Origin of the sequence: Arthrobacter oryzae (assembly GCF_030718995.1) — a bacterium.
Lineage (GTDB): Bacteria > Actinomycetota > Actinomycetes > Actinomycetales > Micrococcaceae > Arthrobacter > Arthrobacter oryzae_C.
The window spans coordinates 2,266,652-2,323,384 of record NZ_CP132204.1; the positions used below are offsets into that span (position 1 = coordinate 2,266,652).

52 protein-coding genes and 1 pseudogene (2 of these 53 only partly in view) are annotated in these 56,733 nt (G+C 66.3%); 32 read left to right on the forward strand and 21 right to left on the reverse strand.

What is annotated here, in order from left to right; translation table 11 throughout:
* From Q8Z05_RS10480 to Q8Z05_RS10520, 9 genes are all read left to right on the forward strand, one after another.
* Positions 1-606: the 3' portion of a Gfo/Idh/MocA family protein gene (locus Q8Z05_RS10480; protein WP_305943387.1), read on the forward strand. Its footprint begins 561 nt before the window's first position; only the last 606 of its 1,167 coding nucleotides appear in the window; the start codon falls outside the window, past its left edge; its stop codon occupies positions 604-606.
* Between the two features lie 105 nt (positions 607-711).
* On the forward strand, positions 712-1,773 hold the full coding sequence (locus tag Q8Z05_RS10485; RefSeq protein WP_305943388.1) for a LacI family DNA-binding transcriptional regulator: 1,062 nt from the start codon (positions 712-714) through the stop codon (positions 1,771-1,773).
* An 86-nt stretch (positions 1,774-1,859) separates the two neighbouring features.
* The gene (gene uxaC / locus Q8Z05_RS10490; RefSeq protein ID WP_305943389.1) at positions 1,860-3,266 is read left to right on the forward strand and encodes a glucuronate isomerase; all 1,407 of its coding nucleotides are present in this window, start codon (positions 1,860-1,862) and stop codon (positions 3,264-3,266) included.
* Positions 3,263-4,705: a mannitol dehydrogenase family protein gene (locus Q8Z05_RS10495; RefSeq protein WP_305943390.1), complete on the forward strand. Its 1,443-nt coding sequence runs from the start codon at positions 3,263-3,265 to the stop codon at positions 4,703-4,705. Before uxaC ends, Q8Z05_RS10495 begins: the two co-directional genes overlap by 4 nt.
* A 209-nt stretch (positions 4,706-4,914) precedes the next feature.
* Positions 4,915-6,729, forward strand: coding sequence for a beta-glucuronidase (gene uidA, locus Q8Z05_RS10500; RefSeq protein ID WP_305943391.1), 1,815 nt, complete (start codon positions 4,915-4,917; stop codon positions 6,727-6,729).
* A gap of 57 nt (positions 6,730-6,786) precedes the next feature.
* Positions 6,787-8,241: a glucuronide transporter gene (gene uidB / locus Q8Z05_RS10505; protein ID WP_305943392.1), complete on the forward strand. Its 1,455-nt coding sequence runs from the start codon at positions 6,787-6,789 to the stop codon at positions 8,239-8,241.
* 46 nt (positions 8,242-8,287) lie between these two features.
* On the forward strand, positions 8,288-9,517 hold the full coding sequence (gene manD / locus Q8Z05_RS10510) for a D-mannonate dehydratase ManD (RefSeq protein ID WP_305943393.1): 1,230 nt from the start codon (positions 8,288-8,290) through the stop codon (positions 9,515-9,517).
* A gap of 37 nt (positions 9,518-9,554) precedes the next feature.
* Complete coding sequence (locus tag Q8Z05_RS10515; protein ID WP_371745975.1) at positions 9,555-11,834, forward strand: gluconokinase, GntK/IdnK-type; 2,280 nt, start codon at positions 9,555-9,557, stop codon at positions 11,832-11,834.
* A gap of 102 nt (positions 11,835-11,936) precedes the next feature.
* Positions 11,937-13,199, forward strand: coding sequence for an FAD-dependent oxidoreductase (locus Q8Z05_RS10520; protein WP_305943395.1), 1,263 nt, complete (start codon positions 11,937-11,939; stop codon positions 13,197-13,199).
* Here Q8Z05_RS10520 and Q8Z05_RS10525 read toward each other — a convergent pair.
* Genes Q8Z05_RS10525 through acsA form a run of 5 tightly spaced genes read right to left on the reverse strand, consistent with a single transcriptional unit; the run spans position 13,178 to position 18,605 of the window.
* Positions 13,178-13,420, reverse strand: coding sequence for an acyl carrier protein (locus Q8Z05_RS10525; protein ID WP_305943396.1), 243 nt, complete (start codon positions 13,418-13,420; stop codon positions 13,178-13,180). The genes Q8Z05_RS10520 and Q8Z05_RS10525 overlap by 22 nt on opposite strands.
* The gene (locus Q8Z05_RS10530) at positions 13,417-14,814 is read right to left on the reverse strand and encodes a dihydrolipoamide acetyltransferase family protein (protein WP_305943397.1); all 1,398 of its coding nucleotides are present in this window, start codon (positions 14,812-14,814) and stop codon (positions 13,417-13,419) included. Before Q8Z05_RS10530 ends, Q8Z05_RS10525 begins: the two co-directional genes overlap by 4 nt.
* Positions 14,807-15,787 (reverse strand): alpha-ketoacid dehydrogenase subunit beta, encoded by a 981-nt coding sequence (locus Q8Z05_RS10535; protein WP_305943398.1) that lies wholly within the window; start codon positions 15,785-15,787, stop codon positions 14,807-14,809. Before Q8Z05_RS10535 ends, Q8Z05_RS10530 begins: the two co-directional genes overlap by 8 nt.
* A complete protein-coding gene (pdhA, locus tag Q8Z05_RS10540) occupies positions 15,784-16,785 on the reverse strand; it encodes a pyruvate dehydrogenase (acetyl-transferring) E1 component subunit alpha (protein ID WP_305943399.1) in 1,002 nt (333 codons plus the stop codon). The genes Q8Z05_RS10535 and pdhA overlap by 4 nt, the downstream gene beginning before the upstream one ends.
* Complete coding sequence (acsA, locus tag Q8Z05_RS10545) at positions 16,782-18,605, reverse strand: acetate--CoA ligase (protein WP_305943400.1); 1,824 nt, start codon at positions 18,603-18,605, stop codon at positions 16,782-16,784. Before acsA ends, pdhA begins: the two co-directional genes overlap by 4 nt.
* A 149-nt stretch (positions 18,606-18,754) precedes the next feature.
* On the opposite strand from acsA, the gene pyrE reads away from it, so the two are divergent.
* From pyrE to Q8Z05_RS10565, 4 genes are all read left to right on the forward strand, one after another.
* Entirely contained in the window at positions 18,755-19,327 is a 573-nt protein-coding gene (gene pyrE / locus Q8Z05_RS10550) for an orotate phosphoribosyltransferase (RefSeq protein ID WP_305943401.1), read from the forward strand.
* A 132-nt stretch (positions 19,328-19,459) separates the two neighbouring features.
* Entirely contained in the window at positions 19,460-20,278 is an 819-nt protein-coding gene (locus Q8Z05_RS10555; protein ID WP_305943402.1) for a GAF and ANTAR domain-containing protein, read from the forward strand.
* 111 nt (positions 20,279-20,389) lie between these two features.
* Positions 20,390-20,983 (forward strand): hypothetical protein, encoded by a 594-nt coding sequence (locus Q8Z05_RS10560; protein ID WP_305943403.1) that lies wholly within the window; start codon positions 20,390-20,392, stop codon positions 20,981-20,983.
* A gap of 50 nt (positions 20,984-21,033) precedes the next feature.
* A complete protein-coding gene (locus Q8Z05_RS10565) occupies positions 21,034-22,077 on the forward strand; it encodes a thioesterase domain-containing protein (RefSeq protein WP_305943404.1) in 1,044 nt (347 codons plus the stop codon).
* A 56-nt stretch (positions 22,078-22,133) separates the two neighbouring features.
* Here the strand turns inward: Q8Z05_RS10565 and Q8Z05_RS10570 are convergent, their stop codons facing one another.
* Positions 22,134-22,964 (reverse strand): HAD-IIA family hydrolase, encoded by an 831-nt coding sequence (locus Q8Z05_RS10570; RefSeq protein ID WP_305943405.1) that lies wholly within the window; start codon positions 22,962-22,964, stop codon positions 22,134-22,136.
* Positions 22,965-23,244: 280 nt separating this feature from the next.
* On the opposite strand from Q8Z05_RS10570, the gene Q8Z05_RS10575 reads away from it, so the two are divergent.
* The 4 genes from Q8Z05_RS10575 to Q8Z05_RS10590 all read left to right on the forward strand — a co-directional run bounded on the left by Q8Z05_RS10575 (position 23,245) and on the right by Q8Z05_RS10590 (position 26,528).
* Positions 23,245-24,192 carry a hypothetical protein gene (locus Q8Z05_RS10575; protein ID WP_305943406.1) on the forward strand — a complete coding sequence of 316 codons (948 nt, stop codon included), beginning with the start codon at positions 23,245-23,247 and terminating at the stop codon, positions 24,190-24,192.
* Positions 24,193-24,212: 20 nt separating this feature from the next.
* Positions 24,213-24,896, forward strand: coding sequence for a TrmH family RNA methyltransferase (locus Q8Z05_RS10580; RefSeq protein WP_371745961.1), 684 nt, complete (start codon positions 24,213-24,215; stop codon positions 24,894-24,896).
* A gap of 178 nt (positions 24,897-25,074) precedes the next feature.
* Positions 25,075-26,094, forward strand: a complete 1,020-nt coding sequence (fbaA, locus tag Q8Z05_RS10585; RefSeq protein WP_305943407.1) for a class II fructose-bisphosphate aldolase — start codon at positions 25,075-25,077, stop codon at positions 26,092-26,094.
* 2 nt (positions 26,095-26,096) lie between these two features.
* Positions 26,097-26,528 carry a DUF3151 domain-containing protein gene (locus tag Q8Z05_RS10590; RefSeq protein ID WP_305943408.1) on the forward strand — a complete coding sequence of 144 codons (432 nt, stop codon included), beginning with the start codon at positions 26,097-26,099 and terminating at the stop codon, positions 26,526-26,528.
* A 63-nt stretch (positions 26,529-26,591) separates the two neighbouring features.
* Here the strand turns inward: Q8Z05_RS10590 and Q8Z05_RS10595 are convergent, their stop codons facing one another.
* Positions 26,592-27,224: a uracil-DNA glycosylase gene (locus Q8Z05_RS10595; protein ID WP_305943409.1), complete on the reverse strand. Its 633-nt coding sequence runs from the start codon at positions 27,222-27,224 to the stop codon at positions 26,592-26,594.
* 324 nt (positions 27,225-27,548) lie between these two features.
* Here Q8Z05_RS10595 and Q8Z05_RS10600 point away from each other — a divergent pair, with 324 nt between their 5' ends.
* Both Q8Z05_RS10600 and Q8Z05_RS10605 read left to right on the forward strand, forming a co-directional pair.
* Positions 27,549-28,613: a M14 family zinc carboxypeptidase gene (locus Q8Z05_RS10600; RefSeq protein ID WP_305943410.1), complete on the forward strand. Its 1,065-nt coding sequence runs from the start codon at positions 27,549-27,551 to the stop codon at positions 28,611-28,613.
* Between the two features lie 249 nt (positions 28,614-28,862).
* Positions 28,863-30,152 (forward strand): adenylosuccinate synthase, encoded by a 1,290-nt coding sequence (locus Q8Z05_RS10605; RefSeq protein WP_305943411.1) that lies wholly within the window; start codon positions 28,863-28,865, stop codon positions 30,150-30,152.
* Between the two features lie 86 nt (positions 30,153-30,238).
* Here the strand turns inward: Q8Z05_RS10605 and Q8Z05_RS10610 are convergent, their stop codons facing one another.
* Positions 30,239-30,430 (reverse strand): hypothetical protein, encoded by a 192-nt coding sequence (locus tag Q8Z05_RS10610; protein WP_305943412.1) that lies wholly within the window; start codon positions 30,428-30,430, stop codon positions 30,239-30,241.
* 265 nt (positions 30,431-30,695) lie between these two features.
* Here Q8Z05_RS10610 and Q8Z05_RS10615 point away from each other — a divergent pair, with 265 nt between their 5' ends.
* Entirely contained in the window at positions 30,696-31,145 is a 450-nt protein-coding gene (locus Q8Z05_RS10615) for an Hpt domain-containing protein (protein WP_305943413.1), read from the forward strand.
* Between the two features lie 29 nt (positions 31,146-31,174).
* On the opposite strand, the gene Q8Z05_RS10620 is transcribed toward Q8Z05_RS10615, so the two are convergent.
* From Q8Z05_RS10620 to Q8Z05_RS10630, 3 genes are read right to left on the reverse strand one after another with little or no spacing between them, the layout of a single operon-like run.
* A complete protein-coding gene (locus Q8Z05_RS10620; RefSeq protein ID WP_305943414.1) occupies positions 31,175-33,406 on the reverse strand; it encodes an FtsX-like permease family protein in 2,232 nt (743 codons plus the stop codon).
* The gene (locus Q8Z05_RS10625; protein ID WP_305943415.1) at positions 33,403-34,119 is read right to left on the reverse strand and encodes an ABC transporter ATP-binding protein; all 717 of its coding nucleotides are present in this window, start codon (positions 34,117-34,119) and stop codon (positions 33,403-33,405) included. Before Q8Z05_RS10625 ends, Q8Z05_RS10620 begins: the two co-directional genes overlap by 4 nt.
* A complete protein-coding gene (locus tag Q8Z05_RS10630; protein WP_305943416.1) occupies positions 34,116-34,643 on the reverse strand; it encodes a PadR family transcriptional regulator in 528 nt (175 codons plus the stop codon). Before Q8Z05_RS10630 ends, Q8Z05_RS10625 begins: the two co-directional genes overlap by 4 nt.
* A 446-nt stretch (positions 34,644-35,089) precedes the next feature.
* Between Q8Z05_RS10630 and Q8Z05_RS10635 the strand changes: the two are divergent.
* Positions 35,090-35,644: pseudogene (locus Q8Z05_RS10635) on the forward strand (RNA polymerase sigma factor).
* Positions 35,641-36,486, forward strand: coding sequence for a hypothetical protein (locus tag Q8Z05_RS10640; protein ID WP_305943417.1), 846 nt, complete (start codon positions 35,641-35,643; stop codon positions 36,484-36,486). The pseudogene Q8Z05_RS10635 and the gene Q8Z05_RS10640 overlap by 4 nt, the downstream one beginning before the upstream one ends.
* Positions 36,487-36,581: 95 nt before the next feature.
* Here the strand turns inward: Q8Z05_RS10640 and Q8Z05_RS10645 are convergent, their stop codons facing one another.
* From Q8Z05_RS10645 to acs, 4 genes are read right to left on the reverse strand one after another with little or no spacing between them, the layout of a single operon-like run.
* Positions 36,582-37,076 (reverse strand): CoA-binding protein, encoded by a 495-nt coding sequence (locus Q8Z05_RS10645; RefSeq protein WP_305943418.1) that lies wholly within the window; start codon positions 37,074-37,076, stop codon positions 36,582-36,584.
* Positions 37,073-38,425: an O-acetylhomoserine aminocarboxypropyltransferase/cysteine synthase family protein gene (locus Q8Z05_RS10650; RefSeq protein ID WP_305943419.1), complete on the reverse strand. Its 1,353-nt coding sequence runs from the start codon at positions 38,423-38,425 to the stop codon at positions 37,073-37,075. The genes Q8Z05_RS10645 and Q8Z05_RS10650 overlap by 4 nt, the downstream gene beginning before the upstream one ends.
* The gene (gene sfnG / locus Q8Z05_RS10655) at positions 38,425-39,630 is read right to left on the reverse strand and encodes a dimethylsulfone monooxygenase SfnG (RefSeq protein ID WP_305943420.1); all 1,206 of its coding nucleotides are present in this window, start codon (positions 39,628-39,630) and stop codon (positions 38,425-38,427) included. Before sfnG ends, Q8Z05_RS10650 begins: the two co-directional genes overlap by 1 nt.
* A 10-nt stretch (positions 39,631-39,640) precedes the next feature.
* Positions 39,641-41,842, reverse strand: coding sequence for an acetate--CoA ligase (gene acs / locus Q8Z05_RS10660; protein ID WP_305943421.1), 2,202 nt, complete (start codon positions 41,840-41,842; stop codon positions 39,641-39,643).
* Between the two features lie 295 nt (positions 41,843-42,137).
* On the opposite strand from acs, the gene Q8Z05_RS10665 reads away from it, so the two are divergent.
* The 7 genes from Q8Z05_RS10665 (at position 42,138) to Q8Z05_RS10695 (ending at position 45,937) form a co-directional block, all read left to right on the forward strand.
* Complete coding sequence (locus Q8Z05_RS10665) at positions 42,138-42,563, forward strand: CoA-binding protein (protein ID WP_305943422.1); 426 nt, start codon at positions 42,138-42,140, stop codon at positions 42,561-42,563.
* 40 nt (positions 42,564-42,603) lie between these two features.
* Positions 42,604-43,014: an MmcQ/YjbR family DNA-binding protein gene (locus tag Q8Z05_RS10670; protein ID WP_305943423.1), complete on the forward strand. Its 411-nt coding sequence runs from the start codon at positions 42,604-42,606 to the stop codon at positions 43,012-43,014.
* Positions 43,011-43,562: a DUF1990 family protein gene (locus Q8Z05_RS10675; RefSeq protein ID WP_305943424.1), complete on the forward strand. Its 552-nt coding sequence runs from the start codon at positions 43,011-43,013 to the stop codon at positions 43,560-43,562. Before Q8Z05_RS10670 ends, Q8Z05_RS10675 begins: the two co-directional genes overlap by 4 nt.
* Positions 43,563-43,576: 14 nt before the next feature.
* A complete protein-coding gene (locus Q8Z05_RS10680; protein WP_305943425.1) occupies positions 43,577-44,227 on the forward strand; it encodes a hypothetical protein in 651 nt (216 codons plus the stop codon).
* 5 nt (positions 44,228-44,232) lie between these two features.
* Positions 44,233-44,550, forward strand: coding sequence for a putative quinol monooxygenase (locus Q8Z05_RS10685; protein ID WP_305943426.1), 318 nt, complete (start codon positions 44,233-44,235; stop codon positions 44,548-44,550).
* Positions 44,551-44,582: 32 nt separating this feature from the next.
* The gene (locus tag Q8Z05_RS10690; protein ID WP_305943427.1) at positions 44,583-44,876 is read left to right on the forward strand and encodes a DUF503 domain-containing protein; all 294 of its coding nucleotides are present in this window, start codon (positions 44,583-44,585) and stop codon (positions 44,874-44,876) included.
* A gap of 119 nt (positions 44,877-44,995) precedes the next feature.
* Positions 44,996-45,937 carry a hypothetical protein gene (locus tag Q8Z05_RS10695; RefSeq protein ID WP_305943428.1) on the forward strand — a complete coding sequence of 314 codons (942 nt, stop codon included), beginning with the start codon at positions 44,996-44,998 and terminating at the stop codon, positions 45,935-45,937.
* Positions 45,938-46,012: 75 nt separating this feature from the next.
* Here the strand turns inward: Q8Z05_RS10695 and purL are convergent, their stop codons facing one another.
* The 3 genes from purL to purS are packed head-to-tail and all read right to left on the reverse strand — an operon-like array spanning position 46,013 to position 49,345.
* Positions 46,013-48,322, reverse strand: coding sequence for a phosphoribosylformylglycinamidine synthase subunit PurL (gene purL / locus Q8Z05_RS10700; RefSeq protein WP_305943429.1), 2,310 nt, complete (start codon positions 48,320-48,322; stop codon positions 46,013-46,015).
* The gene (purQ, locus tag Q8Z05_RS10705; protein ID WP_305943430.1) at positions 48,319-49,092 is read right to left on the reverse strand and encodes a phosphoribosylformylglycinamidine synthase subunit PurQ; all 774 of its coding nucleotides are present in this window, start codon (positions 49,090-49,092) and stop codon (positions 48,319-48,321) included. Before purQ ends, purL begins: the two co-directional genes overlap by 4 nt.
* A gap of 1 nt (position 49,093) precedes the next feature.
* Positions 49,094-49,345 (reverse strand): phosphoribosylformylglycinamidine synthase subunit PurS, encoded by a 252-nt coding sequence (gene purS, locus Q8Z05_RS10710; RefSeq protein ID WP_011690410.1) that lies wholly within the window; start codon positions 49,343-49,345, stop codon positions 49,094-49,096.
* A gap of 276 nt (positions 49,346-49,621) precedes the next feature.
* On the opposite strand from purS, the gene Q8Z05_RS10715 reads away from it, so the two are divergent.
* Both Q8Z05_RS10715 and Q8Z05_RS10720 read left to right on the forward strand, forming a co-directional pair.
* Positions 49,622-49,807, forward strand: a complete 186-nt coding sequence (locus Q8Z05_RS10715; protein ID WP_305943431.1) for a hypothetical protein — start codon at positions 49,622-49,624, stop codon at positions 49,805-49,807.
* Between the two features lie 278 nt (positions 49,808-50,085).
* A complete protein-coding gene (locus tag Q8Z05_RS10720) occupies positions 50,086-53,220 on the forward strand; it encodes a S8 family serine peptidase (protein WP_305943432.1) in 3,135 nt (1,044 codons plus the stop codon).
* Positions 53,221-53,357: 137 nt separating this feature from the next.
* Here the strand turns inward: Q8Z05_RS10720 and Q8Z05_RS10725 are convergent, their stop codons facing one another.
* The 3 genes from Q8Z05_RS10725 to Q8Z05_RS10735 are packed head-to-tail and all read right to left on the reverse strand — an operon-like array spanning position 53,358 to position 55,238.
* Complete coding sequence (locus Q8Z05_RS10725; protein ID WP_305943433.1) at positions 53,358-53,741, reverse strand: serine protease inhibitor; 384 nt, start codon at positions 53,739-53,741, stop codon at positions 53,358-53,360.
* Positions 53,738-54,682, reverse strand: a complete 945-nt coding sequence (locus tag Q8Z05_RS10730; protein WP_305943434.1) for a 3-methyladenine DNA glycosylase — start codon at positions 54,680-54,682, stop codon at positions 53,738-53,740. The genes Q8Z05_RS10725 and Q8Z05_RS10730 overlap by 4 nt, the downstream gene beginning before the upstream one ends.
* Before the next feature lie 4 nt (positions 54,683-54,686).
* On the reverse strand, positions 54,687-55,238 hold the full coding sequence (locus Q8Z05_RS10735) for an SSI family serine proteinase inhibitor (RefSeq protein ID WP_305943435.1): 552 nt from the start codon (positions 55,236-55,238) through the stop codon (positions 54,687-54,689).
* A gap of 283 nt (positions 55,239-55,521) precedes the next feature.
* On the opposite strand from Q8Z05_RS10735, the gene Q8Z05_RS10740 reads away from it, so the two are divergent.
* On the forward strand, positions 55,522-56,733 hold the beginning of the coding sequence (locus Q8Z05_RS10740; RefSeq protein ID WP_305943436.1) for a S8 family peptidase. It continues 1,851 nt past the right edge of the window; only the first 1,212 of its 3,063 coding nucleotides appear in the window; it begins with the start codon at positions 55,522-55,524; its stop codon lies beyond the right edge, outside the window.

Sequence of the window (56,733 nt, forward strand, 5' to 3'; positions counted from 1 at the left end):
GCTCCGCACCAGCTGGACCTGTGGCAGTGGATCTGCGGCGTGCCCAAGTCCGTCTACTCCAAGGTTGCCTACGGGTTCCGCCGCGACATCGCCGTGGAGGATGAAGTCACTGCGGTAGTGGACTACGGCAACGGTGCCACCGGCGTCTTTGTCACCGCCACGCACGACATCGTGGGAACCGACCGCTTCGAGATCCTGGGCGACCAGGGCAAGATCGTCGTCGAAAATTCCAAGACGGCCACCGTGACCCGCCTGAAGAAGCCCGAGCGCGAACTCAGCGACGCCATGGACATGGACGATGTCCGCAAGCTCTTCATGGGCGAGCTGAACCCCGAGCAGTACTACACCACCGAGGTCATCGAGTTCGAGTCCGCGTGGGGTGCGCAGCACTCCGGCGTCCTGGAGAACTTTGCCGCCAACATCCTGGACGGCACCCCGCTGCTGGCCCCGGGATCGGACGGCATCAACGGCGTCCGCTTGGCCAACGCCATCCACCTGTCCAGCTGGACCGGCACCGAAGTGGGCCTGGACTTCGACGAGGACGTGTTCCTGGCCGAGCTGAACAAGCGCATCGCGGACGAGGGCAAGTTCGCCGAGCGCAGCTAGCCCCTTGCCACCAGGCCCAACTGGGTAGCAGCAGGTGTCGTTTTGGGCGCCCAAAACGACACCTGCTGCGACCTAGTTGGGCTGTTTCATCGTTAGGATGGGGCGGTGACTGAACCCAAGACGCCGGACGCCGCCGCACCAGCCAGTCCGGCCAAAAAGCACGCCCGCGACGGAAAATCCAACGCCACGATCTACGACATTGCCAAGGTTGCCGGCGTCAATCCGTCCACGGTTTCCCGGGCGCTCAGCAAGCCGGGCCGGGTCAGCGCCAAGACGCAGAAACTCATCGAGGACGCGGCCGCCGAGCTGAACTACCAGGTCAACCCGTTCGCCCGCGCCCTGCCCACCGGCCGCACCAACACGTTCGGCCTGATTGTCGCGGACATCACCAACCCCACGTTCTTCGACATCATCCGCGGGGCGCAAACCACCGCCACGCTGCGCGACTACACCCTGGTGCTGGCCGAATCCGCCGAGTCCGGGGTTACCGAGCTCACTGCGGCCCGCCGGATGATGGCCACCGTTGACGGCCTCATCCTGGCCAGCCCGCGCATGGATGACGACGACATCCGCGCCCTGGCCCGGGACAAGCCCGTGGTGGTCATCAACCGCGAGGTGGACGGCGTTCCGTGTGTGGTGCCCGACGTCAACAAGGGCATCAGCGAGGCAGTGCGCAGCCTGGCCGCCAACGGCCACCACAAGGTTGCCTTTGTTGCCGGGCCGCCGCAGTCCTGGATGTCCGCCCGGCGCTGGGAAGGCGTGCAGGCCGCCTGTGAATGGTCCCGGCTTGAAGCCGTACGGCTGGAATCGAGCAAACCCACGGTCGACGGCGGCAGGCAGGTGGCGCGCGACGTCCGGGCCACCGGGGCGACGGCAGTGCTGACGTACAACGACCTCCTGGCGATCGGGCTCATGCAGGAACTCCAGGCCGCGGGCCTGGTGGTGCCGGACCAGATCAGCATCGTGGGCTTCGACGACATCTTCGGCGCGGATTTCACGACGCCGCCGCTCACCACCGTGCGGTCGCCCCTGGGGGAGTGCGGCTCGGGCGCCACCACCCTGCTGCTTGACCTGTTGCACGGTACGGGGGAGCCGGCGGGCACCCTGCGGGTCGAAACGGAGCTGGTGCTGCGGGGCTCGAGCGGACGGCTCCTTCCCGCGGGCTGAGTCGCGACCCCCATCCCACCCGCAACTTAATGGCAATTAATGGCAACCGGTTGACAAAGGCCTAAGGCAGGCCGGACCATTGATCTATGTCACAGTCGATTGCCGCCAACCCAGACCGGCTCCTGCCCGCGGATCCCGGAACGCGCAGCATTGCGCGCGACCTCCTGCAGCGCGTCCAGGACCTCCCCATCATTTCCCCGCACGGGCACGTTGACGCCGCAGTCATCGAGCAGAACACGCCCTTTCCGGACCCGGCAGCGCTGCTGGTCAGCCCGGACCATTACGTCACCCGGTTGATCCATGCCAGCGGTGTTCCGCTGGACCAGCTCCGGCCTTCCAGCACCACCCAGCCGGGCTCCCGCGCCGTCTGGCACGAGTTCTGCAAGGCCTGGCCCCTGTTTGAAGGAACCGCTTCCGGCTACTGGCTCCGCACCCAGTTCAGCAGCGTCTTCGGCCTGGCGCAGGAGATCAGCGCCGAGACCGCCGATGCCAGCTACGACGCCATTTCCGCCAAGCTGCTGGAGCCCGGCTTCCGCCCCCGCCAGCTGTTCAAGGACTTCAACATCGAGGTCCTGGCCACCACGGACGATCCCCTGGACAGCCTGGCCAGCCACAAGGCCATCGCCCAGGACCCCACGTTCCACGGACGGGTCCTGCCCACGTTCCGCCCTGACGCCTACCTGAACATCGCGCACCCCGAGTGGTCCGCGAATGTTGACCGGCTCATCGCGGCAGCGGGCGACGGCGCCAGCGGCTATGCCGGCTACATCACTGCGCTGGAGAACCGGCGTCGTTATTTCGTGGAACACGGCGCGGTGTCCGCGGACCACGGGGTCCGCACGCCCGCCACGCTCAAGCTCGACGCCGGCGATGCGGCGAAGCTGTTTGAGCGTGCCCGCTCGGGCCAGGCGACGGCGCAGGACCGCGAGGATTTCGAAGCCCACATGATGTACCAGATGGCGCGGATGTCCGTGGAGGACGGCCTGGTCATGACCATCCACCCGGGCTCCTACCGCAACCACCACGGCCCTACCTTCGAGAACTACGGCGCCGACACCGGCCACGACATCCCGTTCGCCGTCAACTACACCGAGGCGATCCGGCCGCTGCTGCAGGACTTCGGCACCGCCAAGGACTTCCACCTGGTGCTCTTCACCCTGGACGAGACCGTGTTCTCCCGCGAACTGGCACCGCTGGCAGGCTTCTACCCGTCCGTCTACCTGGGCGCCCCGTGGTGGTTCCTGGACGCACCGGACGCCATGCTGCGCTTCCGCTCGGCCGTCACCGAGACCGCCGGCTTCTCCCGCTCGTCCGGGTTCATCGACGACACCCGCGCCTTCTGCTCCATCCCCGCCCGCCACGACGCCTCCCGCCGGATCGAGGCCTCCTTCCTGGCCCGCCTCGTCGCGGAGCACCGTGTCAGCGAAGAGCGCGCCCACGAACTGATCGTGGACATCGTGGACGGCTCTCCCCGGAAGGTCTTCAAACTGTGAGCATCGACCTGCAACCTGAAGATGCCGGAAAAGCAGAGCCCGCTGTGGAACTTCCCCGGCTGAACCGTAGCCTGCGCCCGTCGGCAAAGGCTCCCGTGCGCATCGTGCACCTGGGGCTGGGCGCCTTCCACCGCTCGCACCAGGCCTGGTACACCCACCAGGCGGGCGACGCCGCGGACTGGGGGATCGCCGCCTTCACCGGCCGCCGCCCCGACGCCGCCCTCGCCCTGGCTGAACAGGACGGCCTGTACACCGTGGTGGAACGGGCCGATGCCGGTGACTCGTTCACCGTTGTCAGCAGCATCGTGGAAGCGGTGGACGGTGCCGACGTCCAGCGGCTGGCGGAGCTGCTCGCGGCTCCCGCCACCGCCGTCGTCACCCTGACCATCACCGAAGCCGCTTACCGGCTCGGCGCCGACGGGCAGCTGGACCGAAAGGCGCACGACGTCGTCGCCGACCTTGCGCTGCTGGCCTCCGGAGACGGACAACCGGCGACGCCGCTGGGCCGGCTGGTGCTGGCCCTCGCCGCCCGCCGGGCTGCCGGAGCGGGACCACTCGCCGTGGTCTGCTGCGACAACCTCTCCAACAACGGCACCGTCGCGCACAACGCCGTGACGGGCATGGCCGGGGCCTGGGACGCGGACCTCGCCGACTGGATCGACGCCAACATCAGCTTCGTCAGCACCTCGGTGGACCGCATCACCCCGCGCACCACGGAGGCGGACATCGCCGCCGTGCAGGCCGCGTGCGGCTACCGGGACAATTCCCCCGTGGTGGCCGAACCGTTCTCCAACTGGGTGCTCAGCGGTGAGTTCCCCGCCGGACGCCCGCAGTGGGAAGACGCCGGCGCGGTCTTCGTGGCAGACATCGAGCCGTACGAAAACCGCAAACTGTGGCTCCTGAACGGCGCGCACTCGCTCCTGGCCTACGCGGGCCAGCTCCGCGGCCACGCCACCGTGGCCCAGGCACTGGCGGACCCGCTGTGCCTGCGGGCCGTTGAAAGCTTCTGGGACGAGGCCGAGGCGAACCTTTCCGGCACGGAGGGGACCGCAGACCTGCAGATCCCCGAGTACCGGCGCGCGCTGCTGGCACGCTTCAGCAATGCCCGGATTGCCCACCACCTCGCGCAGATCGCCATGGACGGCAGCACCAAGCTGCGGATGCGCGCCGTTCCGGTGCTGCAGGCCGAACGTGCCGCGGGCAGGTCCGGTGCGGCTGCCGCGCTGATGATTGCCGCCTGGATGGACTACAGCGCTGCCGCGGCGGAGCTCCAGGATCCGCTGGCCAGCCAGGTGGCAGAAGCCAACCACCTCAGCGGTACGGACCGGATCCGTGCCCTGCTGGCGCTGGTGGATCCGAACCTGGCCGGGGACGCCGCCGTCGTGGCCCTGGTCGAAGACCTGTGCGGAACGTTCGGGGAGCGGGCTGTCTCCCCCTAGCGTCCTCCGCACACGCGCTGCCGCCCGGCTCCCGCATCGAGGGGGCCGGGCAGCAGTGTTTTCAATGAACTTTCAACGAATTTATGGCAACCGCTTGCCATTTGATTGCCAAGTGACTAGGATTACAACAAGAGCAAAACCGGCGCCACCCCCGGTCTCCAGATTCCTCCTCCCGGCACAGCCCGCAAAGACGCGATAGGAACCCCCAGATGCTGAAGCCCCAATCCAGCGAAACGCGCGAACTGGTCAACCTTGACGGCCTCTACGCGTTCAAGGTTGACTTCGACCGCGCCGGCCACCGGGAGGAATGGTTCAGGGCACCCCTGGACACCGGACTCGAAATGGGCGTCCCCGCCAGCTACAACGACGTCTTCCCGGACAAGGCCATCCGTGACCACGTGGGCTACGTCTGGTACCAACGCGAAGTCCGCGTCCCGCGCGGCTGGGCGGGGGAGCGCATCCACGTGCGACTCGACTCGGCCACGCACGAAGGCATGGTGTGGGTGGATGAAATCCTCGTGGCGCAGCACACGGGCGGCTACATGCCTTTCAGCGTGGACATCACGGACCACGTCACCCCGGGCAAGGCGTTCCGCCTCACCATCTCGGTCAACAACGAACTCACCCAGGCCACCATCCCGCCCGGCAGCATCACCGTCACCGAAGACGGCCGCCGGCAGCAGTCCTACCTGCACGATTTCTACAACTACGCCGGCCTGCACCGCAGCGTCTGGCTGTACAGCACCCCGGCCGTCACCGTGGACGACATCACCGTGGTCACCGGCTTTGACGGCGCCACCGGCACGGTGGACTACACCGTCGCCACCGCAGGCGGCAGCGGCACCGAAACGGTGACCGTCACGCTCAACGATGCCGACGGCGTCGAAGTGGCCGCCGCGGACGGCGCCACCGGCGCACTGGTGATCAACGACGTCGTACTCTGGCGGCCCGGCGCAGCCTACCTTTACAGCCTCACCGTCCGGGTCCGCGACGGCGGACGCCTGCTGGACAGCTACACACTGCCGGTCGGGGTCCGGACAGTGGAGGTGCGCGGCAAGGAATTCCTCATTAACGGCGAGCCGTTCTACTTCACCGGCTTCGGCATGCACGAGGACCACGTCACGGTCGGCAAGGGCCACAGCAACGCCCAGATGGTCAATGACTTCCAGCTCCTGGACTGGGTGGGCGCCAATTCCTTCCGGACCTCGCACTACCCGTACGCCGAGGAAGTCATGGAGTTCGCCGACCGGCACGGCATTGTGGTCATCGACGAAACGGCAGCGGTGGGCCTCCACCTCGGCTTCGGTGCAGTGTTCGGCGGCATCGCGAAGAAGACCTACGAGGACGGCGGCGTGGACGCCAACACCGCGGCCAACCACCGGCAGGCGATCACCGAGCTCGTGGCCCGGGACAAGAACCACCCCTCGGTGGTCCTCTGGTCCATCGCCAATGAACCCAACGGCTCCGAGGAAGGGGCCCGCGAATACTTCCAGCCGCTGGCGGAACTCACCCGCGAACTGGACCCCACCCGCCCTGTCGGCTACGTCAACGTCATGTTCGACACCCCGGACAAGGAACTCCTCGGAGACCTCTTCGACGTCATCATGCTCAACCGCTACTACGGCTGGTACCTGAACAACGGGGACCTCGAAACAGCGGAGCAGGTCCTGGAAAAGGAACTGCGCGAATGGGAAGCGAAATACGGCAAGCCCATGATCATGACCGAGTACGGGCCGGACACCATGCCCGGCTTCCACTCCATTTACGAGCAGCCCTGGAGCGAGGAATACCAGGCCGCCTTCCTGGCCATGTACCACCGGGTCTTCGACCGCGTGGACGCCATGGCGGGCGAGCAGGTCTGGAACTTCGCCGACTTCCAGACGTCCAACGGCATCATGCGCGTGGACGGCAACAAGAAGGGCGTCTTCACCCGCGACCGCCGGCCCAAACCGGCCGCTTTCGCCCTGCGCCAGCGGTGGACCGCACTGGCCGGCACGAAGAACGGCAGCACTGCCACCCCCTAGCACGTGACCATTTTTCCGCCGGCTCCACGGAGCAGGCACGGGTAAAGGAGCCCAAGCATGAATAAGCCCAGCAAACTCAGCAAGCTAAGCATCATCGGCTACGGCGCCGGGGACGCAGCCAACAACCTCGCCTTCACCACCGCCACCATGTTCCTGCTGGTGTACTACACGGACGTGGCCGGCATTTCCGCCGCCGCGGCGGGCACCCTGCTGCTGGCCGTGAGGATTTTTGACGCCTTCGCCGACGTCTTTGCCGGCCGGGTAGTGGACCGGGCGTTCAGCAAGCGCTTCGGCAAGTTCCGCCCCTTCATCATGTTCGGCTCCATCCCGCTGCTCCTGCTGAGCGTGGCAACGTTCTCCGTCCCGCAGTTGGGCGAATCGGGCACCCTGCTTTACGCCTACGTCACCTACGCGGCCCTCGGGCTGGCGTACAGCCTGGTCAACATTCCGTACGGCTCGCTGGCCGGCGCCATGACGCAGGACCCGGGGGAGCGGGCCAAACTCGGCTCCGCCCGCCTGATCGGCGCACTGCTGGTGGGCTCCGGCCTGGGCATCTTCGTGGCACCGCTGATCAAGCCGGGAGCAGACCTGCAGGGCACCTTCACCACCATCACCCTGGTGTTCGTGGTCATCGGCGCGGCCCTCTATTTCTTCACGGTCCTGACCGCCAAGGAACGGGTCCACCGCGCCGTCCCCAACGTCACACTGAAGCAGAGCGTGGAGACCCTCAAGGGCAACAAACCGCTCCTGATGCTCTGCCTGAGCTCCTTCTTCTTCCTGTCCGGCTACCTCGCACTGACCTCGGTGCAGCTGTACTACCTGCGCGACGTCCTGGGACGGCTGGACCTGTACCCGGTGCTGTCCATCACGCAGCTCGTCCTCACCTTCGTGCTGGCCGGCTTCATGCCCAGGCTGGTCCGGATCATCGGCAAGAAGCGCGTGTACATCTACTCGTCGCTGGTCACGGTGGTGGGCGGAATCATCATCTTCTTCACGCCCGCCAGCCAGGTCTGGATCGGTTTCAGCGGCCTGCTGATCAGCCTCGTCGGCGTCCTCGCCGTCAACATCGTGGTGTGGGCCCTGGAAGCCGACACCGTGGAATACGGCGAATGGAAGACCGGTGTCCGCACCGAGGGCATCACCTACGCGCTGTTCTCCTTCACCCGCAAGACCGGCCAGGCCGTGGGCGGTGCGCTCGCCGCCTACGCCCTGGCCCTGGGCGGCTACAAGTCCGGCGGAGCACAGACTGCCGAGGCCATCTTCGGAATCCAGATCGCCGCGGGGGCCCTCCCGGCCGTGCTGACCATCCTGGCAGTGCTGGTCATGTCCAAGTACAAACTCACCGATGCCATGCACGCCGAGATCCTGACCGAGATCCGGGCCCGCCACGCAGGCGGAGAAGGCGCCGACACTTCAGGTGCCGGCACTGCAGGCGCCACCAGCGACGGCGCCGGCACTGCAGGCGCCACCAGCGACGGCGCCGCCAAACCTCTCTCTTCCACCACCAACTAAGTTCCCCCACTACTCCCCGCCTCAGCCCCGCTTGAAAGGAAAAGCTGTGAAAATCATTGCCGCGGAAGTCTTCGTGACAAGCCCGTCCCGCAACTTCGTAACCCTCCGGATCACCACGGAGGACGGCGTAACCGGCATCGGTGACGCCACCCTGAACGGCCGCGAGCTTGCAGTGGCCGCGTACCTCAAGGAACACGTTGCGCAGCTGCTGATCGGCAAGGACCCGCACCGGATCGAGGACACTTGGCAGTTCCTGTACCGCAGCTCCTACTGGCGCCGCGGTCCGGTGACCATGGCCGCGATTGCCGCCGTGGACATGGCGCTCTGGGACATCAAGGGCAAGATGGCCGGCATGCCGGTCTACCAGCTCCTCGGCGGTGCTTCCCGCAACGGCCTGCGCGCATACGGACACGCCTCCGGTGCGGACATCCCGTCCCTGTTCGACTCTGTCCGCGAGCACCTGGAACTGGGCTACAAGTCCGTCCGCATCCAGACCGCCGTCCCCGGCATCAAGGCCGTCTACGGCGTGGCCGCCCAGGCCCAGGCCTCCGGCGAGCGTTACGACTACGAGCCCGCCGGCCGCGGCGCGTTCCCCGTGGAAGAGGACTGGGACACCCGCGCCTACCTGCGCCACCTGCCCACCGTGTTCGAAGCCGTACGCAACGAATTCGGCCCTGAACTGCCGCTGCTGCATGACGGCCACCACCGCATGACCCCGATCCAAGCCGCCAAGCTGGGCAAGGCCCTGGAGCCTTATGACCTGTTCTGGCTCGAGGACTGCACCCCGGCCGAAAACCAGGAAGCCCTGCGCCTGGTCCGCCAGCACACCACCACGCCGCTGGCCATCGGTGAAATCTTCAACACCGTGTACGACTACCAGACCATCATCAAGGAACAGCTGATCGACTACGTCCGTGCGGCCTCCACCCACTTCGGCGGCATTTCCCCGCTGAAGAAGGTCATGGACTTCGCCGCGCAGTACCAGATCAAGTCCGGCTTCCACGGCCCCACCGACATCTCCCCGGTGGGCTTCGCAGCGCAGCTGCACGTGGGCCTGGCCATCCACAACTACGGCATCCAGGAATACATGCAGCACTCGGACAAGACCAACGAGGTCTTCGAACAGTCCATGACGTTCGTGGACGGCTACCTGCACCCGGGCGACAAGCCGGGCATCGGCGTCGAATTCAACGAGGAAGCCGCAGCCGCGTTCCCGTACCAGCAGGCCTACCTGCCCTACAACCGTCTCGTTGACGGCACCGTCCATGACTGGTGAGGCACCGGCAGTGAACAGCAAACACCGCATCATCGTCATGGGCGTTTCCGGCTGCGGCAAGACCACCATCGGCGACCTCGTGGCCCGCGAACTGGGCGTACCGTTCCTCGACGGCGATTCCCTCCACCCTGTGGAGAACGTCGCCAAAATGGCCGCCGGCACGCCGCTGACGGATGAGGACCGCTGGCCCTGGCTGGCCACGGTCGGCGCCGAGCTCGCAGCCGCCGGAAACGGCGGCCTGGTGCTCGCCTGCTCGGCCCTCCGCCGCAGCTACCGCGACGCCATCCGCGAACAGGCACCGGACACCGTGTTCCTGCACCTGCACGGCAGCAAAGAGGTACTGAGGGCGCGGACTGAAGGGCGTTCGGGCCACTTCATGCCGCCCGCCCTCCTTGATTCGCAGCTCGCAACACTGGAACCGCTCGACGCCGACGAAGCCGGCATCGTGGTGGACATCGCCGCTCCGGTGCAGCAGGTGGTGACCGAAGCGCTCGAGGGCCTTGCCCTCTTGAACGCTGCCGCCGTCGTGAACGCCGCCGGAAACAGCGCCGGTGCCGCGGGCACCCAGCCGCGCCAGTTCGACGTCGACCTTCAGGCCGCGCCGTTCAACCTCGATGACGACGCCGTGGCGTGGGTGGATTCCACCATCGCAGGCATGAGCCTCGAGGAAAAGATCGGACAGCTGTTCATCAACCACAACAACGACTACTCCCCGGAGTACCTCGACGGTGTGCTGGAGAACTACCACGTGGGCGGCATGCGCTACCGGCCCGGCCCTTCCGCCGCCGTGCAGGAACACATCCGTTACGCACAGTCCAGGACCCGCATCCCGCTGCTGGTGGCCTCGAACCCGGAAATGGGGGGAGCCGGAAGCTGCGACGACGGCACGTTTGTGTCCACGCACCTGCAGGCCGGCTCGCATCCGGACAAGTCCATCGCCCGGCAGATGGGGCAGGTTGCCGGCGTGGAAACCGCGGCGCTGGGCTGTAACTGGGCGTTCGCGCCGATCGTGGACATCCACTACAACTGGCGGAACACGGTGATCTCCACCCGGGCCTTCGGCAACACACCGGAGATCGTGGTGGAGCGCGCCAAGGAGTACTTCGACGGCATCAGCGAGTCCCCCACAGCCTGCGCCATGAAGCACTTCCCCGGCGACGGCATGGACGAACGCGACCAGCACGTGGTCACCTCCTACAACACCCTCGGCTACGAGGAGTGGAACCGGAGCTACGGGCACGTGTACCGGGAAATGATCGGCCACGGCGTGCAGTCCATCATGATCGGCCACATCGGGGCGCCGGAACTGTCCCGGCATTTCCGGCCCGGCCTGGCGGACAAGGACATCCTGCCGGCAACGCTGGCGCCGGAACTGCTCCAGGACCTGCTCCGCGGCGAGCTCGGCTTCAACGGGCTGATCCTCACCGACGCCTCGCAGATGATCGGCCTCACCCAGGCTATGAAACGCAAGGACCTGGTGCCGGCCACCATCGCGGCCGGCTGCGACATGTTCCTGTTCTTCCGCAACCCTGCCGAGGACTTCCAGTACATGCTTGACGGCTACAAGTCCGGCGTCATCAGCGAACAGCGGCTGCATGATGCGCTGCGCCGGATCCTGGCCCTCAAAGCGTCGCTGGGCCTGCACCGGAAGCACGTTGGCGAGCTCGTCCCGCCGGCCGAAGCACTCGCCGTGATCGGCAGCGACGCGCACCGCGCCATCGCGGCCGGGATCGCGGACAAGACCGTCACCCTGGTCAAGGACACCGCGCACAACCTGCCCATCACGCCGGAGACGCACAAGCGGATCCGCCTGTACGGCATCTCCGGCGGCGCGGACTTCACCCGGGCTGATCCGCTGGCATACCTGGACACCGTCAAGGCGGAGCTGGAAAACGCCGGCTTCGAAGTGCACCTGTTCAAGACCGCGGACCAGCGCGAGGCGGCAGGGGAGACGGGCGTGAACTTCATGTCCGTCATCTCGGAGGAGGCCACCGGCGACTACGCGGACAAGTACGACGCCGCCTTTGTGTTCGCCAATGTGAAGGGTTTCGCCCAGGAGGCTGCCATCCGGATCAAGTGGTCCACCCCGATGGCCGCGGAGATCCCGTGGTATGTCACCGAGGTGCCCACCGTGTTCGTCTCGCTCAACCAGCCCAACCACCTGATTGACGTGCCGATGGTGAAGACGGCCATCCACGCCCACGCAGGGTCGCCCGAGGCCATTCGGGCGACCATCGAAAAGATCATGGGGAGGTCTGAATTCCAGGGAACGTTTAACGAGAACGTCTTCTGCGATTCCTTCGACACCCGGCTCTAACCGGGCAACAGCGCGAACGGACACTTGCGGCCCTGGAATCCGGGGCTTAAGTGTCTGTTCGCGCTCTGTGCTCCCGCATGCCCGTAGGCGTAGCTTAAAGGCATGGAGCGAACGGGGTGCGCTGTTGTAGGCGGAGGGCCGGCGGGCATGATGCTGGGGCTGCTGCTGGCCCGGGCCGGGGTGGAAGTCACGGTCCTCGAAAAGCACGGCGACTTCCTGCGCGACTTCCGCGGCGACACGGTGCATGCTTCCACCATCCGGCTGATTGATGAACTGGGCCTGGGTGACGGCTTCCGCGATCTTCCGCAGAGCCGGCTGAACAACGTGGCGTTTCCCGTCCCCGGCGTCGGGCTGGTCACCCTGGGTGACTTCGCGTCCTTGAAGCCTCCCTACAACTACATCGCCATGATGCCGCAATGGGATTTCCTGAACTTCCTCGCCACCGAGGCGGCGCGCGAACCCACGTTCACGCTCCTGATGGAGCATGAAGCCACCTCGTTGATGTTCGACGGCGGTCGCGTCACCGGCGTCCGCTACCGGACGCGCGGGGTCGGCGACGGCGCAGGCAGGGAAGGGGCGCTCCACGCTGACCTCGTGGTGGCCACGGACGGGCGGCATTCCGTGCTGCGCCGGGCCGCGGGCCTGCAGTCAAAGGAATATCCCGTGCCCTTTGACACCTGGTGGTTCAAGCTCCCGCGCCATGCTTCGGAAAAAGGCGCCGTGGCGGGCATCGTTCCGGCCTTCCGAGGCCGTGAAGCCATGATCGCGCTGTTCCGGGACGACTACTACCAAATGGGGTACCTCGGCCCCAAGGGCACAGATGCGCGGATCCGTTCCGAGGGAGTGGAACGGTTCAGGGAACGCGTCGCCGCCCTTCGCCCGGACCTGGCGGACCGGGTGGACTCGATCCGATCCGTTGATGATCTTCACTGGCTGGATGTGCGGCTGGACCGGTTGAAGCGCTGGTATGTGGACGGACTGCTGTGCATCGGCGATGCCGCCCATGCCATGTCGCCTGCCGGCGGCGTGGGCATCAACCTGGCCATCCAGGATGCCGTGGCGGCGGCGGCGCGGCTGGCTCCGGCCCTGCTCCGGGGCCAGGTATCCGTGAAGGACCTCGCTGTGGTGCAACGGCGGCGCCAGATGCCCACGGTTGTTATCCAGGCCGTGCAGCGCGTCATGCACCGGGCCGTGTTCGTTCCGTTGTTCGCCGGACGGCGGACAGGGGTTCCGCCCGTACTGCTGTTTTTTGTCCGGCATGCCCCCGTGGTCAGGCGCCTCATGCCGCGGCTCGTTGCCTTCGGACCCCTGCCCGAGCATGCGCCCGGATTTGCCCGCCGCGCTCAGCCGCGGGAGGCGAGGTAGTCGATCAGGCCCTTCACGGTGGCCACGGCGCTGTAGTCGCGTTCAGGGATGTCCACACCGGTGGTTTCGTCGATGGTCTCCACAAGCCTCAGGAAATCCAGCGAATCCAGTTCCAGGTCCTGCCGCAGCCGGGATTCTTCATCGAGGCCGGCAAGGTCCACGTCCGGTGCAACCTGCCCGATGGCCGAGTGCACGGCCCGCCGCGCGTCCTGCTCGTTCATAGCTCCTCCGGTTGTTGCAGCAGTTCGTCGATGCGGGCCAGGAAGCGGGCGCCCCGGAGTCCGTCGCTGACCCGGTGGTCGGCGGACAGGGTGGCAGTAACAGCGGAACGGACACCCAGCAAGCCCTCGTGTGCCCAAGGCTGCTCCATCACCTTCCCCAGCCCCACCATGGCCACCTGCGGCGGATAGATGACGCCGAAAACGGCCTCCACCCCGAGGTCGCCCAGATTCGTGACAGTAATGGTTGGATCCGCCATTTCGGAGCGCTGCAGCCGGCCGGCACGGGCCCGGCTGACAAGATCCCTCAGCTTCTGCATCAGCACGTCAACGGCCAGGGTGTCGGCGTCGTGGATGGCGGGTGCGACGAGGCCGCCGTGCCGCAATGCCACGGCGACGCCGAGGTGCACCGAGCTGCTCGGCCGGAACACTCCGTCGGTGAAGAAGCCGTTGACTTCCGGAACTTCGCGGGCGGCCAGTGCCGTGGCTTTCAACAACAGGGCCGATGCAACCAGCCGCGAGGCCACCGGCCGCTGCTGGTTGGCCAGCAGCATCCAGGCGATGGCGGCGCGCAGGTCCAGCGTGGTGCTGAGGTAGTAGTGCGGGATGGTCTTCTTGGACCGGGTCATCAGTGCCCCGACGGCCCGCCGGAGGCTGGACAGGCGGTCCTCCGCTTCCGACGGCGGAGCCTCCCCGGCGGGCAGCGCTCCCTCCGCGGGCATTGCCTCCCCTGCAGGCAGCGACTCTTCCGTGGGAACGGGCGCGCCGCTCACTGCACGCTGGATGTCACCCTCCGTGACGGCGCCGTCGGGTCCCGTGCCGGGCACGGTGCCGATGTCGATGCCGAGCTGGTCCGCGAGGCGCCGGGCCCGCGGCGAGGACCGGACCCGGCTTGCAGGCGGAGCTGCCTGGGCTGCCTGGGGCACCTTTGTCTCCGTGGCCGGCCCGGGCTTTTCCGCCGCGGCGCGTTCGACGTCGGCGCGGGTGACGGCGCCATGCTTGCCGGTGCCGCGGATCCCCGACGTATCCACCCCGAGCTGGTGGGCGAGGTGCCGGACCGGGGGAGGAACCGGTGCCGCTACCTTGCCTGCTGCCCCGGCCGTTTCCGGAGCCGGTTTCGTCTGCTGCGGCGCCGCCGGGCCCGCGTGACCTGCGTCGTCGGGGGTCTGGGTGATCCGGGCCAGCGGAGTGCCGATCGGAACGGTGGTGCCGACGTCCACCAGGAGCTCAGCCACCACGCCCTCTTCGAAGGTCTCCACGTCCATTACGGTCTTGTCCGTGTCCACCACGGCCACCACGTCGCCCCGGTGCACGAAGTCGCCGGGCTTGACCAGCCACTCCACCATCTTGCCGTGTTCCATGTCCGCGCCCAGGGACGGCATCCTGAATTCACCCACGGGCGCCTACCGCCTCGCGGGCTGCAGCGACGATGCGTTCCGCTGTGGGCAGCGCCGCCAGTTCCAGGTGTTTGGCGTACGGCAGCGGAACTTCGGCGCTGCAGACGCGGCCCACGGGGGCGTCCAGGTCGAAGAAGGCATTTTCGGTGATCCGTGCGCTCAGTTCCGCGGAGATGCTGCCGCTCCGCCAGCCTTCATCCACCACGACGGCACGGTGGGTCTTGGCCACGCTGCCCAGGATGGCGGCGTCGTCGAGCGGGCGCAGCACGCGCAAATCCAGCACCTCGGCGTCGATTCCGTCGCCCGCGAGCCGGGTGGCGGCGTCGAGCACTGCCGGCAGCGTTCCGCCGTAGGTGATGATCGAGATGTCCTTGCCGGGACGGCGGACCGCTGCCGTGCTGATGTCCACGGGGCCGGCGTCGTCCGCGAGTTCCCCGGCCACGTTGTACAGGGTGCCGTGCTCGAAGATGAGTACCGGATCAGGGTCTTCCAGCGCCGTCCACAGCATTCCGCGGGCATCTTCGAGGGTTGCAGGGGTCAGGATCCGCAGGCCGGGGATGTGCGCGTACCACCCCTCGAGGCTGTGCGAGTGCTGGGCGCCGAGCTGACGGCCGGCGCCCGTGGTCATCCGGATGACCAGCGGCACGTTGAACTGGCCGCCGGACATGTGCAGCAGGGTGGCCGCGTTGTTCACCAGCTGGTCCAGCGCCAGCAGGCTGAAATTGACCGTCATGATCTCCACAATGGGCCGCATCCCGCCCAGGGCCGCTCCGATCCCTGCGCCTACGAAGCCGGATTCGGACAGCGGGGTGTCCCTGATCCGTTCCGGACCGAACTCCTCGAACAGGCCAAGGCTCACGGCGAAGCAGCCGCCGTACGCGCCAACATCCTCCCCCATCAGGAACACCCGATCGTCACGCTGCAGGGCATCCCGGATGGCTGCCCGCATGGCCTCCCGGTAGGTGGTCTTCATTGCGGGCCCCGCTCGCTGTAGACGAAGCGCGTCAGGTCTTCCACCGGCTCCAGCGTGCCGGCCTCGGCAAACTCCACGGCCGCCTTCACTTCGGCCTCCACGTCCTGCTGGATGGATTTCCAGTCCTTGTCGGTCAGCTGCCCGGCGGCTTCCAAGGCGTTCCGGAGCTTGTCGATCGGATCGCGCTCCATCCAGCGGGAGACCTCCGCCTTGTCCCGGTACCGTTCTGGATCGAACATGGAGTGGGCCCTGAATCGATAGGTCCGGAGCTCGAGGAAATGCGGCCCGCCCCCTGCCCGGACGGCATCCACCGCGCGCCGGGCAGTTTCTTCGACGGCGAGCACATCCATCCCGTCCGCGGACCACGAGGCGATCTCGTAGCCGGCCGCCTTGAGGGCGATGTCGGTCTGCGATTCGGAGCGGGCCAGCGCGGTGCCCATGGCGTACAGGTTGTTCTCGCAGCAGAACAGGACAGGCAGTTGCCAGAGCGCGGCGAGGTTCAGGCTTTCATGGAATTCGCCCTCGGCCACGGCGCCTTCGCCGAAGAAACAGGCGGTCACCCGGGAACGCCCGGACATCTTGTCCGCCAGGGCCAGGCCCACGGCCAGCGGCAGCCCGCCCGCCACGATCGCGTTGCCGCCGTAGAAGCGGGTGGCGGCGTCGAACAGGTGCATGGAGCCCCCGCGGCCCCGGCAGCAGCCCTCCACGTAACCGTACATTTCGGCCAGGATGGCTCCCGCGGGCACACCGCGCAACAGTGCGTGGCCGTGTTCGCGGTACGTTGCCACCACGGCGTCGTCCGGACCCAGGGTGGCCATGACTCCGGCGGCCACTGCTTCCTCACCGATGTAGACGTGCAGGAATCCGCGGATCTTGGCCGCGCTGTAGAGCTCCACGCACTGCTCCTCGAGCCGCCGTACCCGCAGCATCTGATGGAGCAGGTGCCGCGTATGGTCGGAGTCCCCGCTTGCCGTTCCCCGCGCTGATGTGCCGGTCATGCCGGCGCTCCGGGGTAGCGGCCGGGAGGTGACTCGATGGTTGAGGTGTCGCCCTCGGGCAGGCCGAGTTCGCGGGCTTTCAGGAGCCGCCGGAGGATCTTGCCGCTCCGGGTCTTGGGCAGCGCGTCGGTGAAGTCCAGGAGCCGGGGGGCCACCGCGGCGCCCAGCCGTTTGCGGGCAAAGCCGATGATGTCCAGCTTGAGCGCCTCCGAGGGCTGCCACCCGGTGCGGAGTTCCACGAAGGCTTTGACCACTTCGCCGGCAACGGGATCGGGGACGCCGATCACCCCGGCCTCGGCCACGGCTTCGTGCTCCATCAGCGAGCTCTCCACCTCGAACGGGCCGATCAGGTGCCCGGAGGACTTGATGACGTCGTCGCCCCTGCCGACGAACCAGAAGTACCCGTCGGCGTCCTGCTTGGCCAGGTCTCCGGTGAGGTACCAGCCGCCGGCGAAGCAGCGCCGGTACCGTTCGTCTTCGTGGAGGTAGCCGCGGAACATGGACGGCCAGCCCGGCCGGAGCGCCAGTTCGCCCACTGCATCAGGCTCGGTGAGCAGCACGGCCCCGCCGTCCCGGACCACCGGCTTGCCGTCCTGGTCCCGGGCCACAATCGCGGCCTCGACGCCGGGCAGGGGCCGGCCCATGGAGCCGGGCCGGATCTCCATGGCGGGGTAGTTCGAGATCATGATGCCGCCGGTTTCGGTCTGCCACCAGTTGTCATGGACGGGCTGGCCGAAGGCCTCCTGGCCCCACACCACCACTTCGGGGTTGAGCGGCTCGCCCACGCTGGCCACAAACCGCAGGGCGGACAGGTCGTGGCCTGCGGCATGGCCGGCCCCGGCCTTCATCAGCATGCGCAGGGCGGTGGGGGCTGTATACCAGACGGTGACGCGCTGCTCGGCGAGGATCCGGTACCACCTGTCCGCGTCCATCTCCTCCTCGTCCACAATGGTGGTCACGCCGTGGGTCAGGGGAGCGATCACGCCGTAGGAGGTGCCGGTGACCCAGCCGGGATCGGCCGTGCACCAGTAGACGTCCTCCGGGTGCAGGTCCAGCGCAAAGAAGCCGGTGGCGCGGTGGGCGGTGACGGCGTCGTGAACATGGATGGCCCCTTTAGGCGTGCCGGTGGTGCCGCTGGTGAAGTGCAGCAGGGCCATTTCTTCGGCGCGGGTCGAGGCGGTGTCCCGCGGCCGGGTGTCCCGCATCAGCTCGGCCAGATCCAGCGTTCCAGGGTCCGGTTTGCCTTCGGCATCGATCAGCAGCACGTGCTCCAGCTCCGGCAGCTGGTCCCGCATCGGGGCGACCTTCCGCCGGTACAGTGCCCGGGTGGTGACCAGGGCGCGGCCGGCCCCCAGATGAAGACGCTGCCGGACGGGCTCCGGTCCAAAGGCGGAGAACAGGGGGCAAAACACGCTGGCGTTCTTGAGTGTTCCCAGCACCGCGATGTACAGCTCCGGGCTGCGGCCCATGAGCGAAAAAACCCGTTCCCCGCGGCCGATGCCCAACCCGTGCAGGACGCCGGCAAACCGTCCGGTCTGTTCCGCCAGCTCCGCGTAGGTCAACGAGCGGGCGGTGCCGTCGGCGCGGATGAAACGCAGGGCTTCGTGGCCTGCCCGTTCGCCGGCGGCGTGGCGGTCCACGGCCTCGTAGGCAATGTTGACGCCGCCGCCGGGCATTCCGGACAGTTGGCGCCGCGCCTCTTCCCAGGAAAACGCGGCGCGGCTCGCGTCGTAGTCCACCATGTTCGGACGGACGGCGAGGCCGCGGATGTCCTTGGGGATTGCGGGCCAGCGGGTGGATGGAGCGGTTCCGGCCGTCATGATTCAATCGGACTCCTCGCCGGGGGGCATGCATAGAGTAGAAAGTCCCGTGGCCTTTCCCTGGCCCTTCTCCCACCTGTTTCTCCCGCCCGTTCCCCTGCGGCGGCGGGGACGACGTCACAAACTGCGGAGCCACTAAACTGGACCCCATGACTGCTCTGCTTGACGCTGCTGCCGCCCGTGCCCGCCTGCTTGAACTCATCAAGGAACTCGCCGTGGTGCGCGGCAAGGTGATCCTGTCCAGCGGAGCCGAGGCCGACTACTACATCGACCTCCGCCGCATTACGTTGCACCACGAGGCATCCAAGCTGGTGGGCCAGGTCATGCTCTCGCTGATTGACGACGCCGGCATCGACTTTGAGTGCGCAGGCGGACTCACCATGGGTGCCGACCCCGTGGGCACCGCCGTGATGCACGCCGCCGGGGACGCCGGCCGGACTGTGGACGCCTTCGTTGTCCGCAAGGCGCAGAAGTCCTACGGCATGGGCCGCCAGGTGGAAGGTCCTTCGGTGGAGGGCCGCAAGGTCCTGGTGCTCGAGGACACGTCCACCACCGGCGGTTCCGCACTCACCGCCGTCGAGGGTGTCCGCAAGGCCGGCGGAAACGTGGTGGCCGTCGCCGTCATCGTGGACCGTGACACCGGCGCCAAGGAAAAGATCGAAGCCGAAACCGGCGTTCCGTATTTGTTCGCCTTCGGCAAGGACGAGCTCGGCCTGAGCTAGCGGGCGGGTGCCTGCCGCCGCTGCCGGCGGGCACGATTCAGCCTGAAGCTCATTCCGCTTGGCTGGCTGAGAGGCGTGACCCTACAATTTGTGTAGCTCAAATTCAAGTCACGCTCCTGGAGAGAACGCGCCATGCCTCCGTTGAACCCAGCCCCCACCACCGTCGACCAGATCCAGAACCTCATTCTGGAGAGCGCCGATTTCGAGGACTTCCTCAACGAACTGGCGCGCTTTTCCGCGCACCAGATGGCGGGCGACGGCGACGACGCACTCTGCGGCATCACCCTGCTCCGGGACCGCAAGGCCGCCACCATCGGCTGGAGCAGCGATTCGGCGCGCGAGGTGGACGAGATTCAGTACAGGCTGTCCCAGGGACCCTGCCTGACCGCCGCGCAGGAGGAGCGGGAGGTCCATGTCCCGGACCTTTTCGAAGAGGACCGCTGGGGTCCCGACTACGCCAACGCCGTCGCTTCCCACGGCCTGCGTTCGGTGCTGTCACTTCCCTTCAGCCTGCAGGGGGAAGCCAAGGCAGCGCTGAACCTCTACTCGGATGTCCCGCGCAAGTTTGACGACAAAGCGGCGGCCCGCGCCAGGGAGTACACCCGGGAAATCTCGCAGGCGCTCCGCCTGGCCGTCAGGTTTTCGTTGCACACGGATAGTGCCACCAACCTCCGCGCAACGCTGGAATCCCGGACCACCATCGACATTGCCATCGGCATCGTGATGGCGCAGAACCGCTGCAGCCAGGAGGCGGCAGTGCAGATCCTGACCGACGCGTCCAGCAACAGCAACGTCAAGCTGCGTGACATCGCCAAGTCGCTGGTGGATTCGGTTGGCGGGGCGGGCACCCGGACGCACTTCGAGGAGCCGGGGCAGGGCCAGGACCGCGGCCAGGACCGCGCTGAGGGCCGAAGCCGGAACCGCCGCGAAGGCCGAAGCCAGGCCGGTTAAGGGTATATCGGGCAAACAGTGGGCAAACCGCAGGCTTGTGGTGCCGCCCCGCTGAGGATACGCTGTCCAAGGTTGAGCCGTCGGCCATAGACACCCTTTTTTGGAGTACCTATGGACCGCAAACTGCATGCCCTCGTTAAGCTGGACGTCGCCGCCGATATTGTTCGGATCGACATCCGGGGCAGCCTCAACCAGGATTCCCGACCCGCCCTGGTGCACGTCATCCGCCGTATCCGCCGCATGGGCCTCACTGCCCACATCCGCGTGGATCTCTCCCGCGCCTCGTTCGTGGAGTCGCCCGCCCTGGTGGGACTGCGCAACGACCTCAACGCGATCGACGGCGGCACCTCCGACGGCGGGATTGCGGCTGGATCTGGCGTTTCGCTCGAATTCATGCCGCGGCCGGTCGCCCCGGCCGCTGACGCTGAAGCGGGCTTGAAGACCGTGGAAATCACCGGGGAATTCGCGGCCTCCATCGACCCCTCGGGCTGCGGACCCCTGGCCCAGTACTCCGACGATGAACTCCTCGCGGCCAGCGACTGCGTTTTTGGGCTGCTGGACGATCCTGCCGCGATCGCCGGCTCAGAACTGTTGGGGCAGTACGACGCAATCGGGAGGGAACTCACGCGGCGGGAGAGTGCCAAAGCCACCCGGGCGGATTCCACGGACGCCCTGCCGGTAGTTCCGGCCGAGCCCGTGATCTAGCAGGTTTCACGGGTTTCATATCCGGCTTCGGCTGTGGCTACGGTAGAGGTGTGCCGCATGTCCAGGAGCCACCACAGCCTGAGGGCGGCCCCGGATCAGCCGAGGGCCGCCTCCTCAAGCATGCCGCCGAGCTCAAGAGATTTTCCCGGCGCAATTTCCTGATCGGGGCCGGCGCGGCCTCCCTACTGGCCACCGACATGTTCTTCACCCGGCACGTCCAGCAGGAGCGCCGCACCAACAAGATCCTGACCGTCAGCGACGACTTCGCGGAGAGCTACTACCCGAACGCCAGCTGGATCCTGTTTCCCGGCTACAAGACCAGCTGGGAGGAAGCGCAGTGGATCCTCAACTCCCTGCGCGGTGCCCTGAACCAGCGCGGCCAGCTGGCCGCCGTCGGCTATTCCAACGAGGGGCTGGACATCGACCAGATCGTGATCTCGGTGATTGAACACGTCCGGGCGAAGCAGCTGACCAGCCTCTATTTCTACGGACACAGCTTCGGCGGCATGGTGGCAACCCAGGTGGCCGCCCGCCTGCGCGAACTCCACGGCGTGGAAGTGGAATTCATCCTGCTGGACTCCAGCCCGTACAGCAAGTTCGATGTCCTGGACCAGAGCTGGTTCGAAGGCGTGGTGGTGCTTTACGAGGGAGGGTTCCGGGTGCCCACCGTGCTGCGCGGGGGCTATGAACTCGGCGAACGCATCGCGCACAAGGACGAACGGTCCTGGCGCCAGGTGGTTGACCAGAGCATGGAGCAGTTGTCCCCGATCGCCCCGTCCAGCGTGCTGATCCAGTCCGAGTCCGCCTATATCTATCACTTTGACGCCACCCGGTTCGCCGGCAAACTCGGCGGGACACGGATGGCCTTCATCGGCAACCCCCGCGACGGCACCGTGAATTACCGGACCGCCCGGGAGTCGTGGGCTCGGACGTTTGAAGCCAACATGGTGTCCAACGACCGCCGGACCGACGATGCCCTGCCGGCGCACGCCAGCCCGCAGTGGAACCCGTTCGTCTACCGGCCCATCCTGCAGGACCTGCAGGACGAGATCTTCCCGTTGCCTTCCGGCGGGCCCAGGATGACTGTTTACTGAGGCTGCGGCCTGCGGCCTGCGGTCCGGCCCGCGGCGGCGCCCGGTCCGGCTTGGCGCTAGATCTGGCTCTTGAGGTCAGCCACCGAGTTCAGGATCTGGTTGGGGCGGAAGGGGTAGGCCGCGATGTCGTCCTTGTGCGTGATCCCGCTGAGGACCAGCACCGTGTGCAGTCCCGCTTCCATGCCGGCGATGATGTCAGTGTCCATCCGGTCGCCGATCATTGCGGTGGTCTCGGAGTGGGCATCGATCTGGTTCATGGCCGAGCGGAACATCATGGGGTTCGGCTTGCCCACAATATAGGGCTCCCGGCCGGTGGCCTTGGTAATCAGGGCCGCGATGGCTCCGGTGGCGGGCATGGGGCCGTCCTTGGACGGGCCGGTGGCATCCGGGTTGGTGGCGATGAACCGGGCACCGGCAAGGATCAGCCGGATGGCCATGGTGATGGCCTCAAAGGAGTAGGTGCGCGTTTCGCCGAGCACCACAAAGTCCGGGTTCTGGTCGGTGAGGATGAAGCCTGCCTCATGCAGCGCCGTCGTGAGCCCCGCTTCACCGATGGTGTAGGCCCGGTTGCCGGATTCGGAACCGCGGACCTGGTCTTTCAGGAACTGTGCAGTGGCCAGGGCCGATGTCCAGATGTTCTCCTCCGGGATTTCCAGGCCCGAGCTCTTCAGGCGCGCTGCGAGGTCGCGGGGCGTGAAGATGGAGTTGTTCGTGAGCACCAGGAAGCGCTTGGAGGTATCCACCCAGCGCTGGATCAGTTCTGCTGCGCCGGGGATCGGCTGGTTTTCGTGGACCAGGACGCCGTCCATGTCAGTGAGCCAGCACTCGATCTCCTGGCCGCTTCGGTAAACCGCTGCCGATGAACGTACTTCGTCTGATTTTGCCATGTAATCCTCCAACGCTGATGGGCCGGTTCCGGGTCCCAGTCTGTCATTTATCGGGCGGCGGAACATCCGCGGACCGAAGAATGACGGACTCGGCCGCGGCGTTTCCGGGCTGCCCCCGTCCGTTAGGCTCGTAGCTGGCGCCACGGTGCCAGCGGCCGCGGACCGGGGGATATCTGCGGCTGTTTGTTGTGCCGGCATGGGCCGGCAGGTCCCCGCCGCCGGACATCACCTGGCATCCCGGGAACCACAGGATGCCTGCAAGCACCTGAAAGGGCCCACCATGAGCAACAACCACAGCGCACCGCCGCCGCCCCACTTCCAGCAGCCCTACCCCACACAGGGTTTCCCGCCGCCACCGCCGCAGCCGCCGCGCAACAACAGGAACCTGGTCATTGTGCTGGGTGCCATCGCCGCTGCTGTGGTCATTGCCTTGGTGGCCGTATTCGTCTGGGTCATTCCGGCGTTCAGCAAACCGCAGGCAGGGGAGAACCCCGCACCGGTGGCGCCCTCGGAAGTCGCATCGGAAATGGCGGAGGAGAGCACAGCCCCCGAGGCGTCCGCCACACCGTCGGAGGGTGCAGGCTCGGACGACATGCCGGCCGGGGCGTTCCCGCTTCCGCAGGGATGGGATGAACTGCAGGGACCGGACAACGTCCCGGCCGCCGACGACCCGCTCTTCAAGCGCTTTGTCACCGGGGAATCCTCCTTCACCTACCTGGGGTCGTGGAGCAGCGACGACACCTTCGGGATCACCACGGACCCGGTCACCGGCGCCCCCATGCAACAGGTCGCCAAGGGCACGGAGGAACGAGACGGTGACGGCATCTCCACGGCGTTCGCCTTCTTCGCGGAAGCAGAGGAGGGCAAATACGGCAAGGAGCCCGCAAAGGTCCAGGCAGCCATCAAGGACATCGAGGCAAGGCTCAAGGCCATCCCCGCCGCCGAACTGCCGCAGCACCTTGTGGGCCACAAATGTGCCAGCGATTTTGATCCGTCGACGCCGGAAATCCGGGAGTTCCGCCGCGCGGCCGCCGTGGTGGTCCGTTTCACCTGCACCAACGCCGGGGGCGACGCCATCCGGGCCGTCAACCTGTTTACCGTGACTCCGTGGGGCACGCCGCAGATGATGGGCGTCAGCGGACACGAGGGCTATTGGAGCGCCAACCCGGAGTTGCTGGAGAAAATCGGCAACTCCTACCGCGCCAACCGCTGGAAACTGGACAGCTGAGCCGCGGCTAAAGTTGAAGCGTGACTGACCCCGAGACCCCAGCCCTGCCCGTCCTCCCTCACGGTTCCCCCACGGGGGAAGACGCGGAACCAAAGGCGGAGGTCGGCGTCGGCCCCTGGGAAGGCGAGCTTCCCGAAGGCGGGCACTGGGACCCGGACCTCCTGGCTGACGGTGACCGCCGCAACGTGGTGGACAAGTACCGCTACTGGAAGCATGAAGCCATCGTGGCGGACCTGGATTCCAAGCGTCACGAGTTCCACATCGCGATCGAAAACTGGCAGCACGACCTCAACATCGGCACCGTGGTGCGCACCGCCAACGCGTTCCTCGCCAAGGAAGTCCACATCATCGGTCGACGCCGGTGGAACCGCCGCGGGGCCATGGTCACCGACCGCTACCAGCACGTCCGCCACCACCCCACAGTGGAGGACTTCGTGGCGTGGGCGCAGGGGGAGGGGCTGGCGATCATCGGGATCGATATCTTCCCCGATTCCGTGCCGCTGGAAACCTACGACCTCCCGAAGAACTGCGTCCTGGTGTTCGGCCAGGAAGGTCCGGGCCTGACACCCGAGGTCCACGAGGCGGCCCTGGATACCCTGTCGATCGAACAGTTCGGCTCCACCCGGTCCATCAACGCGGCGTCCGCGGCGGCCATCGCCATGCACGCGTGGATCCGGCGCCACGTGTTCAGCCAGCACGTCTAACTGCCGCCGAGACTGCCGCGAAGTGCCACTTCGGCGCAGCGGGCCCTGTGCAAAGTGTTACCCGGCCAGTGACCCGAAACACTGCCCCCGCGCAGAAATGGCTAGGATGGGTGCTAGCCGACGAGGTTCACTCCAGGGTCAACACAACCCGTAGACGAAATTCACTTTAGGAGTCAGCATGCCCATTGCAACCCCAGAGATCTACTCCGAGATGATCGACCGCGCAAAGGCGGGCGGCTTCGCTTTCCCCGCCGTCAACGTCACGTCCTCGCAAACGCTGAACGCGGCCCTGCGTGGTTTCGCCGAAGCCGAGTCGGACGGAATCGTCCAGGTTTCCACCGGCGGTGCGGCCTACTGGTCCGGCGCCTCCACCAAGGACATGGTTGCCGGTTCCCTGGGCTTCGCGGCGTTTGCCCGTGAAGTGGCCAAGAACTACGGCGTCAACATCGCGCTGCACACCGACCACTGCCCCAAGGACAAGCTGGACGGCTTCGTCCTGCCGCTGCTGGCAGCTTCCGAGGCCGAGGTCAAGGCCGGACGCAACCCGATCTTCAACTCGCACATGTGGGACGGCTCCGCCGAGACCCTGCAGGAAAACCTGCGCATCGCCCGCGAACTGCTGGAGCGCACCGTTGCCGCCAAGATGATCCTCGAGGTCGAAATCGGCACGGTCGGCGGCGAGGAAGACGGCGTCGAGAACGAGATCAACGAGAAGCTCTACACCACCGTCGAAGACGCCCTGGCCACCATCGATGCCCTCGGCTCCGGCGAGAACGGCCGCTACATCACGGCCCTGACCTTCGGCAACGTGCACGGCGTGTACAAGCCCGGCGGCGTGAAGCTGCGCCCGGAGATCCTCAAGGACATCCAGGCCCAGGTCGGTGCGAAGATCGGCAAGGACAGCCCGTTCGACCTCGTGTTCCACGGCGGCTCCGGCTCCTCGGACCAGGAAATCGCAGACGCCGTTTCCTACGGCACCATCAAAATGAACATCGACACGGACACCCAGTACGCCTACACGCGTCCCGTGGCAGACCACATGTTCAAGAACTACGACGGCGTGCTGAAGGTCGACGGCGAGGTCGGCAACAAGAAGACCTACGACCCGCGCGTGTGGGGTGCTTCCGCTGAAGCCGGACTGGCAGCCCGCGTGGTTGAGGCAACCAAGCAGCTCGGCTCGGCCGGAAAGACGTTCTAATCATGTCCGACGAGTTCCGCAGGAACCTGATGGGTCCGGAGCCCACGCTCCTGCCCGCGGAGCCCGAGATCTACCAGCACCTGGCGCTCGGCCAGGAGGCTGTGGATCTCGTGGCGAAGCACCCCACGTCCTCCCTCCTGTGGGCCATCCTGGCCGAGGAAGCATGGAACGAGGGCAGGACCATCGAGTCCTACGCCTACGCCCGTGTGGGCTACCACCGCGGCCTGGATTCGCTGCGGCGCAACGGCTGGCGCGGCGTGGGACCCATCCCGTGGGAACACGAGCCCAACCGCGGCTTCCTCCGCGCCCTGTACGCCCTGGGCCGTGCGTCCTCGGCCATCGGCGAGGCAGAGGAACCGGAGCGCGTTGAGAAGTTCCTCAATGACTCCGATCCCACTGCCAAGGCGGCCATCGAGGGTGAAAACCTCAACTGAGTTAACGACGGCGGCTCCCCACCTGCGAAGGTGGGGAGCCGCCGTCGTATGTTCCGGTGGGTGCTAGTTCGCCTTGGTGAGGCCGGTGCGGGCCATGGCGTCAGCGTAGGCAACGTGCATTTCGTCGAGGTACTGCTGCTGGCGGGCGGGAGTGCCGGCGAACGCACGGCCGCTGAGCGAGCGGACCTTGTAGGTCTTCAGGCCGCGGCGCCACAGCAGCGGCACCTCGGTCTTCAGGAGCAGCTGGGCCAGGCGGTTGGCCTCGGTGCCGTGGGCCACGATCACGGAGGCGCGGGGCACCAGCGCGAGGAACTTCAGCAGCGGCTTGAGGCCTGCCGAGATCTGGTCCGGGGTGAACTTGCCGTTGGGCTCGCCGGGGATGTGCCACGGGTGGACGTTCCAGGGCATCACGAATTCGGGGCGGAGGCCCAGCTTCCACTGCACGCCGAGCATGCGGGTGGCGGCCTCACTGTCGCCGGCGGTGATGAAGCCGGATTCATCGGCGGTGCCGATGTTGGAATACAGGCTGATGATGCGGCACTCGTCGACGTCGTGCATGGGGTCCACGTAGGGGACCACAGTGTCCGGCCTAAGGCTCTGGAAGGTGTCGCACAGCTCGTTGACAGCTGCGACGTTGGGTTCGTAACGGCGGCTCAGAAGCTGCTCGCGGAAAGATTCAGTAGCCAGGGCTGTCATGTATTGCTGTGTCTCCTGCGGGGATCGGTGACGCTGCCACACCGAAAGCAGGCATGCCAATTACCGGGCACGCCAGATACGGAGTGGTTTGAAAATGTGGTGAGAGGACCGATTCCTGATCGATCTTTACCAGTCTATCAAGCTCCGCGAAACGAAACGCCGGGCCGCTGCCGCCGTCGGTGGCGGGGAGTTGACCACCCCAGGGCATTCAGCTTTTGTCGAGTTGATTGACAGTATTCGTTGAGCTTGGTTGGCTGTTGTCACGGACCGCGATGGGGGACATGGCGGCCGGCCGTATCAACGCACTCGAAAGAGGTTTCGCCCGTGAGAAAAAACCTGTCAACTTTCAGGACCCTGGCCGTTACCGGCGCCCTGACTCTGGCCGTCGTGGCGGCGCCTGTTCCGCTGGCCAATGCCGTTGGCGAAGGCCCCAATTACGACGGCAACGGCCAGGTCACCACCTCGAAGCTGGCCACGTACGACGAAATGGTCTCCTTCCTCAAAGACCAGGACGCCCGCCAGCCCGCCATGGAGCTGGAAGTCATTGGCCAGACGGTCAAGGGCCGGGACATCCACCTGGTGAAGTACATTTCGGACCCGGCCAAGCCCACCATCCTTTACCTGACGCAGCAGCACGGCAACGAGCAGCTCACCACCGAAGGTGCCTTGGAATTCGTGCGGCATCTGGGCACGGGTAAATCGGGGGAGATCCTCGACGGCGTGAACATCCTGGTCGTCCCCATGTTGAACGCCGATGGCGCCATGGGAGACGTGAACTTCCCGCTGGACGACTACCAGGCCAAGGGCGACCGCAACCTCACCCGCTACAACGCCGAGGGGGTGGACCTGAACCGCGACCACGTGGCCAAGGTCCAGCCCGAGACCCGGGCGCTTCATGAGAACGTGATGCGCAAGTACGGGATCGACTACATGATCGACCTGCACCACCAGGGGACCCGCAGCGAACGCGACGGGGAGCTGGTGTCCGGCTCCATCCTCTACCCCACCACCCCCAACGCCGATCCGGCCGTCGTGGCGAAGTCCAAGCAGCTGGGGGCCGTGGTGTTCGACAATGTGGACTCCACGGGCTGGGGCCACCTCGGCAAGTACGTCGGCGGCAGCGCGGAGACCATCAGCCGCAACGGCATCGCCGTGGAGTACGGGATAGCCACCCTGCTCTTTGAAATGCGGGGCATGTCGGACCATTTCCTGGACGGCTACGCCCTCGGCCTTCGCAGCAACGGCTATCTGATCCAGCAGACGGTGACCACGCTGACGTCCACTGCGGCTGCCATCGGTGACGGATCAATCGCCGACGCCGACGCCTCCTTCTGGGACACCCTCGACACCCAGACCTCCCGCCCGGGCGAGGAAGCCGACGACGAGTAGGGGCACCTGCGTCAGGCCGCCGCGGTCCTTTACTTCGTGCGAAGGGCCGCGGCGGGCCATCAACTGGGCAAAGTCTGTCATCGGCTAAACTTGGGTGGTAAGAGCCCCGGAACTCTTGCGTCGCTGCGCTGCCCTGCGGACCAGCGAAGGCCGGTACGTTCGGGGCATTCTCATGAACGGCGCTGTCCTCTGGCGGGTCACCTTGGTGAACCGGCTGCGGTCCGGCCCGAACGAATGGGGGAGGATCCCATGCCAGCAATCGTGATCGTCGGAGCCCAGTGGGGCGACGAAGGCAAAGGTAAAGCCACTGACCTGCTTGGCGGCCGCGTGGACTACGTGGTCAAGCCGAACGGCGGCAACAACGCCGGGCACACCGTCGTCGTAGGCGGTGAGAAGTATGAGCTCAAGCTCCTTCCGGCCGGCATCCTGAGCCCGAACGCTGTTCCCATCATCGGCAACGGCTGCGTGGTGAACCTTGAAGCCCTGTTCCAGGAGATCGACGGCCTCGTAGCCCGCGGCGCGGACACCTCCAAGCTCCGTGTCTCCGCCAACGCCCACCTCGTGGCGCCCTACCACCAGGTGCTGGACAAGGTCACCGAGCGGTTCCTGGGCAGCCGCGCCATCGGCACCACGGGCCGCGGCATCGGCCCGGCCTACATGGACAAGGTGGCCCGCCTCGGCATCCGCGTCCAGGACGTCTTTGACGAGTCCATCCTCCGCCAGAAGGTTGAGGGTTCGCTGCGCCAGAAGAACGAACTCCTTGTCAAGGTGTACAACCGCCGCGACATCGAGGTGGAGGAGATCGTCAGCTACTTCCTGTCGTTCGCCGAACGCCTGCGCCCGCTGGTCATCGACAGCACCTTCGTGCTGAACAAGGCGCTGGACGAAGGCAAGGTGGTCCTCATGGAGGGCGGCCAGGCAACGTTCCTCGACGTCGACCACGGCACCTACCCGTTTGTGACGTCCTCGAACCCGACCGCCGGGGGCGCCTCGGTGGGCTCCGGCATCGGCCCCACCCGCATCTCGCGCTCCATCGGCATCATCAAGGCGTACACCACGCGTGTTGGCGCCGGGCCGTTCCCCACGGAACTGTTCGATGAGATGGGCATGTACCTGCAGAAGACCGGCGGCGAGTTCGGCGTCAACACCGGCCGTCCGCGCCGCTGCGGCTGGTACGACGCCGTGCTGGCGCGCCACGCCTCCCGCGTCAACGGTTTCACGGACTACTTCGTCACCAAACTGGACGTGCTCACGGGCATCGAACAGATCCCGGTGTGCGTGGCCTACGACGTGGACGGCGTCCGGCATGACGAAATGCCCATGACCCAGACCGAGTTCCACCACGCCAAGCCCATCTTCGAGTACTTCGAGGGCTGGACCGAGGACATCACCGGCGCGCGCACCCTGGAAGACCTCCCGGAGAACGCACGCAACTACGTGCTGGCCCTGGAGAAGCTGTCCGGCACGCGTTTCTCGGCGATCGGCGTCGGCCCGGACCGCGACCAGACGATCGTGGTCAACGACCTGATCCTGGACTGAAACTGACTGACGCTCACTGACGTCCGACGGCGGCGGGTCACCTGGAAAGGTGGCCCGCCGCCGTCGTCGTTAGGAGATATTGCCGGCTAGCCGGCGGACTGCTTGTTTCGGGTTTGAAGCAGGTGCTGCTGCAGTTTCGCCTCGGCATCCCGCCGCCGGCGGGCCTGCTCGCGCATGGCCCGGGTCGCGGCGGAACCCTGGGGATTGATCAGTCCGGTCACATGTTTGGGGGTCGCTGCCGGACCGGCGGCAGGGACGGCCATCACTTCCTCGCTCATGCCGGTATCCTGACACCCCTTAACGCCGCGCGTAACCCCCGGCACCGGAGCGTTACAGGATCGGGACCTGCAGGGCCACCAGGGAAGTGATACGTAGCGACACTCGTGATGCAGGTGGTAGCGGGTGTTATTCGGGTACCGGCCACTCGTGACCGGCCGCTCCGCGCTCCCTATGTTGGAGTCACCGGCACCTGGCCTGGAGTGGGGCTCCCACAAGGGATTCCTCGAAGCGCTAACGGGAGGGATGGACATCATGGGTCTGAGCGTGAAGTCACAAAAGAACAAGTCCGGCCCCGTGTCAGGGCCGGCGGACCGGACCGAAGCGCCGGATCAGGGACCGCGCCGATACCGTGCGCGGATCAATCGGGAACCGGCCCTTGACCGGATGCGGGTGCAGGAGCTTGCCGGGGGCGTCCACTCCCAGAGCCGGCTCCTTGAATTCCTGGACGTGTTCCTGGTCCTGCTCCCGTCCAGGGTCAAGAACGTGGTTTCCGCCTTGGACAGCGGGGACGTTGAGGCTGCAAGTGCCGCAGCCCAAAGCCTGGCATCGTCGGCTGCAATGGCAGGGGCCTCCCGGCTCGAGCTGGTTGCCTGGCTCGTGGACAACGATCTTCGGATAGACCGGATGGACCGGGCACGCGAGACGGCCCGGCGCCTAGGCCCGGACGCCGACGAGCTGGCATCAGCCCTGTCCCGCCTGCTGACGGGCCGCTGACGGGCTGCTCGGCAGGCGGGGAGTCGATCCTATTCGAGGCGTGTCGCGGCTATTGCGGTGTTCGAACGGATCAGGCTGAAAGTGGCGGTGACCGCTCCGAGGGCCAGAAATGCACTGAGTCCCAAGGCCATGAAATACTCCGGTGCCGGCCAGGTTACACGGTAGGTGTCATCAACGAACGTCACCATCAGCCAGGCCACAAGGAACCCGAGGCCGGCCGCTAGCAGCAGCACGGTCAGGAGCGGGATTGCCGCTTCCCTCGTGATGACCCGGCGCAGGACGTCCACCGGCATCCCCATCAGCCGCATAAGTCCGAGGACTCTCTTCCGGTCCAGGATGGCGGAGGCTGTGGCAACGGCCAGCGACAGGCCGGCGATTGCGATCGCGACGAACATGCCGAGGTAAGCGAGCCCGGCCAGGCCATGGATCAGGCGGGTGCTGGACTGCAACCTGAGGTCCAGCGGAGAGGTGGCCGGGATGGCCGTGACGCCTGATGCGTTCAATGCTGTGCGGGCACGGTCCATGGCCTCGGGGGTCCCGTCGGTGCCGAGCACAATCACAACCGGCACCATTCCGTCGACGTTGGCGGCAGGCGCCGGGGCCAGAGCAAGCGGCTGGGGTGTCCAAGGGTGGAGAAAGGACGAATCAACAGCCACGGTCTCTGTTGCCGGGATGTCCTCGAATCCGAGGCCGGCAGCGTCCTCGGCACGAAGGTAGATTTCGGGGCCGGCATCACTTTCGGAGAGGGGCGCCGGGCCGTAACCGACGGTGGCACTCCGGATGCCGGGCAGTTCCCTGGCCTGGCTGGCGGCCTCCGCGACCCGGGCCGGGGTGTGTCCGGCGCCCACGGTGGCGTGCAGGCTGGTGGGCTGGAGCACTCCGGGCCGGGCCCCTGGCACCTCGGTTGCCTCAATGATGCTGGCTCCTCCGGCGAAGACTGAGACGACGAACACCGCGACTACCAGCCCTGACACGGAACGGAAGGTCGCCACAGGGGTCTTCTGGATACGGCTGGCAGCAATGACCCCGGCTGCGCTCCGGGCCTGGCGCAGCCCCAGCCGGCTCACCAAGAGGGTCAGCCAAGGGCCGATGACCACGATGCCGACGAGGACACCCAGAAATCCGAGGATGAGTAGCGGTGATTCCAGCCACGCCATCCGCACATTCAGGACCCGGACCATCAGTACAGCCGTGATCATAGCCGCAAGACCGGCCAGCACGGGAACGCTCCGCCACATTGTGGGTGCCTTTTCATTCACCCCCCTCGTCATGCCCAGCGGGCCGATACCCGCGCGCGCCGTGCCGTGCGCGGCTGCAAGCGCCGATGCCGCAACCACCAAGGCAACGACGACGGCGGCCGCCGCCCAGCCAGTGGCCAGATCCGCGGCGAACATCCGGGTGCCGTTGACCGGGATCTGCGCCGCAGCCGGCCTCAGCATGACGGCCAGGACGGCGCCCAGCGCTGCACCGGTCAGGCTGGGCACGGCGGTTTCGGCGGCGGCGATCCGGGAGAGAAGCTGTGGCGATGCGCCAAGGAGGCGCAGGGTTGCGAAGCGTTCCCGGCGTTGTGCCGCACCCAGGCCGGTGACGATGCTGATCAGTAGCAGGACGGGGAAGAACACCGCGATGGCCCCGATGGACAGCACTGTGTTGTACGCGGCAGCGCTGCCGCCGTGAGGGTCCGTCGTGAAACCTGACACCAGGGAAGCCCTGCCGGCTTGGCGGAGTTCGGCTTCCGTTGCTCCCGTGACGACGATCAGCGAATCAGGCCCCGGCAAGGCAGAGTCGTCAATCGTGCCGCCGAACGTCCCGAAACGGTCGCCAAGCTCGTCCCGCGGAGTTGACTCGATCAGACGCTGAAGCGCCGCAGATGCATAGTAGCGGCCCGGCACCGGAGGGGCGCCGATCCCGGGGATCTTGACGGTAGTCGACTCAAGGGCCGCTACGTTGCGGCGGTTGATGAGTTGGTCGCGGAAGACTTCCACCGGGTTGGCTTCCATGAGCACCGTGTCTGCGGTCAACGGCACAGGGATCATCCGCGCTGAAGTGGCGGGATCATCTGCCGGAGGCGCGGACACCGATGGGCGTCCGGTTTCGCGCAGCCAGGCACCGCGGTCATCACGTGCGCTCAGGCCGTTGGCACCGCCCCACAGCAACAACAACAGGCATACTCCGACGGCGACCCCTCCCGCGATTCCGGCGTGCCTGCCATAGGCGGACCGGCTCCCTACGACTGCCAGTTTCAGCAGCCCGGCATTCACGCGGACGCCCGGTAGCCGGCACCGACTGCGCCGTCGCGCACCATGACTTCCCGGTCCGCATACGCGGCGGTGCGGGCGTCGTGGGTGATCATCACCACCGTGGTGCCCGCTTCGCGGACAAGCTCGAGCATGAGAGCCAGCACGTTCTCTGATGCGAGGGAATCCAGCGAACCGGTGGGCTCATCGGCGAACAACACGGCCGGCGACGTCACCAGTGCGCGGGCGACGGCGACGCGCTGGGCCTGTCCGCCGGACAATTCACCGGGCAGCCTGGCGCCCAGCCCGTCCAGACCGAGGCGTTCCAGCAACTCCCTTGACCGGCGCCGCGCCTCTGGCCGCCTGGTCCCGGCCAGCAGGAGCGGGATGCTGACGTTGTCCGTCGCCGTGAGCTCGGGCAGCAGCTGGCCGAACTGAAAGACGAAGCCAAAATCGGTCAGCCGCAGCCGGGCCCGTTTCGGTTCCGCGAGGGCGCTGGTCTCCATCGGGGACCGCCCTCCGGCGGGACGGTAGGTGACCGAGCCGCCGTCGGGCACCAGAACACCGGCCAGGCAGTGCAGCAAAGTGGACTTACCGGATCCGGACGGGCCCATAACAGCGAGTACTTCCCCCGCATGGACGTCGAGGTCGATGCCCCGCAATGCCTGGGTCTGCCCAAAGGAGTGCCGCAGGCCGCGCGCGCTGAGGATGGGTGCAGCGGAGTCATGGGTGATCATGCGCTCTGGAGCTCCTTCTTGAGTTGGGTCAGGCGGGCGCTGGTGAGGTCGATCCAGCGCAGGTCGGCTTCGATATGGAACAGGCCGTGGTCGCACATCAGGACTTGGAGCAGGTCCGCGTCCTTCTTCCGCCGGGTCAGTTCCCGCATCCGGGCCATGTGTTCGCCGCGCTGCGCATCGAGCAGCCTGTCGGCGTCGTCGTCGAGCAGCAATGCGATCACGGTCTTGGCAAAGAGGTTGCTTTGCAGTGACTCGGAGGGAATGTCGGGAGTGAAAAGCCACTCACTCACCCTGTCCTGGCCGGCGGAGGTGATCTCGTACTTTTTGCGGTCCGGGCCCCCTCCGGTCTCCCCGCCCAGGGCCAGGATCAGCTCGTCACGGACCATCCGGGCAAGGGTGGAATACACCTGGCCGAACGCTATGGCCTTGCCGGCTCCGAAGTACCGGTCGTACGAGTGCTTGAGGTCGTAACCGTAGCTCGGCTCGCGGCTAAGGAGGCCCAACAGGGTGAGGGAGTTGTTCACAGGTCAATCTATACACTGAGTGAATAGTGATGCTCCGGATGTGCCGGATATGTGCGTGTCGCGGACCGCGAGTTGCTCCTTGGTCCAACCCCGGAACAACCCTGAAAACTTTTTTGAAAGTTTTTTGGGTTCCGCGTAACCCTCAGCGGTGCTGTGGCGATTACCACTATGAAAGCGCCGGGTACGAAGTTGTCCCCCATCAGGTTCGAACCTGGCGCTTGACTGCAAAAAGAGAGCCGGGCTGGAACTGTCCCCCATCATGTTCCAGCCCGGCCCTTTTTTGTCCGAAGCCGGTTCAGCAGACAGCTGGCTCAGGAGTGCGCGGTCTCCGATGACGTCTACCCTATGGTTACCAAGGGTAAAGTTATGGAGCGGGTTCCGCCCAGCCGCCACATGATGGCCATACAATGATGTAGCCATCCCCCTTGAACGAAAGCCACACGTCCGTGACCGAAGCACTGACCGACGATGCATTGCGGGCCCTCAAAGGCCGCGATGGCGAGTTGTTCAATCTGGTCTATCGGAGCTATGCGTCACAGGTGCTGGGATACCTGACCGCCCGTGGTGTCGAGGACCCGGAGGCCACCATGCAGGACGTTTTCCTGGCGGTGCTGCCCCGGATAGACACCATCAGCGGAGGCGCCAGCGGACTGCGTACTTTTCTGTTCTCGGTGGCCCATGCGCGGATGGTGGACGATCACCGAAGGCAAAGCCGGACGCCGCCCAAACAACCTTTCGAACCTGAGTTTGACCGGCGGGAATCCGCCTCGGCGGAAGCCGCGGCCATGTTGTTGGTGGCGCCGGGAGAAGTGCTCGCACTGCTGGACGTCCTGGGTGAGGATCAAAAGTAGGTCCTGACCCTGCGGATCATTGCGGATCTCACCGTGGAGCAGGTGGCCGAAATTATGGGGAAAAGCGCCGGGGCCGTCAAACAGCTTCAGCGACGTGCATTGGACAGACTCCGTGAACATTCGGCCGTAAAGGACTACGTAGCGCCATGACAACCAGGGATCACTGTTCTGGTGGAACCGTTGACCGGCTTCTGATCGACGCCGGCCACACGGACGTGCCCGAGCTCAGGGCCGCGCTCCTGTCCATAGCCTCGCTGGCGCAGAGGCAGGTTCCTGCTCCCGGCCCTGAACTGGCGGCCATGCTGGCCGGGCCGCAGGACGAACTGACCAAGAAGCGTTGGCTGCGCCAGTACCGTCCGGCAATCGTGGGACTGGCCGTCCTTGCCGGCATGGGCCTCGGGGTCAGCGGCGTCGCCGCCACCAGCCAGGTGTCGGATGGCGGCCCGGGGCTCTGGTCCATCCAGGAGCTGACCACGGACTGGACGCCGGGCTGGACGCTTCCCCTTGCGCCCGCAGGTTCGGACCAGGACGGGCGGTTGCCATGGGTTTCACCACTCTTCCTGCAGCTCGACGAGGTTCTTCCTTCAGCCGAGGACCTGGCTGCCGGCCAGGATAACCTCCCGGCCGGTCCGGGTAACGCCAACGGCCAGGCGGCGGCGACGGGACCGGACGGGCAGCTACTTCCGCCGGCCAAGGGACCTGACTGGGCACCCGGGGCCGCATCAGGCAACGGCAAAGCGGGCGGGCCGGATGCTGAAATTTCCGGTGCAGGCAAGGCCGAATCCGCACCCGAGGAGCTATCCGGACCGGACTCCCAGGACCAGCCCGGCGAGCACTCTGACCAGGCCAGCCAGTCCCCGGAGGAAAGCAGCACCGAGGACCGGGGGCAGAAGAACCGGAAGACGGACGAATCCGGCGAAGGCCTGCTCGACTCCGCTCTGGATTCCGTGGTCGAACCCGTCAGCAGCTGGCTACGGAAGTTCCGCCCGTAAACCGGGCCGCCCTCATTCTGCGATTTAGCGCGAACGGACACTTGACACCCCGGCCGGGGCGTCAAGTGTCCGTTCGCGCTAAGATCACGCTTTGATCAGGCCAGGACCTGCCGCTTTGAGGAAATAACCCCCGTATCGAAGCCGGCAAGGTGGAGGCCGCCGTGGAAGCGTGCGTGCTCGATCTTGACGCAGCGGTCCATCACGACGTCGAGCCCGGCGGCTTCGGCCTCTTTGGCCACGTCCTCGTGCCACGAGCCCAGCTGCAGCCAGAGGGTCTTGGCACCGGCCGCGACGGCCTCGTCCAGGACGCCCGGGAGGTCGTCGTGTTTGCGGAACACATCCACGATGTCCGGGCTCTCGGGAAGGTCGGCCAGGGAGGCGTAGGTAGGCTGGCCAAGGATCTCCTTAACAACGGGGTTCACGAAGTACACCTTGTACCGGGTGGAGGACTGCAGGTACGTGGCCACGAAGTAGCTGGCCCGCGAGGGTTTGTCCGAAGCGCCCACAATGGCAATGGACTTCGCCTGCCGGAGCAGGTTCAGCCGTTCCGGAGCAGAGGGGCCTTCCCAGGTGCGGTCTACCGTGCTCATGACAGTGCTCCGATCGTGCAGGTGTCGGCCGTCTCGGTGTTCGAGCCTGTTGAAACCAGCTCAGCCTCCGAAGCCGCCGTCAGGGCCTGGTCCAGGTCCCAGAGGATGTCCTCGATGTCCTCAAGGCCCACGGAGATGCGGACCAGGTCTTCCGGAACTCCGGCGGACTCGAGCTGGGCCGGGCTCAGCTGCTGGTGGGTGGTTGAGCCGGGGTGGATCACGAGGGTCCGCGAATCGCCCACGTTGGCCAGGTGCGAGGCCAGCTGGAGCGACTCGATGAACTTCTGACCGGCGGCGCGGCCGCCCTTCACCCCGAAGGAGAACACAGAACCGGGGCCCAGGGGCAGGTACTTCTGCGCCCGCTCAAAGTGCGGGTGGGACGGCAGCCCGGAGAAGTTCACATACGCCACGCGCTCGTCCGCCTCAAGCCATTCCGCCACGGCCTGGGCGTTCCTGAGGTGCTCGTCCAGGCGCTGGGGCAGGGTTTCCACGCCCTGCAGCAGCTGGAACGCGGACTGCGGAGAGAGGGCCGGGCCGATGTCCCGCAGCTGCTCGCAGCGGAGCTTGGTCAGGAAGCCGTATTCGCCGAAGTTGCCCCACCAGGAGACATTGCCGTAGGAGGCCACGGGCTCGGTCATGGTGGGGAACTTGCCGTTGCCCCAGTTGAAGCGGCCGCTTTCGACAATCACGCCGCCGAGGGTGGTGCCGTGTCCGCCCAGGAACTTGGTGGCGGAGTGGATCACAATGTCCGCCCCGTGTTCGATCGGCCGCACGAGGTAGGGCGTGCTCAGGGTGGCGTCCACGACGAGGGGGATGCCGGCGTCGTGCGCCACCTTTGCCAGGGCCGCAAGGTCCTGGACTTCCGACGACGGGTTGGCCACCACCTCAACGAAGATGGCCTTGGTGTTCTCCCGGACCGCAGCGGCGTAGTCCGCGGGATCGGTGCCGGGCACGAACGTGGTGTCAACCCCGAAGCGGCGCAGGGTGACGTCCAGCTGGGTGACCGTGCCGCCGTACAGCTGGGACGCCGCCACGATGTGGTCCCCGGCCTGGGTCAGCGCAGCGAACGTGATGAACTCCGCCGCCATGCCCGACGACGTCGCTACAGCGCCGATCCCGCCGTCGAGGGAGGCGATGCGCTCCTCGAATGCCGCCACCGTGGGGTTGCCAATGCGCGAGTAGATGTTGCCGTACTTCTGCAGGGCGAAAAGGTTGGCGGCGTCCTGGGTGTCCTTGAAGACGAAGGACGTGGTCTGGTAGATCGGGACGGCCCGGGCGCCGTGCTCGGCGTCGGGCGTTCCGCCGGCGTGGAGGGCGCGGGTGCGGAAACCGAACGTGCGGTCGGCCATCAGGCGTTCACCAGGCCGGCTGCGGATGCCGAGGCGACGGGCGTGCCGGAAAGGTCCAGCTCAGTGCCGTTCCTGCGGGCGAGGTCCGCCTCAAGCTCGCGGACAATCGGCAGGATGTCCTGGCCGAACGCCGCCACTTCCTCCTGGAAGTGCAGGTAGCCGGTGAGGAACAGGTTCACGCCGATCTTCTTGTACTCCACGATCCGTTCCGCGATCTGCTCCGGTGTGCCGATCAGCTGGGTCTTGAAGCCGTCGTTGTACTGGACCAGGTCTTCGAAGGTCGAGTCCGCCCACATGCCCTTGCCGTCCTTCGTGGACGCTCCGGCTTCCTGCACGGCGTCGCGGAACCCCTGGACCGCCGGCTTGTGGGCCTTCTCCACGATTTCGCGGAGGGTGTCGCGGGCTTCCTTTTCGGAATCGCGGGCGATCACGAAGCCGTTCAGGCCGAAGTGCGGCGCCGCGAGGGTGCCGTCCTTTCCGCGGCCGGTGGCCTCAGAAGCTGCCACCACCCCTGCAATGTTTTCCTTGAAGCCCTCAAGGTCCTTGCCGTTGGAGAAGTACCAGTCGGCCACGCGGCCGGCCGTGGCCTGCGCAGCGGTGGAGTTGCCGCCGAAGAAGATTTCAGGGTGCGCGCGGCCCGGAACGTCCACCGGCGCCGGGTTCAGCGTGAAGTCGGTGATGTTGTAGTACTTGCCGGACTGGCTGTATTCCTGCTCGGTCCAGAGGCCGCGGAGCACGTTGATGAATTCCTCCGTGCGGACGTAGCGCTCGTCGTGCTCGAGCCATTCGAGGCCGAAGTTGGTGAACTCGTTCTTGAGCCAGCCGGAGACGATGTTGACGGCGGCGCGGCCGTTGGAGATGTGGTCCGCGGTGATGATGTATTTGGCGAGCACGCCGGGGTGCCACATGCCCGGGTGGACCGCCGAAATGACCTTCAGCCGCTCGGTGGCCGCCAGCAGCGCCAGGCTGAAGGACGTGGCCTCGTGCTGCTTGTCGGCACCGTAGGAGGCGGCGTATCGGGTCTGCGTCAGGGCGTATTCGAAGCCGGAGTTCTCGGCGATCCGTGCAAGCTTCTTGTTGTAGTCGAAGTCCCAGCCGGTGCGCTGCTCGATCGTGGAGACCACCAGGCCGCCGGATACGTTCGGCACCCAGTAGGCGAACTTGAGCGGTTCGGAAAGACGGGCAACGCTGCTGATGTCGTTCATGTTTGTTCCTTTACTTCTGTCCGTTGCGGGAAGTCTGCTTCTGTCCCGTGGGGGAGGCGGCGTAGCCGGCCAGGGCATCCTGGATGCCGGCGATTGCCGGTTCGTTCTGGAGCGACGTGGTGTCGCCGAGGGTGGTCCCCTCGAAAAGCTGGGTGAGCAGCCGGCGCATGATCTTGCCGCTGCGGGTCTTGGGCACATCGGGAACCACGACGACGTCGCGCGGCTTGGCGATCGGTCCGATCTCCTTCGCGACGTGGTTCCGGAGGTCCGCGGCCACTTCCGGGGACGCCCCGCCCTTCAGCACCACAAAGGCGACGACGGCGTGGCCGGTCTTCGCATCCGCCACCGGACAGACGCCGGCTTCCACCACGGCCGGGTGGGAGACGAGGGCCGATTCGATTTCGATGGTGGACAGCAGGTGGCCGGACACGTTGAGGGTGTCGTCCACCCGGCCCAGGATCCAGATGTCGCCGTCGTCGTCGTATTTGGCGCCGTCGCCGGCGAGGAACCAGCCCTGCGCGGCGTATTTGCGCCAATACGAATCGAAGTAGCGCTGCGGATTGCCCCAGACGGTGCGGGCGATGGCGGGGCCGGGCGAGTCCACCACAATGAACCCCTGGACGCCTGGCGGCACCGTGTTGCCGGCGTCGTCCACGATCCGGGTGCTGACGCCCGGCAACGGGCGGGCCGCGCAGCCGGGCTTGAACTCGGTGTCCGTCGGGGCGGGGGAGAGGATGGTGGCGCCGGTCTCGGACTGCCACCAGGTGTCCACGACGGGGGCGGTGCCGGCGCCGACGTTCCGGCGGAGCCAGCGCCAGGCCTCGGGGTTGACGGCTTCGCCCACGGTGCCGAGCATCCGGATCGAGGAGAGATCGTACGTGTCCGGGACGCCGTCCGGGAACCAGCCCATGAGCGAGCGGACCAGGGTGGGCGCCGTGTAGTACTGGGTCACGCCGTAGCGCTCGATGATCTCAAAGTGCCGACCCGGGTGCGGGGTGTTTGGCGTGCCTTCGAAGATCACCTGCGTGACACCGTTGGACAGAGGGCCGTAGATCTCGTACGTGTGGGCCGTGACCCAGGCGAGGTCCGCAGTGCACCAGTGCACGTCCTGGTCCCGGAGTGCCGGGTCCGGGTTGCTGAACAGGTGCTCGAAGCTCCAGGACGCCTGCGTCAGGTACCCGCCGGAGGTGTGCACCAGGCCCTTGGGCTTACCGGTGGTCCCGGAGGTGTACATGATGAAGAGGGGAGTCTCGGCGTCGAACGCTTCCGCTTCGTGGGTGTCAGCGGCATTTCCGACGGCGTCGTGCCACCAGACGTCGCGGCCTGCGGCCATGGGGACCGTTGCCAGCTGGTCCGCGGGGGTGGTGCGGTTGACCACCAGGACGTGCTCGATCGCGTTGTCCCCGGCAACCGCGGCGTCCGCATTGTCCTTGACCGGCACGGCCACACCGCGGCGGAACTGCCCGTCCGTGGTGACCAGGAGCTTGGCCCCGGTGTCTTCCACTCGGAACTTCAGCGCTTCGGCGGAGAATCCACCGAACACGAGGGAATGGATGGCGCCGATGCGGGCCACGGCGAGGGTGACGATGACTGTTTCGGGGATGACCGGAAGGTAGATGACCACGCGGTCGCCCTTGGTGATGCCCAGGGCCAGGAGCGCATTGGCGGTCTTGGATATTTCACGTTGCAGCTCGGCATAGGTGATGGCCCGGCGGTCGCCTGGCTCACCCTCGAAGTGCAGAGCCACCTTGTTGCCGCGGCCGGCGGCAACGTGGCGGTCCACGCAGTTGTAGGCGACGTTGAGCTTGCCTCCCTCGAACCACGTGATGTCCGGTCCGGTGCCCGCTTCCACGTCTGCCGGAACGCGCCGGTGGGCTGTGTGCCAGGGTTTGCCGCTGGTGTTGTTGCCGCTGCGGGCGCCCTCGGCGGGTTCGGCCCAGTCGAGGCGGAGGGCCTGCTGTTCCCAGAAGGCAACCGTGTCCGTGTGGTCGTTGGGGGTGGTACTGCGGTGACGCGCCGGTCCGTCAGTGGGGACGCCGTGCACTGCGTCGTCCGTGGGCTCAGTCAGGGACCATCCCGAAGAGCCGCGAGAGGAGCCGGGCGCGTCACGCAGCCCTGCTTCGTTCGCCGTCGCGTCCGAAGTGGATTGTGGGGTTGCCTCGGACGGAATCCGGGCAAAGGTGGGCAGGGCAGGGGAAATCTCAGGGGTCATTGCAGCACTCCATCGGTCCTGGCAGTAGCACCCTTAGTTCCTTTGGTTTCCTCGAAAAGAGGAGGAACAGTTCCGTGGGAATGGTCGTCTCACGTCACCGCGGGTTGCTGCGGCTTCATCGATCCAGGTCTCTCGGCCGCTCGGGATGGTCACTACCTACTAGAACCGAGATGCACGATTTCACAAAATTCGCGCCTCGGGCGCTGTAATATTCGTTCATTACCGGCACCTCGGCTGCTGGTTCATTCATTTATTCGGGGATAGTGCGGATTGGCCGCAGGAGTAAGGTTGATGCATGGCCCACGTTAACGATCCGGCAGTCATTGAGCGACTCATGCGAACCAAAGGCACTTGGGCGGTGGTGGGCCTGACCACCAACGAATGGCGCTCGGCGTACGACGTTTCCCTGTATATCCGCGACCGGATGGGCATGGAAATCATCCCGGTCAACCTCCCGGGCGATGACGTGCACGGCGAGAAGGGATACCGCTCGTTGGCGGATATTCCCGCGGAAAAGCACCCGATCGACGTCGTGGACTGCTTTGTTAATTCCCGCAAGGTGGGAGCGGTGATCGACCAGGCCATTGCCGTGGGCGCCAAGGCAGTGTGGCTTCAGCTCGGGGTGTTCGACGACGCCGCAGTGGAGCGTGCCAAGGCGGCGGGACTGGACGTGGTGGTTAACGAGTGCCCTGCCCGCGAAGGGTGGCGCGTGGGCGTCTAGCGCCCTGCCGGAAATACCGGGCGCCGGATAGGCTCGCTTCATGGACGCTGACACCCTCCGCGAGATCTGCCTGAGCTTCCCCGGCACCTACGAGGACTTTCCGTTCGGTCCGGAAACCTCCGTCTTCAAGGTGCGCGCGGCCGTGGCGGGCGGTTCGCGGCACGAAGCGAAGATGTTCGCGGCGTCCGCCATGGACCCGGCGGACTGGTCCGTGAGCCTCAAGTGCGAGCCCGCCCTGGCGGAGCAGTTGCGGTCGGTCCACCCTGAAATCTCCGGCGCCTGGCACATGAACAAGACGCACTGGAACGGGGTCCGGCTGGACGGATCGCTACCGGACGACATGATCCGGGACATGGTGGAGGACTCCTACGACCTGGTGGTGGCCACGCTGAGCCGCAAGCAGCGTGAGCAGCTGGGCTGGGCCGGGCTCGCCAGGGGTGATGGAGCATGACGCGTATCCGCCGCCTGGCCCGGGGCCGCCTGGACTACCCGGGCATCGGTTCCACCGAACACGGACGGGCGCCGGATGGCATCCCTTGGGTGGTGACCCAGGCCTATCTCGGCGACGGCCCGGCGCTCTACCGGAGGGTCGCCCACGGAATCCTGGCCTGGCAGTTGCAGAAGCGGTCCGGGCTGCGGGTCCGCACGGACTCCGACGTCGTGGTGCCCGGCGCGCGCGTCGTGAGCGGATTCGGCGTCGGGCCTTTCCGGATCAATGCGCCCTGCGAGGTGGTGTGGGTCCGCCGGCCGGTGCCCGGCGACGGTCCGCAAAGTGCCGGTTTTGGTTACGGAACCCTTCCCGGCCACCCCGTGCGGGGCGAGGAAGCCTTCGAAGTGGAGCTGGACGGCGAGAACCGGGTGTTCCTGAAGATCACGGCGTTCAGCCGGCCGTCCACCTGGTTTTACGCTGCCGGGAGCGCCGTCACGGGCCGTGCGCAGAGACATGTCACGAACCGATACATTGGGAGTGCACACGAACTGGCCGCAGGTGAAAGCTGATCAGGAGCAGGTGAATGCTGGAACAGAAAACCCTTGACCAACTGTGGAACTTCGACGACGCCCCCGGCTCGGAAGCCCGCTTCCGCGCGGCGGCTGCAGACGAAAAGTACGACGCCGACGAACAGGCGGAGCTCGCCACCCAGGTGGGGCGGGCCATCGGGCTGCAGGGCCGCTATGAAGAAGCCGATGCGCTCCTGGACGGGATCGACGCCGACGAGCCCACCGTGGCTGTCCGGGTGCTGCTGGAACGCGGGCGCCTGCTCAATTCCAGCGGTCATGCCGCGATGGCTGTCCCGCTGTTTGAACAGGCCGCCGAACTGGCCGACCACCTCAGCGAGGAGTTCCTTGCTGTCGATGCGCTGCACATGCTGGCGATCGCCGACCCCGCGCATGCCGAGTCCTGGACCCGCAGCGCCCTCGAGTACGCGTCCACGGTGCATGACCCGCGGACCAGGCGCTGGATGGTCTCGCTGCACAACAACCTGGGCTGGACACTGCACCGGGCCGGGCGCTTCACCGAAGCACTGGTGGAGTTCCAGCTGGCCGAGCAGTGGGCGGAACGCGTCGGCACGCCCCAGCAGCAGCAATTGGCCCGTGAGGCGATTGAGGAGTGCGAGCATTCCCTGGCCGCCGGGCTGGCCGCAGAAACACAACGAAAGGCATAACCCCCGTGATCTTCATTGTCGTCAAATTCAAGGTCAAGCCGGACTGGTCGGAAAAGTGGCTGGGCCTGGTGGAGGACTTCACCCAGGCGACGCGGCAGGAGAAAGGCAACCTGTGGTTCGACTGGTCCCGCAGCGTGGACGACCCCAACGAGTTCGTGCTGGTGGAAGCCTTCAAGGACGACGCCGCGGGCGACCACGTCAACAGCGCGCACTTCCAGAAGGCCATGGCGGACATGCCGCAGGCACTCGCTGAGACCCCGCGCATCATCAGCCGCCAGCTCGACGGCGACGGCTGGGACCGGATGGGCGAGCTCACCATCTGAGCCCGGCGGCGGGGTGTCGATACGATTAATCCATGTGGATCGGATGGATCGAATTCGACATTCTCCTCGGCGACGTTCACAGCCTCAAGGAGAAGCGATCCGTGGTGCGGCCGCTGCTGGCCGAGCTGAAGCGGCGCTTCGAGGTATCCGTTGCGGAGGTGGGTGACCACGAACAATACCGGCGGACGCAGCTGGGCGCTGGCCTGGTGGCAGCAGACCGCGCGCACGTCGTGGAGGTGCTCACCGCCGTCGAACGCTTCGTGGCCTTCCGCCCCGAACTGGAACTCCTCAGCGCCCGCCAGCGGGAGTTCCGCAGCGACGACTGACCCACTATCGATTGCTCCGTACGGGCCCTTTTGACACCCCAAAACGGCCGTTACGGAGCAATCGATGGGTCTTGTGGATAACTTCTGCACGTCCATCGCCGCTCTGGTCTGATGAACCAATGAAGACCGCACGCCAGTTGCCGCATGTACTCCAAGCCCGCCCCTTCACCGTTGCCGAGGCGGCGCGGGCCGGAGTATCACCCAAACGGCTGCGGCATGGTTCGCTGACGCGCCTCGGCAAGAGGATCCGGGCGGAAAGTTCGACGGCGGAGCTCCCCTTGAGTATCAGGGTGCGGCCCTTCATTGAGGTCAACGAGCGATGCGCCGCGTCGCACCTCACGGCGGCAGAACTCCTCGTGCTGCCGCGACGTCAGCAGAAGGGATCGCCGGATATGTTTCATGTCATCAGGCCTGAGGGCGCGGCACATCTGAACCGGCCGCACGTCATCGTGCACCGGATGAAGCTGTTTAGCGACGAGGTCACCACAGTCGACGGGATCTCCGTAACCACTCCGGAGCGGACCTGGCTGGACATGGCAGAAATGCTGACGGTGGATGAGCTTGTGGCCATGGGGGACAGCTGTGTTCGGATTCCGCGAGCAGCCTTTGAGGGCCGGGACACGCCGCTGTGCAGCGTGGCGGACCTTCAGCGGATGATTGACAGGCATAAGGGAAAGCGCGGGCTGCGCAAGGCCAGGGAAGCGATAAAGCTGATTCGGGTGGGCTCCGACTCACCGCAGGAGACGCTCCTTCGGCTGGCCATCGTCAGGGCCGGCCTGCCGGAACCGGTGTTGAACGTGCCCATCATCGGCCACGATGGTCGCCGCCTTCATGAGCCGGACCTTTCGTACCGGAAGTACAAAGTCGGGATCGAGTACGAGGGCGAGCATCACGGCGAGGAAGACCAGGTGGTCCGGGATATCGCCCGTTCCGAGCGCTACGCGGCCCTTGGCTGGACCGAAGTCCGGATCTCCAACCGCCACATGGTCAACGAAGCGAAGCCGGCAGTATCCAAAATTCGCACAGCGCTGGTGCAAGCGGGTTGGCGGCCGGGCCGTTAAGCAACGATTGCTCCGTAACTGCCGTTCTGAGGGTTCAAAACGGCAGTTACGGAGCAATCGACGGGGAGGGAGTGCCTAACCGAAGTACTTCGGCAGGGTTGCCTCGTGGGCTTCGCGGAGGGCGTCAAGGGACAGGGTGTCCACGCCGTTGATCTCCAGCTGGCCGCTCGCTGCGTCCACCACACCGATGCGGGTGTGGGCGAAGCCGCGGGCCGTGCACATGTCCGTGAAGCGGACTTCCTCGGAACGCGGCACACCAACAATCGCCCGGCCCTGGGTCTCGGAGAACAATGCCGTGAACAGGTCCACGCCGTCGCGGTCCATGACGTCCTGCAGGGCAATCCGTGCACCCACGCCGTAGCGCAGCGAGGACTCCACGAGTGCTGCCGCGAGGCCGCCTTCGGAGAGGTCATGCGCGGAGTCAACCATGCCGTCGCGGGAGGCGTTGATCAGGATTTCACCCAGCGCGCGTTCGGCGGCGAGGTCAACCTTGGGCGGCAGTCCGCCGAGGTGGCCGCGCATGTTGGCCCATTCCGAGCCGTCCAGTTCTGCCGCGGTGGTGCCGAGCAGGTAGATGGCCTGCCCGTCCTCGCGCCAGCCCGACGGCGTGCGGCGGGCGACGTCGTCGAGCTTGCCCAGCACTGCCACCACGGGGGAGGGGTGGATCGGCGTGGTGCCGGTCTGGTTGTACAGCGATACGTTGCCGCCCGTGACCGGGATGCCCAGCTCCATGCAGGCGTCGGACAGGCCGCGGATGGCTTCGGCGAGCTGCCACATGACGTCCGGGTCCTCGGGGGAGCCGAAGTTCAGGCAGTCGCTCACGGCCATCGGCACGGCGCCGGAGGTGGCCACGTTGCGGTAGGCCTCAGCCAGGGCGAGCTGTGCGCCGTGGTACGGATCGAGGTAGGTGTAGCGGCCGTTGGCGTCGGTGGCCAAGGCAACGCCGAGACCGGTTTCCTCGTCCACGCGGACCACACCGGCGTCGTCCGGGAACGCCATGGCGGTGTTGCCGCCGACGTAGCGGTCGTACTGGTTGGTGATCCAGTCCTTGCTGCACATGTTCGGCGAGGCTACGAGCTCGGTGACTGCGGCGGCCAGTTCCGCGGGGGCGGAGGGCCGGCCGGCGTCCTGCACCGATCCGGTGAAGGAATCGGCCTGGACCGAGTCCTGCCACGAGGGGCGGGCGAACGGGCGGTCGTAGACCGGGCCGTCGTGTGCCACGGTGCGCGGATCGACGTCCACGATGACCTCGCCGTCCCAGGTGATGATCAGGCGGCCGGTGTCAGTCACCTCGCCCAGCCAGGAGTACTCCACAGCCCACTTGTCCATCACGGCTTCGAAGGCTGCGATGTTCTCCGGGGTGACCACGGCCATCATGCGTTCCTGCGACTCGGACATCAGGATCTCGCCCGGGGTCAGTGTGGGGTCGCGCAGCAGGACGGACGTCAGCTCAACCTGCATGCCGCCGTCGCCGTTGGACGCCAGCTCGGATGTGGCGCAGGAGATGCCAGCGGCGCCCAGGTCCTGGATGCCTTCAACCAGCGAGCCCTTGAACAGCTCCAGGCAGCACTCGATCAGGACCTTCTCGGCGAACGGGTCGCCCACCTGGACGGCGGGGCGCTTGGACGGCTTGGTGTCGTCGAAGGACTCCGAGGCCAGCACCGAGGCGCCGCCGATGCCGTCGCCGCCGGTGCGGGCACCGAACAGCACCACTTTGTTGCCCTTGCCGGAGGCGTTGGCCAGGCGGATGTCCTCGTGGCGCATGACGCCGACAGCCAGCGCGTTCACCAGCGGGTTGCCCTGGTAGACGGAGTCGAAGACCATTTCGCCGCCGATGTTCGGCAGGCCCAGGGAGTTGCCGTAGCCGCCGATGCCGGCAACGGCACCGTGCATGACGCGGGCAGTGTCCGGGTGGTCGATGGCGCCGAAGCGCAGCGGGTCCATCACGGCCACCGGGCGCGCACCCATGGAGATGATGTCGCGGACGATGCCGCCGATGCCGGTCGCTGCACCCTGATAGGGCTCCACGAACGACGGCGAGTTGTGGGACTCGATCTTGAACGTCACGGCCCAGCCGTCGCCCAGGTTGGTGACACCGGCGTTTTCGCCGATGCCCACCAGCATGTCCTTCTTCATCTCATCCGTCACCTTTTCGCCGAACTGGCGCAGGTGGTTCTTGGAGGACTTGTAGGAGCAGTGCTCGCTCCACATCACGGAGTACATGGCGAGCTCGGCGCCGGTGGGGCGGCGGCCCAGGACCTTGACTACCTCGTCGAACTCGTTCTGCTTCAGGCCCAGTTCGGCCCAGGGGAGTTCGGTGTCCGGCGTCTTGGCCGCGTTCTCGACGGTGTCGATGTTGAACTTCTTGGTGGTTTCCGTGGTCACTTGCTGCCTCCCACAATCTTGTTCAGGACGGAGGTGAAGAAGCCGAGGCCGTCGGTGTCGGACCCGCCGATACCATCCAGGGACTGGGGCCCGAAGCCAACCTCCACAGCGTGCTCGGGGTGCGGCATGAGGCCCACCACGTTGCCGGCGGCGTTGGAGATGCCGGCGATGTCGCGGCGCGAGCCGTTCGGGTTGAAGCCTACGTAGCGGAACACCACGCGGCCTTCGGCCTCAAGGGCATCCAGGACCTTCTCGTCGGCGATGTACTGGCCGTCCTGGTTCTTCAGCGGAACGGTGATTTCCTGGCCGGCTTCGTAGTCCAGGGTCCAGGCGGTGTTGCTGTTTTCCACCCGCAGGACCTGGTCGCGGCACATGAACTTCAGGTGGTCGTTCTTGATCATGGAGCCGGGCAGCAGGTGCGACTCGGTCAGGATCTGGAAGCCGTTGCAGATGCCCAGCACGGGAAGCTTGGCATCGGAGTTGGCGGCGTCGATGATCTTGGACATCAGCGGCGCGAAGCGTGCGATGGCCCCGGCGCGGAGGTAGTCACCGTAGGAGAATCCGCCGGGGATGACGACGGCGTCGACGTCGCCCAGTGCGGTGTCGGCGTGCCAGAGCGGCACTGCGGTGCCGCCGGCGAGACGGACGGCGCGGGCGGCGTCGCGGTCATCAAGGGTTCCGGGGAACGTGACGACGCCGATCCGCGCACCAGCGAGCCGCGGCTGGGCGGCGACGGCGACTGCCTCGCCGATCAGGGGAAGTTCAGTCATGTCAGGCCTCGACGACCTCGACGTTGACGACGTCCTCGATGACGGGGTTGGACAGCAGGGTTTCTGCGGCATTCCGGGCCTGGGCCAGGATTTCCTCGGTCACCTCGCCGTCGACAGTGAGTTCAAAGCGCTTGCCCTGACGGACAGAGCTAAAGGCGGTGAAGCCCAGCCGGGGGAGTGCACCCACGATGGCCTTCCCCTGCGGGTCCAGAATCTCGGGCTTGGGCATGACGTCGACAACGATCCGGGGCATCCGGTAACTCCTGTGCGTGAGCGTTGGGTAAGGGCGCAGCGGAGTGATGCCGTCTCACGCCGGTCTGCTGCTGTATTCACAGCCACGGCGGACTCCAAACATAAGACAGCGGGAACGAGCGCTCCGCGAGCTTGCTTGCCCATTCTACCGGGCGCAGTGCGTCAACCCGCATTCGCGGGTGGACTGTGAAATGGGGCACTCCCCGCGGGGTACGGCGTGAAGGAAAGCCCGACGCCGGCACTGGTGGTGCGCAGGCGGGCTCAGTAGGATTGCGGCATGGCTCAGAAACCCAAATCCGTACTTCTTCCGGTTATGGCTGTCGCGGTTTTCGCGGGACTGGGTCGAATGGTGATGCAGAAGATCAGGGCCGACCGCGCAGCCAGGGAAACCAACGTTGCCGGCCCCATTGACGACAAGACGCGCGCCTGGATCAGCGAGGTAGTGCGCACTCCGCGCCAATGACATCACCCCGCGTGACCTGAACACGTGACCTGACTGGATGACCTGAACAGAAGGCGGCTTCCCCTGCGGAAGCCGCCTTCTGCCGTCTCTGGCCGGAGCCTCGAGTGACAAAAGTAAAACGACTGTTGTGTCCTATGTCATATTCGGCTCTCACTCTGTACTGTTTGACACGGCTGGTCTCGCCGAGTGACAGGAACTGTCAGTCCGGCTGCCCTTTCCAGCTGACCGAGACCGGCCGCACCGCCGGACCCGTACCTCATGAAAGGTTTCAGTCGCTCGTGAAATCAAAAGGAACAAGCCTTCCCCGGGTCGGGGGACTCCGGAAGGCAGCAGCGCTGGCTGTTGGCCTGCCGCTGCTTCTCTCCTCCGTCGCAGTGGGTCCCGCTACCGCGGCGCCTGCTGAGCCCAGTGGCGTGGAGCAGGCCACAAACGTCAACCCGACAGACTACAAAGACGGCCGCTATATCGTGGTCCTCGCTGAAAAGGCCGCCGCGGCGTACGAAGGCGGGACGGCCGGCATAGGGGCAACCAAACCACAGCAGGGCCGCAAGCTCGACGCCGGGAGCCAGAACTACAAAGCGTATGACGCGCACCTCCGCAAAGCCCAGCGTGACGTCGCGTCCAAACAGGGCGTCACCCCGTCGAAGCAGTTCACCGGCGCGCTCAACGGCTTCGTTGCCGAGCTCACCGCGCTGCAGGCAACCGGGTTGGCCAAGGACAACAACGTGCTCCTGGTGGCACCGGACGTTGAGAACGCCCCGGACTACACCACCACCGACTTCCTGAAACTCACGGGCAGCGAGGGCGCCTGGGCAAAGCAGTTCGGCGGCGAAGCCGGTGCCGGCAAGGGCGTGGTGGTCGGCGTGATCGACTCCGGCTACGCCCCGGACAATCCTTTCCTGCAGGGGGACGCGGTCCAGCCGCTCAAGGGCAAGGCTGAGGTCGGCGTCCCGTATCTCACGGCGGATAGCAAGATCGCCATGCTCAAGGCGGACGGCACCACCTTTGAAGGTGAATGCCAGAAGGGCATCGAATCCGGGACTTCGTTCGATGGCACCCTCTGCAATTCCAAGGTGGTCAGCGCCCGCTACTTCGCGGACTCTTTCCGTCAGTACGTGACGCCTGAACACCGCGCACCGGAGGAACTCATCTCCCCGGTGGACGTGGGCAGCCATGGAACGCACACGGCTACCACCGCGGCCGGCAACGCCAACGTGGAACAGGTGATTGACGGCGCAAGCTTCGGCAAGAGCTCCGGTGTTGCCCCTGCCGCCAAGGTCGCCGTGTACAAGGTCTGCTGGGAAGACGACAACCCCAACACCGGCGGATGCTACTCGTCCGCCTCCGTGGAGGCCATTGACGCCGCCATCAAGGAGGGCGTGGACGTCCTCAACTACTCCATCTCCGGCAACACCAACAGCACGTCGGACCCCGTGGCGCTGGCCTTCCTGAATGCAGCGGCCGCAGGTGTGTTCGTCTCCGCATCGGCAGGCAACTCCGGACCCACTGTGTCCACCGTGAACCACGCCTCGCCGTGGCTGACCACCGTTGCAGCCTCCACGTTCCCCAGCGACCTGCTGGGCACCGTCAAGGTATCCGATGGCAGTATGTTCCGCGGTGCCTCCATCATGAAATCCGAAGTCAAGGATGCCGCCGTGGTGGTGGCCGCCGAGGCCGCAGCCCCGGACGCGCCAACGCCTGCCAACCTTTGTGGTCCCGGAACGCTGGACGCCGCCAAGGTCAGCGGCAAGGTGGTGGTCTGTGACCGCGGCGTCGTGGACCGCACGGCGAAGAGCCTCGAAGTCCAGGCAAAGGGCGGCGTGGGCATGATCCTGGTCAACCTGTCTTCCAGTTCCGAAGACGCAGACAACCACGTGCTGCCCACTATTCACGTCAACGCACCCAAGAGCCTGGAGCTGAAGTCGAAGCTCTCTGCCAACCCGGGGCTCACGGTGAGCCTTCTCAAGGGCGACCTCACCGGCCAACCCCTCCCGCCGGCACCCCAGGTGGCAGGCTTTTCCTCCCGGGGACCGAGCCTGGCCTCCGGCGGCGACCTCCTGAAGCCGGATATCTCCGCTCCGGGCGTGAACGTCCTCGCGGGTGTTTCCACCATCGGCAACAGCGGCGCGCAGTTTGGCTTCATGTCCGGCACGTCCATGGCCGCGCCCCACATTGCAGGATTTGGAGCCCTTGTCCTCAGCAAGCAGCCCAAGTGGTCGCCTGCCGTGGTCAAATCCGCCATGATGACCACCGCCTACCCGCTGGTCAAAGCCGACGGCACGCCGAACGTGAACCCGTTCGAAGGGGGAGCCGGGCATATTGACTCGACGCGTGTGCTGGACCCGGGACTCGTGTACAACTCGGACGTCAAGCAGTGGCTGGCCTTCTTGAACGGCCAGGGCGTGGCAACAGGCTCACCCGACGCCGGCAGCATTGCCGCGCGCGACCTCAACCTGCCGTCCATCGCGCTCGGCAGCCTTGTCGGCGAAATCCAGGTCAAGCGCCAGCTCACGGCGCTTGTCCCGGGAACTTACCGGCCCGTGGTGGATATGCCCGGCGTCGGAGTCCATGTGGAACCGCAGGTGCTGAACTTCAGCAAGGCGGGGCAGACCCGCGAGGTCACCATCACCATCAAGAACGTCAGCGCTCCGGTGGGCAAGTTCACCACAGGCACGCTGGCGTGGAAGGGGCCGCGCACCGTCAGTTCACCAATTGCGGTCCGTCCGGTGGATGCCCAGATTGCACCGTCGTTCTTCTTCAGCTCCGCCACCGGCACCGGTAGCGGAGCACTGGACCTGGTCTCCGGCTCGGATTCGCCCATCGCAGTGGGCGTGGAAGGTCTCGCGCCCCTGTCTGAGACGGCCGTCACCAAGACGCCCGGCGCCTACGCCGCAAAGAATGACGAGCACAACGCGGTCGTCAAAGTAGAGGTGCCGGCCGGTGCAACGTTTGCCCGGCTGGGCATCCAGGCCGAATCGGAGGACGTCGACTGGGACATTGTGGTCTACGCACCGAACGGAAGCGGAGGCCTGGTGGCCACCCAGGTGGCGACGGCAGCGGCAAGTGAGTTCCTCAACGTGGAATCGCCCCGGGCTGGAACCTACTACATCGTGGCAAACCTTTACTCCACGCCGGACAACGGACCCGCGTCCGCACGGATCCAGGCGGTCTCATTCAAGGGCAGTTCCGGGAACCTGACCGTCAACCCGAATCCGATCGTTGCGCCCAACGGCACGGCCACCACGGCCACGGCCGACTGGACGGGCCTCGCGGCGGGCTCCTACCTGGGCCGCCTGAGCCTGGGCGGCAACGGGATCAAGACGTGGGTCAACGTCAAGGTGGGCACCGAAACGGCAACCGCCCCGGCCGGTGCTCCGGCCGTCACATCCGTGGACGCAGTCCCGGGAACCTAAAGGGGCGCCCCCACTCACGGGGCGCACCCAGCCAGTAGATACCACTACAAGGAACGTCCCGGCAGCCGCGAGGCTCCCGGGACGTTCCTGCGTCCGGCGCCCGTGCGGTTCGGAGTGTGCAGCTCAGGTGCGGGCCCTCACGTCTCTCCAGTGGAGCCGGCCGTGCCGCCCAGCAGCGGGGCCAGGGAACGCCACCGTGCAATTTCGCAGCCGTCGGTCAGGCTGAAGCTGCTGTGGACGGGACGGCCGTGGAACGTCCCGGTGACCACGGCCACCTGCGGTCCGCCGTACTGCTGGGTGCACATCATGTCTGCCCGTCGCGGCGCGAAGAAGACCTCATCGCCGAAGCGTTCGACGGCGGCAAGCGCCGCAGCCGGGTCCGGCAGCGTCGATCCCTTCAGGTCGGGAGGGTGTGGTGCTGTTCCGTGGCGCACCACGAGGCGGAACTCGTACAGTGGAGCGCCCGGCGCCTCGGTCAGCCTGACGGTCAGATCCATGTCCAGGTCAGCCCCGGCGCTCATCCGCTGTTCCGAACCTCGTCCATCAGGGGTGCCAGGGCATCAAGCAGCCGCCCCCGCAGCTCCTGCGCCTCGGCGGAGAAAGCGCGCTGGTATTCGACGTACTCCGCTTTGCCCGCTGGGGTCTCGATCGGGATGGGCGGGTAGCCCCATTCCTCAAGGTCGTACGGGGACGCCTGCATATCCATGGCACGGACCCGCCAGGAAAGTTCGAAGCAGTCCATGACGAGGTCACTGGGCAGGGCAGGTGCCAGCTTGTAGGCCCACTTGTAAAGGTCCATGTTGGCGTGCAGGCACCCGGGCTGTTCCATGGACCGCTGGTTGTCCCTGCTCGGAACGAGTTCGTTCAGCGGTATGGCATCCGGCGTGTAGAAGCGGAACGCGTCAAAGTGCGAGCACCGGATCCTGTTGTCTTCCACCACTTGGTCAGTCCCTGCCGCGCCGAGGCGCAGCTGCAGGTATTCGTGGCGCAGCTCAAACTTGTCCTGGCGGTACACCATGGCCCACTCGTGCAGCCCGAAGCAGCCGAACTGCGCGGGCCGCAGCGCCGTGCCGTGCAGGATGATCCCGGCGAACTGCACTGCGTCCTTGCGTTCGGCCAGGAACGCGGCGCGGTCAACGGTTGCGGCGGTGGTCCCGGGCGGCAGCCCCGCGGCGGCGAGGTCGCCGTCGTCGAGCATGCGGTAGTACTTCCAGCCGGCGCGGGCGGCCGCCTCAGGCCCGGTAAGGACGACGCCGGTGCCGGGGTGCCAGCGCTGGAGCTGTCCCGGTTTCTGGGTGTAATACGTGAAGAGGAAATCCTCCACCGGGTGTTTCTTCCCGGCCGAGCGGCGGGCGAGGTAGGGGTCGGCGTAACGCCTGACCCGGGCCTGGTGGGCTGCTTCGAGGTGCTGCCAGGTGTCCGCCGGCAGCACCGTCTGCGGGCCGCGCTTCAGGGTCTGCATCTGCCTAGGACACTCCGCCCGCGGAACCGATAACGTCCTTGGCCGCATTCCACAGGCCGATTTCGCAGCCGTCCCTGCGCGCGAAGGACACATCCACCGGCGAATCGTCCACGATCCCGGTGACAGTGGCCTGCTGCGGTCCGCCGTACTGCTGGGTGCAGGCCTGGTCCGTGCTACGGGGCGCCGGGCTCAGCACGGCAGGGTTGTCCTTCAACGCGGTACAGGCCGCAGCGGCCGAGGGGTGGCTGCTTTCGTCCGCCGGAGCGCCGTCCTTGCACACCAAGGTGTAGTTCAGCGCCGGTTCCGATTCCGACGGCTTGACCATGATGGCGAGCTCGGCGTTTCCCTTGCCCGGGAGGGATGTGGCGGGCGCGGAGGACGGCGGCGGAGACGGAGCCGGGACGGTTGTTTCGGTGTCCGGCGACGGCGTGGCCGTGGCACTGGCGCTGGCAGAGGTGGCCGAGGGAGAAGGCGTTGGGCCCCCACCGCCCGGAGAGCAGGCGGTAAGGCCGGCAACGGATACCAGAACGAGTGCGTGAATCCATGCCTGACGCATTACCGGTCCTCCTCATTTTGATCCATTCTATCGCCAGCGCCCCGCGATGGACCCTGCCGTTCGGCCCGGCCGCCAGGCCCGGCGTGCAGCCGGCGCATGCGGCAACCAGCGGGCCGCTGATTAAATCTGTCCGGAACATCTCGATTCCGCGGTCCCACTCCGGTATGTTTCTCCCATCACTGGATGTATGGCCTCACGCCCACGTTGCGCCAACGTGGACGGATGCATCCAAGGGGTGGGACCGGCTACGCCACCGGTCCGGCAACCTAGGAGGCAGCTCGTCATGACCTATCCGCACGTGGGCTCCAGCGTTCAGGACAGAAGCGTTCAGGACAGCATCCAAGGCAGGAGCGGTCAGGGCAGAAGCCCGGCATCACGCCTCGCCGCCGCAGTGGCCCTGGGAATTTCCCTGCTGATCGGCCAGGGGCTGGCAGCCCCGGCTTGGGCAGCAGCCGACCCGCCGGCGGAAGACACTCCCGTCCTGGATGCAGGCCGCTACATCGTGATGCTGAAGGACAGGCCCCTCGCCGCCTACACAGGCGGCGTCGAGGGCATCCCGGGGACAGCTGTCACCAATGGAAAGCTCGACGCCGGCAGCGCTGAGTCCCAGCGCTACTCGGCACACCTGGAATCACAGCAGGCCCGGCTTGCGGCGGAGGAAGGCGTGGCCATCAGGGACAGCTACACCCTGGCGGTGAACGGCTTCAGCGCGGAACTGTCCGCGGCACAGGCAAACTCGTTGGCCAAGGACGGAAGCGTCCTTGCTGTCGTTAAAGACAGCCTGCACAAAATCGACTACTCCAGCACCGAATTCCTGGGACTGCCCGGTCCCGGGGGCGTCTGGGCAGAACACTTCGGCGGTGAAGCCAATGCCGGCAAGGGAACGGTGGTGGGCGTGCTGGACACGGGCTACACACCGGGCAACCCCTTCTTCGCGGGGGAACAGGTGAAGCCGTTGTCCGGAGCTCCCGTCGTGGGCGAGCCCTACCTCTCGCCCGGAAACCAGATCACCATGCTGAAAGCGGACGGAAGCACCTTCGCGGGTGTCTGCGAGGCGGGTGACCAATTCGCCGGCACTGAGTGCAATGGCAAGGTCATCGGCGCCCGGTACTACGACGAAGCATTCAAGGCAGTCGTGCCGCCGGCCATGCGCTCGCCGAAGGAAACGTTCTCTCCACTGGACATCAACAACCACGGCTCGCATACCGCCAGCACCGCCGCAGGCAACAGCGGCGTCAGCCAGGCCGTGGGCGGACGTGACTTCGGCAAGGGTTCCGGGGTGGCGCCCGCCGCGAAGCTCGCCATCTACAAGGTCTGCTGGGAGGGCGCCAGCCCGGCAACCACCGGCTGCTTCGCCTCCAGCGCGGTGGAGGCCATCGAGGACGCCATCAAGGACGGCGTGGACGTCCTGAGCTACTCCATCTCGGGCACCAACAACTCCACAGTTGACCCGGTGTCCATCGCCTTCCTGAATGCCGCGGCGGCCGGGATCTTC

Excerpts from the sequence above, each read along its gene's own strand:
- uxaC (WP_305943389.1), top strand. The coding sequence starts at position 1,860 with ATGTCACAGTCGATTGCCGCCAACCCAGACCGGCTCCTGCCCGCGGAT.
- uidA (WP_305943391.1), top strand. The coding sequence starts at position 4,915 with ATGCTGAAGCCCCAATCCAGCGAAACGCGCGAACTGGTCAACCTTGAC.
- uidB (WP_305943392.1), top strand. The coding sequence starts at position 6,787 with ATGAATAAGCCCAGCAAACTCAGCAAGCTAAGCATCATCGGCTACGGC.
- Q8Z05_RS10515 (WP_371745975.1), top strand. The coding sequence starts at position 9,555 with ATGGGCGTTTCCGGCTGCGGCAAGACCACCATCGGCGACCTCGTGGCC.
- Q8Z05_RS10520 (WP_305943395.1), top strand. The coding sequence starts at position 11,937 with ATGGAGCGAACGGGGTGCGCTGTTGTAGGCGGAGGGCCGGCGGGCATG.
- Q8Z05_RS10525 (WP_305943396.1), bottom strand. The coding sequence starts at position 13,420 with ATGAACGAGCAGGACGCGCGGCGGGCCGTGCACTCGGCCATCGGGCAG.
- Q8Z05_RS10535 (WP_305943398.1), bottom strand. The coding sequence starts at position 15,787 with ATGAAGACCACCTACCGGGAGGCCATGCGGGCAGCCATCCGGGATGCC.
- pdhA (WP_305943399.1), bottom strand. The coding sequence starts at position 16,785 with ATGACCGGCACATCAGCGCGGGGAACGGCAAGCGGGGACTCCGACCAT.
- acsA (WP_305943400.1), bottom strand. The coding sequence starts at position 18,605 with ATGACGGCCGGAACCGCTCCATCCACCCGCTGGCCCGCAATCCCCAAG.
- pyrE (WP_305943401.1), top strand. The coding sequence starts at position 18,755 with ATGACTGCTCTGCTTGACGCTGCTGCCGCCCGTGCCCGCCTGCTTGAA.
- Q8Z05_RS10555 (WP_305943402.1), top strand. The coding sequence starts at position 19,460 with ATGCCTCCGTTGAACCCAGCCCCCACCACCGTCGACCAGATCCAGAAC.
- Q8Z05_RS10560 (WP_305943403.1), top strand. The coding sequence starts at position 20,390 with ATGGACCGCAAACTGCATGCCCTCGTTAAGCTGGACGTCGCCGCCGAT.
- Q8Z05_RS10570 (WP_305943405.1), bottom strand. The coding sequence starts at position 22,964 with ATGGCAAAATCAGACGAAGTACGTTCATCGGCAGCGGTTTACCGAAGC.
- Q8Z05_RS10575 (WP_305943406.1), top strand. The coding sequence starts at position 23,245 with ATGAGCAACAACCACAGCGCACCGCCGCCGCCCCACTTCCAGCAGCCC.
- fbaA (WP_305943407.1), top strand. The coding sequence starts at position 25,075 with ATGCCCATTGCAACCCCAGAGATCTACTCCGAGATGATCGACCGCGCA.
- Q8Z05_RS10590 (WP_305943408.1), top strand. The coding sequence starts at position 26,097 with ATGTCCGACGAGTTCCGCAGGAACCTGATGGGTCCGGAGCCCACGCTC.
- Q8Z05_RS10595 (WP_305943409.1), bottom strand. The coding sequence starts at position 27,224 with ATGACAGCCCTGGCTACTGAATCTTTCCGCGAGCAGCTTCTGAGCCGC.
- Q8Z05_RS10605 (WP_305943411.1), top strand. The coding sequence starts at position 28,863 with ATGCCAGCAATCGTGATCGTCGGAGCCCAGTGGGGCGACGAAGGCAAA.
- Q8Z05_RS10610 (WP_305943412.1), bottom strand. The coding sequence starts at position 30,430 with ATGAGCGAGGAAGTGATGGCCGTCCCTGCCGCCGGTCCGGCAGCGACC.
- Q8Z05_RS10625 (WP_305943415.1), bottom strand. The coding sequence starts at position 34,119 with ATGATCACCCATGACTCCGCTGCACCCATCCTCAGCGCGCGCGGCCTG.
- Q8Z05_RS10640 (WP_305943417.1), top strand. The coding sequence starts at position 35,641 with ATGACAACCAGGGATCACTGTTCTGGTGGAACCGTTGACCGGCTTCTG.
- Q8Z05_RS10645 (WP_305943418.1), bottom strand. The coding sequence starts at position 37,076 with ATGAGCACGGTAGACCGCACCTGGGAAGGCCCCTCTGCTCCGGAACGG.
- Q8Z05_RS10650 (WP_305943419.1), bottom strand. The coding sequence starts at position 38,425 with ATGGCCGACCGCACGTTCGGTTTCCGCACCCGCGCCCTCCACGCCGGC.
- sfnG (WP_305943420.1), bottom strand. The coding sequence starts at position 39,630 with ATGAACGACATCAGCAGCGTTGCCCGTCTTTCCGAACCGCTCAAGTTC.
- acs (WP_305943421.1), bottom strand. The coding sequence starts at position 41,842 with ATGACCCCTGAGATTTCCCCTGCCCTGCCCACCTTTGCCCGGATTCCG.
- Q8Z05_RS10665 (WP_305943422.1), top strand. The coding sequence starts at position 42,138 with ATGGCCCACGTTAACGATCCGGCAGTCATTGAGCGACTCATGCGAACC.
- Q8Z05_RS10670 (WP_305943423.1), top strand. The coding sequence starts at position 42,604 with ATGGACGCTGACACCCTCCGCGAGATCTGCCTGAGCTTCCCCGGCACC.
- Q8Z05_RS10675 (WP_305943424.1), top strand. The coding sequence starts at position 43,011 with ATGACGCGTATCCGCCGCCTGGCCCGGGGCCGCCTGGACTACCCGGGC.
- Q8Z05_RS10680 (WP_305943425.1), top strand. The coding sequence starts at position 43,577 with ATGCTGGAACAGAAAACCCTTGACCAACTGTGGAACTTCGACGACGCC.
- Q8Z05_RS10690 (WP_305943427.1), top strand. The coding sequence starts at position 44,583 with ATGTGGATCGGATGGATCGAATTCGACATTCTCCTCGGCGACGTTCAC.
- Q8Z05_RS10695 (WP_305943428.1), top strand. The coding sequence starts at position 44,996 with ATGAAGACCGCACGCCAGTTGCCGCATGTACTCCAAGCCCGCCCCTTC.
- purQ (WP_305943430.1), bottom strand. The coding sequence starts at position 49,092 with ATGACTGAACTTCCCCTGATCGGCGAGGCAGTCGCCGTCGCCGCCCAG.
- purS (WP_011690410.1), bottom strand. The coding sequence starts at position 49,345 with ATGCCCCGGATCGTTGTCGACGTCATGCCCAAGCCCGAGATTCTGGAC.
- Q8Z05_RS10715 (WP_305943431.1), top strand. The coding sequence starts at position 49,622 with ATGGCTCAGAAACCCAAATCCGTACTTCTTCCGGTTATGGCTGTCGCG.
- Q8Z05_RS10725 (WP_305943433.1), bottom strand. The coding sequence starts at position 53,741 with ATGAGCGCCGGGGCTGACCTGGACATGGATCTGACCGTCAGGCTGACC.
- Q8Z05_RS10730 (WP_305943434.1), bottom strand. The coding sequence starts at position 54,682 with ATGCAGACCCTGAAGCGCGGCCCGCAGACGGTGCTGCCGGCGGACACC.
- Q8Z05_RS10735 (WP_305943435.1), bottom strand. The coding sequence starts at position 55,238 with ATGCGTCAGGCATGGATTCACGCACTCGTTCTGGTATCCGTTGCCGGC.